Genomic DNA, 57,456 nt, shown 5'->3' with positions numbered 1-57,456 from the left:
CCTCGGTGCTTTCCAGGTTCCCGCTTTCGCGTTTCCCTTTCCGGCGGACCCGACTTTAGCAGAAGTTTCGGGCCGGTCTGACCGGCCGTTGTTTCCGATTCATCGGGGGATGCTTCCTCGGAATCGATGATTCGGGAAGCGGACGGATTCTCAAGACGCCCTCCGGGAGTGACCCCATCTCCGGGCAACTGTTCAAATCTACCTCCCCACGCGGGCCGTGTCAACGGCTCTTGTGGGGAACGAAGAGGACACTAGCAGCTCCCCGGGGCCGTACGCACATCAGGCCGCCGTCGGCACCGTGGCGCTGCGTTCGGCCGCCTCCAGGTCCCCCGTCTGGCCGCTGCGCGCGGCACGTCCGCCCAGGACGTAGACGTAGACGAGGAAGGCCAGCTCGGCGACGACGCCGATGGTGATGCGAGCCCAGGTGGGCAGTCCGGACGGGGTGACGAAGCCTTCGATGGCGCCCGCGACGAACAGGACCAGGGCCAGTCCGATCGCCATGCCGATGGCGGCCCGGCCCTCCTCGGCGAGGGCGTTGCGCCGGGTCCTCGGTCCCGGGTCGATGACCGTCCAGCCGAGCCGCATCCCCGTACCCGCGGCGACGAAGACGGCGGTCAGTTCGAGCAGGCCGTGCGGCAGGACCAGGCCGAGGAAGGTGTCGAGGCGCCCGGCGGACGACATCAGACCGAAGCCCACACCAAGGTTGAGCATGTTCTGGAACAGGACCCAGAGGACCGGCAGTCCGAGGAAGACGCCCAGGATGAGGCAAAGCGCGGCGGCCCAGGCGTTGTTCGTCCAGACCTGTGCGGCGAACGAGGCCGCGGGGTGGGACGAGTAGTACGTCTCGTACTGGCCGCCGGGGCGGGTCAGCTCACGCAGCTCGCTCGGCGCCGCGATCGCGGACTGCACCTCGGGGTGGGTGCCGATCCACCAGCCCAGCAGGGCGGCGACGGCGGTCGAGATCAGCGCGGTCGGCACCCACCAGTGGCGGGCCCGGTAGACCGCGGCCGGGAAACCGTGGGCGAGGAAGTGGGTGACGTCCCGCCAGGAGGCCCGGCGGGTGCCCGTCACGGCGCTGCGCGCGCGGGCGACGAGCTGGCTGAGGCGCCCGGTGAGCTGCGGGTCGGGCGCGCTCGACTGGATCACGGAGAGGTGCGTGGCCGTGCGCTGGTAGAGGGAGACGAGTTCGTCGGCCTCGGCCCCGGTGAGCCGGCGACGGCGGCGCAGCAGGGCGTCGAGGCGGTCCCACTCCGCTCGATGGGCGGAGACGAAGACGTCGAGGTCCATCGGTGTGCGTGCTCCTCGGCTATCGTCGGCGGCTCGTCGTGGATCTGCTTGTCGTACCGCGGCGCGGTGCGCCCACAGCTTGGCAGACTGGGCCGGTGAGGGGCAGACGGGGAAGGGCGGCGTGCGGTGAGTGAGCTGGTGACGGGCGAGGCGGTGGCGCTGGAACTGCGCCCCGCGAAACTGCCCAGCAGGGCGATGGCGGTGCTGCTCGATCTGGCGGCGGCGGTGACCGCGTACGTGATCGTCACCATCGCGCTGGTCGCGGCCACGTCCTCGCTGGACGACGCGGCGCAGACGGCGCTGTCGATCACGGCGTTCCTCCTCGTCCTGGTGGGCGGTCCGATCGCGGTGGAGACGCTGAGCCACGGCCGTTCGCTGGGGAAGCTGGCGTGCGGGCTGCGGGTGGTGCGGGACGACGGGGGGCCGATCCGGTTCCGGCACGCGCTGGTGCGGGGCCTGATCGGGGTGATCGAGATCCTCATGACCTTCGGCGCGGGAGCGTGCATCGCGTCCCTGGTGTCGGCGCGCGGACGGCGGATCGGGGACGTGTTCGCGGGGACCCTGGTCGTGCGGGAGCGGGTGCCGGCCGCGCCGGCCGTGTTCGTGCCGCCGCCCCCGCCGTGGCTGGCCGGGCGGTTCGCGGAGCTGGACCTGTCCGCGGTGCCGGACGGACTGTGGCTCGCCGTCCGTCAGTACCTGACGCGGATGGGGCAGCTCGACGCGCGGGTGCGTCACTCGATGGCGGAGCGGCTGGCGTCCGATGTCGCGGCCCGTACGGGCACGCCGCCGCCGTACGGCGTTCCCGCGCCGGCCTATCTGGCGGCGGTGTTGCACGAGCGGCAGGCCCGGGAGGCGCGGCGCGCGTTCGGACACGGTGTGCCGGGGGGCGTGGTCCCCGCCGGGGCGCCCGGTCCTGGGATGGCCGGTGGTCCTGGGATGGCCGGACCCGCTCCGGTGACGACTCCGCCGACGCAACTCCCGTCGGCGGCTCCGGTGCCACCGTCTTCCCTGACGGCCCCGGTGTCACCCCCGGCCGCTTCCCCCGCGGCTCCTCCCGCCGGGGGCCCGCCCGAGGCGGCTCGGGAGGCGTCGTCCGGCGGCGGGCCCGGTACGGGGTTCGTGCCTCCGGCGTAGCGGGCCGGTCGTCGGCTGCCTCTCGCCTCGCTTGCCCGGCGGGAGCCGGGGAACGTCCGCGTGCGGTCCCCCACTCTCCCCTTCCTCTCCCCTCTCCTCCTTCTCTTCTCACGCTCCTCCCGTGTGCGCCCCTCGTACGAGGCGCCGCTCAGGGGAAGACGGAGGGCGGTGACTCCAGGTCCTCCAGCTCGATCCCGGGGGCCGCGAGGACGACGTCGCCGGCGAGGTGCACGGTGTGCAGTCCGCCCGTGTCCAGGGCTGTGACCTGGTACTCCTCCACGACGAGGGGGCCGTTGTCAGTGGCGTGTGCTTCTCTTTCCACCAAGGTCCAGGACTGGTCCACGGTGCGGGGGGCGAGGACCGGGTCCGTCAGGGCGACCAGGCGGACGCGGGTCTCTGTTGCGGAGGGGGTGAGGCGCAGGAGCCGAGCGGTGGCGACGAGGAAGGCCGGGGAGGTGCCGGTGAAGGCGTGGGCGCGCACATTGCCTTCGCTGGCGTGGTCTCCGGTGGGGTCGGTACGGACCCATGTGACGCCGTCGAGGGCGGCGCCGCGTACCTGCCAGCCACCGGCGTGGAGTTCGAGTCGTAGGGGGCGGCCGAGGTCGTCGAGGGTGAGGTCGACGGAGCCGTGGGGGTCACCGGCGGGTGCCGTCAGCCGGGACACGTAGCGCCAGCCGGAGGGTCCGGTGGCGCACTGGAAGTGTTCTTCCGCGAGGGGGGTGTGATCGTGTGGATCGTGGAGCGAATAACGGCCGCGGGGCATGGGGGTCCTGGGTGACTGCGGGCGGGTGCGGCCACTGAGGCACCGACGGGACAGGCCCCCGGCACGGGGGTGCGGGGGCCTGTCTCAAAGGCGCCGGCCGTCGGCCGGAGGGGACGCGTCGACGCGCGAACGTGTCCCCTCCGGCCGGGGCTGCGTCAGTAGCGGTAGTGGTCCGACTTGTACGGGCCGTCGACCGTGACGCCGATGTACTCGGCCTGCTCGGGGCGGAGCGTCGTCAGCTTCACGCCGAGGGCGTCCAGGTGGAGGCGGGCGACCTTCTCGTCGAGGTGCTTGGGCAGCACGTAGACGTCGGTCGGGTACTCGTCGGGCTTGGTGAACAGCTCGATCTGGGCCAGGGTCTGGTCCGCGAAGGAGTTGGACATCACGAACGACGGGTGGCCGGTGGCGTTGCCCAGGTTCAGCAGGCGGCCCTCGGAGAGGACGATGATCACCTTGCCGTCGGGGAAGGTCCAGGTGTGCACCTGGGGCTTGACCTCGTCCTTGACGATGCCGGGGGTCCCGGCCAGGCCGGCCATGTCGATCTCGTTGTCGAAGTGGCCGATGTTCCCGACGATGGCCTGGTGCTTCATCCTGGCCATGTCGGAGGCCATGATGATGTCCTTGTTGCCGGTCGTGGTGACGAAGATGTCGGCCTGCTCGACGACCTCGTCGAGGGTCGTGACCTGGTAGCCGTCCATCGCGGCCTGGAGGGCGCAGATCGGGTCGATCTCGGTGATGATCACGCGGGCGCCCTGTCCGCGCAGGGACTCCGCGCAGCCCTTGCCCACGTCGCCGTAGCCGCAGATGACCGCGGTCTTGCCGCCGATCAGGGTGTCGGTGGCGCGGTTGATGCCGTCGACCAGCGAGTGGCGGCAGCCGTACTTGTTGTCGAACTTCGACTTGGTGACGGCGTCGTTGACGTTGATCGCCGGGAACAGGAGGGTGCCTTCGCGGTGCATCTCGTACAGGCGGTGGACGCCGGTCGTGGTCTCCTCGGTCACGCCGCGGATCTCGGACGCGAGGTGGGTCCACTTCTGCGGGTTCTCGCCCAGGGTGCGGTGGAGGAGCTGGAGGATGACGCGGTGCTCGTCGGACTCGGCGGTCTCCAGCGCGGGGACCTCGCCGGCCTTCTCGTACTCGACGCCCTTGTGGACGAGGAGGGTGGCGTCACCGCCGTCGTCGAGGATCATGTTGGGGCCGCCGGTGGGGGTGTCCGGCCAGGTCAGGGCCTGCTCGGTGCACCACCAGTACTCCTCCAGGGTCTCGCCCTTCCAGGCGAAGACCGGGATGCCCCGCGGGTCGTCCGGGGTGCCGTCGGGGCCCACCGCGATGGCGGCAGCGGCGTGGTCCTGGGTGGAGAAGATGTTGCAGGAGGCCCAGCGGACCTGGGCGCCGAGGGCGACCAGGGTCTCGATGAGCACGGCGGTCTGCACGGTCATGTGCAGGGAGCCGGTGACGCGGGCGCCGGCGAGAGGCTGGGCCTCGGCGTACTCCTTGCGGATCGCCATCAGGCCCGGCATCTCGTGCTCGGCGAGGGTGATCTCCTTGCGGCCGAAGACGGCCAGGGAGAGGTCGGCGACCTTGAAGTCCTGTCGGCTGTCGACAGTCGTCATGCGGGCTGCTCCTCGGGTTCGGGGCGAGGTGGGTACGGCTGACCTGCGCGGCGGCGGACACAGGGGTGTCCCGAAGAGGACACGGGCATGCCCGCGTGCGCGCAGCGCAGTCCGTCGGAGGCCCTCTCTCCCTCGGCCGGTCCATGGGGACCGCCCGACCGCCATCAGCAGCGACGTCTGGCTTCGATCCAAGCTACACCGGGGAACGCGGCGGCCCCAGTCCGGCTCCGCACACTTCCGGACGTTTGCGGAGTGTCGTCCTCACCCGGGGTGACCGGGGCTGCCCCGTTCCGGTCCGGTGGGTGCCGGTCCGGCCGGGGCGCCGTGGCAGGTGGCGGTGGAGGGGGCGGTCAGTGGCCGTCGGGGGCCGGGCCGCCGGGGGTGGCCTCGCGGTCGGGGCCCTTGGCGGCCTCGGAGTCGCTGTAGATGTCCGGTTCCAGGTAGATGACGCGGGCGATGGGGACGGCCTCGCGGATGCGGACCTCGGCGGCGTCGATGGCGGTGGCGATCTGGGCGGCCGTGTCGTCGTGCCGGACAGCGATCTTGGCGGCGACGAGCAGTTCCTCGGGGCCGAGGTGGAGGGTGCGCATGTGGATGACGCGGGGGACGGTGTCGCCGTCGACGAGGGCGGACTCGATCCGGCCGAGCTGTTCGGGGCCGGCGGCCTCGCCGAGGAGGAGGGACTTGGTCTCGGCGGCCAGGACGAGCGCGATCAGGATGAGCAGCACGCCGATGCAGAGGGTGCCGATGCCGTCCCAGACGCCGTCGCCCGTGAGGAGGGCGATGCCGACGCCGCCGAGGGCGAGGACGAGGCCGATGAGGGCGCCGAAGTCCTCCAGGAGCACGACCGGGAGTTCGGGGGCCTTGGCGCGGCGGATGAACTCCTTCCAGGAGAGCGTGCCGCGCAGGGCGTTGGACTCCTTGATGGCGGTGCGGAAGGAGAAGCCCTCGGCGATGATCGCGAAGACGAGGACGCCGACCGGCCAGTACCAGTGCTCGACGGCGTGGGGGTTCTTGATCTTCTCGTAGCCCTCGTAGAGGGCGAACATGCCGCCGACGGAGAAGAGGACGATGGAGACGAGGAAGGCGTAGACGTAGCGTTCGCGGCCGTAGCCGAAGGGGTGCTGGGGTGTGGCGGCGCGCTGGGCGCGTTTGCCGCCGAGCAGGAGCAGGAACTGGTTGCCGGAGTCGGCGAGCGAGTGCACGCCCTCGGCGAGCATCGAGGACGAGCCGCTGAAGGCGAACGCCACGAATTTCGCCACCGCGATCGCCAGGTTGGCGCCGAGTGCCGCCACGATCGCTTTGGTACCGCCTGACGCGCTCATGTGTCGCGTTTCCCCTTCACCTTCGTCGGCCGCTGTGTCGGCTTCTCGTCTTCGTGCTTGTCCGCGGCGTCGCCGCGGTCGCGGTCACGTTCGCGGCCGGCGTCCTGCGGCGCCGCGGCGGCGTGTCCGTGGTGTGCGGAGGCGTCATTGTCGCAGCCCGGTCCGGCGGCGGTGGGCCGGACCGGGCTGCCGAGTCCCCGTCAGACGCGCACGGTGGCGCGGAAGACGGTGCCGGCCCCGGAGACGGTGGCCGGTTCGCCGGCGGGGACGAAGACGGAGCCGCCCGGGGTGAGGTCGTGCTCGCCCGCCCGGACCGTTCCGGCGGTGCAGAGCAGGATCTGCGCGGCCGGGCCGGTGAGGTCGCGGCTCGCGCCGCCCTCGGTGAGGACGTACCGGGAGAGGCGGAACTCGTCGATCGGGGCGTCGTAGACCTCTTCGCCCTCCGGCGACGCCTCCGGGCGCTGGACGCCGGGGTCGCCGGAGGCGAAGCGGACGATGCGCAGCAGTTCGGGGACGTCGACGTGTTTGGGGGTCAGTCCGCAGCGCAGCACGTTGTCGGAGTTGGCCATGATCTCGACGCCGAGGCCGGCGAGGTGGGCGTGCGGGACGCCGGCGCCGAGGTAGAGGGCCTCGCCGGGCTGGAGCCGGACGTGGTTGAGCAGGAGCGCGGCGAGGACGCCGGGGTCGCCCGGGTAGTGGCGGGCGATGTCGGCGTAGGGGGCGTAGGGGCCGCCCAGGCGTTCGTAGGCCGCGGTGGTCTCGGTGACCGTGCGGGCCATCTCCTCGGGGTCGGCGGTGAGGATCGCGGTGAGGACTTCGCGCAGGGCGGCCTCCTCGGGGTGGGCGCGCAGCAGGTCGGCGTAGGGCTTGAGGGAGGGGACGCCGAGCCCGTCGAGCAGCGCGGCCGTGCGGTCCGGGGCCCTGAAGCCGCAGAGGCCGTCGAACTCGGTGAGGGCGCAGAGCAGTTCGGGCTTGTGGTTGGCGTCCTTGTAGTTGCGGTGCGGCGCGTCCAGGGGGACGCCGCGGCGCTCCTCGTCCGCGTGGCCCTCCTTGGCCTGGGCCAGGTCGGGGTGGACCTGGAGGGAGAGCGGGGCGCCGGCGGCGAGGATCTTGAGGAGGAAGGGCAGGCGCGGGCCGAAGGCGGCGACGCTCGCGGAGCCGAGTTCGCGTTCAGGGTCGACGCCGATGACCTCGGCGAGGCTTCCCCGGCCGGTGCGGGAGGGGGCGCCGGGGTGGGCGCCGAGCCACATCTCCGCCTGCGGTTCGCCGGTCGGCTCGGTGCCGAGCAGCGCCGGGATCGCGGTGGTGGAGCCCCAGGCGTAGGGGCGGATGGTGTTGTCGAGGCGGTCCATGGACTCTCTCTGCCGTTCCTGGGCGCGGGTGCCGGTACGGCGGCGGGGTGCCGGTGACGCGGTCCGCGCATGTGGTTGTCCGGTACGTACGAGGTACCACGGGGAACCGGTGGGTGCCGCGCGGTGCCACGACGTACGTGGTGTCGGTGGGGTGTGCCCGCGGTGCGTGCCCGAGCGGGCGCGTACCGGATACGTACGAGGTCAGGCGCCCGAGGCGAGCGCCAGGTAAACGGCGGCGAAATCGGTGATGGCGATCAGTTCCGCGAGGGTCTCCAGTTCGCCGCCCGGCTCGGGTTCGAGTTCGCTGATCGGCGTGGAGTGGCCGAGGGCCAGGTCACGGGCGGCGTGGGCGGCGGTGAGGCCGCCGGCGGGGCGGTCGCGGAGCAGCACCACGCGCGCGTGCAGCGCGGGTGTGTCCTCGACGCGGTCGCGGAAGAAGTCGCCGGGGTCGGCGCCGGCGGCGAGCCGGCCGGAGAGCAGGGCGCCGTGCGCGGCGAGGGCCTCGGGGAGTTCGGCGACGACGGCGGGGTGGCCGGAGAGTTCGGCGAGCCCGGCGGCGAAGCGGCGGCCGGCCGGTCCGGCGGAGGTGCCCTCGGTCCAGATCAGGGGGAGGGCGTCGGCGAGTTCGGCGGCGAGGGTCTTGGCCGGGTTGCCGTAGGTGGCGACGGCGGGTCCGCAGCGTTCGGCGATGCGGTCGAGGCGGTCGGCGACCCGGTCGACGGCCTCGGGCGGGGCGTCCAGGAGCCCGATGCGGTCCAGCAGGGCGAGGAGCGGGGTGAGCAGCGCCCACAGCACGCCGGGGGCGGACCCGGCGACGGGTTCCTCCTGGTCGTAGGGGGCGGTGTCCATCGGCAGGAACATGCCGTGGGAGCCGCTCACGGTCTCGCTGAGCGGGGAGCGGGCGGGGGCGACGGCGACGACGGTGCAGCCGCGCCGGTACGCCTGTTCGGCGAGGAGGGAGAGGCCCGGCTCGGTGCCCTCGGGGCTGGCGATCAGCAGGAGGTCCACGGAGCCGGCCCAGCCGGGCAGTTCCCAGCGCAGGGCGCCCGCGGCGGGGGCGACGCCGGAGGGGGCGAGCCGGATGACGGGGCTGCCGGCGCCGGCGAGGGTGCCGAGGAGGTCGGCGGCGTGGGTGGCGGCGGCGCCGGGGCCGGCGATCAGGACGGCGCGGGGCCGTCCGTCGGGCTTGAGGTCGCCCACGCCGGCCTCGGCGGCGTGCCGGGCGGCGGTGCGCACGCGGGCTCCGGCCTCCGCGGCGCCGCGCAGCAGTCCGCGCCGGTCGGCCTCGGCGAGGCCCTCGGGGGTGTCGAGCAGCGATTCGTCGAGCATGGCGGCAGTCTCCGATCGCCGGGGCGTCAGGTGCTCTCCCGTGGTCGGCCACCCGAGGTCCGGCAGAACAGTGGCCGGGTGCCGGGCGGCCGGCTCCCGGGGCGGGTCACTCGGGGCGGCGGGCCTCGTCGACGAGGAGTACGGGGATGCCGTCGCGCACGGGGTAGGCGAGGCCGCAGTCCTGACCGGTGCAGATCAGTTCGGTCTCCCGCTCTTCGAGGGGGGCGTGGCAGGCCGGGCAGGCGAGGATCTCCAGGAGGCCGGCTTCGAGCGGCATGGGGGTTCCCTTCGGGAGCGTTCTGCGTGTGCTGATGTGCTGGTCAGGGTACCTCCGGACGGGGCCCCTCGGGCGAGCCTGTGGACACTCGCCCCCGGCGGCCCGCTCAGCCCCTGATGAGGGCCAGGGCCTCGTCGCGGACGGCGCGCATGGTGGCCTCGTCGCGGGCCTCGGCGTTCAGTCGGAGCAGGGGTTCGGTGTTGGAGGAGCGGACGTTGAACCACCAGTCGGCGGTGGTGACGGTCAGGCCGTCGAGTTCGTCGAGGGTGACGCCGTCGCGGCCCTCGTAGGCGGCCCGGATCGCGGCGAGGCGGCCGGCCTGGTCGGCGACGGTGGAGTTGATCTCGCCGGAGCCCGCGTAGCGGTCGTACTGGGCGACCAGCGCGGAGAGCGGGCCGTCCTGTCCGCCGAGGGCGGCGAGGACGTGGAGGGCGGCGAGCATGCCGGTGTCCGCGTTCCAGAAGTCACGGAAGTAGTAGTGGGCGGAGTGCTCGCCGCCGAAGAGGGCGCCGGTGCGGGCCATCTCGGCCTTGATGAAGGAGTGGCCGACGCGGGTGCGGACCGGGGTGCCGCCGTTCGCCTCGACGACCTCCGGCACGGACCGGGAGGTGATCAGGTTGTGGATGACGATGCCGGTGCCGCCGTTGCGGGCGAGTTCGCGGGAGGCGACGAGGGCGGTGACGGCGGACGGGGAGACCGGGTCGCCGGCCTCGTCGACGACGAAGCAGCGGTCGGCGTCGCCGTCGAAGGCGATGCCGAGGTCGGCGCCCTCCTCGCGGACGCGCTTTTGCAGGTCGACGAGGTTGGCCGGGTCGAGCGGGTTGGCCTCGTGGTTGGGGAAGGTGCCGTCCAGTTCGAAGTACATCGGCACGAGGTCCAGGGGCAGCCCGGAGAAGACGGTGGGGACGGTGTGGCCGCCCATGCCGTTGCCCGCGTCGACGACGACCTTGAGGGGGCGGATGCCCGTGAGGTCGACGAGGGAGCGCAGGTGGGCGGCATAGTCGGCCAGCGTGTCGCGGCGGGTGAGGGTGCCGGTGCGGGCGGCGGGTTCGGGGGCGCCGGTCGCGGTCCACCCCTCCACCAGGGCGCGGATCTCGGCGAGGCCGGAGTCCGCGCCGACGGGGGCCGCTCCGGCCCGGCACATCTTGATGCCGTTGTAGCGGGCGGGGTTGTGCGAGGCGGTGAACATGGCGCCGGGCAGGCCGAGCGCCCCGGAGGCGTAGTAGAGCTGGTCGGTGGAGCAGAGGCCGATCTCGGTGACGTCGGCGCCCCGGGAGGCCGCGCCCCGGGCGAAGGCGCCGGAGAGCCCGGGGGACGAGGGCCGCATGTCGTGGCCGACCACGAGGGCGCTCGCGCCGGTCAGTTCGGCGAACGCGGCGCCGAAGAGTCCGGCCAGCGTCTCGTCCCACTGGTCCGGGACCACGCCGCGCACGTCGTACGCCTTGACGATCTGTGACAGATCAGCAGCCACGGCCAACCTTCCTGGAGTCCTGTCGGTGCCCACAAACTACCCGTAGGCACGCGGACGGGACGGGCGCAGGTGCCGGTCAGGGCAGCATCCAGCCGAGGACCGGCGAGGACTGGGCGACGACGATCAGGCACATCACCAGCAGCAGGAGCGCGCTCCAGGGGAGCACCTTGCGCAGCAAGTCGCCCTCACGGCCCGCGAGTCCGACGGCGGCGCAGGCGATGGTGAGGTTCTGCGGGGAGATCATCTTGCCGAGGACGCCGCCCGAGCTGTTGGCGGCGGCGAGCAGGACGGGCGAGAGGCCGGACTCCTTCGCGGCGGTGACCTGGAGGGCGCCGAAGAGGGCGTTGGCGGAGGTGTCGGAGCCGGAGACGGCGACGCCGAACCAGCCGAGCACCGGGGAGAGGAAGGCCAGTCCGGCACCGGCCGCGGCGACGAAGTGGCCGATGGTGGCGGCCTGTCCGGAGAGGTTCATGACGTAGGCGAGGGCGAGGACGGAGGTCACGGTGAGGATGGCGAAGCGCAGTTCGCGGACGGTGGCGAGCCATTCCCGGGCCGCCGTCCCGGCCCGCACGCCGAGCACCGCGGCCGTGCCGAGCCCGGCGATCAGGACGAGGGTGCCGCCGGTGGAGAGGACCGGCCAGGTGAAGACGTTGCCGCCGGCCGGGGCGCCGTCGGCTCCGACGACGTCGAGGAACGGCCAGTCGTAGCGCCGGGTGGCCCGGTCCAGCAGGTCCTTGACGACGGGGATCTGGGCGACGGAGAAGACCAGGACGATCAGCGCGTACGGCGCGTAGGCGCGGACGACTTCGCGGCGCGGGTCCTCCTCGTCGAGTTCCTCGCTGCGTACGCCGGTCAGCACGGCGGCGCGGACGGGTTCGGCGGCGGGGCGGCGGGCGGCCGGGACGGCGACCAGGGCGGCGGCGCCCGCCAGGGCGGCGACGATGTCGGCGAGTTGGGCGGAGAGGAAGTTGGAGGCGGCGAACTGGGCGACGGCGAAGGCGGCTCCGCAGGCCAGGGCCGGCACCCAGGTCTCGCGCAGGCCCCGGCGGCCGTCCACGAGCCCGACCAGGACGAGGGGCACGACGAGGGCGAGCAGCGGGGTCTGACGGCCCACCACGGAGGCGACGTCGTCCAGCGGCAGACCGGTGACCTGGGCGAGGGTGACCACGGGGGTGCCCATGGCGCCGAAGGCGACCGGCGCGGTGTTGGCGACCAGCGCGACCACGGCGGCGCGCACCGGGTCGAAGCCGAGCGCGACGAGCATCACCGAGCAGATGGCGACGGGGGCGCCGAAGCCGGCGAGGGCCTCCAGCAGGGCGCCGAAGCAGAAGGCGACGACGAGTGCCTGGACGCGCGGGTCGTCGGAGAGCCGGCCGAAGGAGCGGCGCAGGACGTCGAAGTGCCGGGTGCGGACGGTCATCCGGTACACCCACAGGGCGTTGACGACGATCCACAGGATGGGGAAGAGGCCGAAGACGGCGCCCTGGGCGGCGCTGGAGGCCGTCTGGCCGAGCGGCATGCCGTAGGCGAGCCAGGCGACGAGCACGGCGGCCAGCAGGCCGATGAGCCCGGCGAGGTGCGCCTTCATGCGGGCGCCGCCGAGCAGGACGAGGACGGTCAGCAGGGGCAGGGCCGCCACGAGGGCGGACAGTGCCAGCGAATCGGCGACGGGTTCCAGTTCCTGGACGTACACGGGCGCCTCCCCGGTTTCCGCCATGCGAAAGTGAGGTCTCGCGGTCCCGGAATGGTCGTGTCCGCGACAAGCGCGCGTCAATGGGTGTGCGGCAACGGATGCCGGAGTTTGGGGCGGGCGGGACGCGAGAGACACCGCTCACCAGGCGGAAGGCCGCGGGGCGTCTCAGGAAAAGAAAGAGGTGCGGGAAGAGGCTCCGGCGGCGCTCAGTTGTCCGGCGAGCGCAGGACGCGGAGGTGACCCCGGCGGGCGACCTCCATCGGGTCGGTCCGCGGGCCGCCGCCCTCGGCCGTGCGCCGCTCCTGGGGGCGGGCCGCCTCGCGCACGGCGTTCGCCAGCGCCTCCAGGTCGTCGCCGCTGGGGCGGGCGGGGGCCGAACCGTCGAGGAGCCGGACGACCTCCCAGCCGCGCGGGGCGGTGAGGCGCTCGGAGTGCTCGGCGCACAGGTCGTAGCAGTGGGGTTCGGCGTAGGTGGCGAGCGGGCCGAGGACCGCGGTCGAGTCGGCGTAGACGTACGTCAGCGTCGCGACGGCGGGACGACCGCAGGCGGTGCGCGAACAGCGACGTACAGGGCTCACGATGTTGGACGGTACCGCACTCTTGAGCGGGCCGCGACGACTCCCCCTCGGGTCACACCACCGTGTCGCCGTGTGAATCACGCCACACACCCTCCGGGCGTCTCTTCCTGACCTGCGTCGACGCCACTTTTCGGTGAACCGGGCAGCCTCCGGAGTGGTCACTAGTCGATACAAACAGGGCCATTTGCCGTGAGCGTCTCGGTCATGGAGAGGTACGGAATCGAGCCCAACCTTGGCTGGAATGGTCATCCTGCGACATGCGGTGCGGGCCGCCACGGCGGCGGGGGTGCGCGCGGCGCGCGCTCGGGCGCCCGGGGGCCGCGAGGACTACCCTTCAGGCGTGATGGACACCCCCATGACGCCCCCCGCCGGCGGCCCGGGGCCCCGCCGGCGCGACCGGCACGGCCGGGGCATGCGCGGCCCGATCGCCCCGCCCCAGGTACCGCTCGCCGCGAGCCGCGCCGACCTCTTCGCGGACCTGGTGCAGGACTCCGTGGAACGGCTGGAACGGCGGTGGCCACAACTGGCCGACGTCGACTTCCACGTCCTGGAGGTGCCGCAGGCGGGCGGGACCTTCCCGGTCTGGAACGACGAGGCGGTGCCGCTGGGCGGCGTCATGCCCGCACGGGACGGACAGCGCGCGCGGGTGGTCGTCTACCGGCGGCCGGTGGAGATCCGCAGCAAGGGCCGGGACGAACGCGCGGCGCTGGTGCACGAGGTGGTCGTGGAGCAGATCGCCGAACTGCTGGGCCTGACCCCGGAGACGGTGGACCCGCGCTACGGCGAGGACTGAACGGCCGACCCGGGGACGAGCGACGGCACTGTAGGGACAGGCGGGGCGGGCTGGGCGGACGAGACGGGCGGGGCGCCGGGTGGTCGTGGCGCCCCGCCCCCGCCGTCACCGTACGAGGACGGAGAGGTCCTGCTCCGCGTGCGGCACCGCGACCATGCCCCGGTCGTCCGGGAGGGTCTGGACGGTGAAGGCGGCCACATCGCCCTTCTCCGGGCCCAGCAGTGTGCGGGCCGCGTAGACCGGGCCGCCGGAGAGCGGCTCGACGGTCAGCGCGTAACTGCCCTCCAGCCCCTCGGGGACCGGCAGTTCCACGTTCTGCGTCGTGCCCGCCTTGAGCGTGTACGTGCGCGAGGCCGCCGCTCCGGCGTCGCTGCCGGCGGAGGCGGTGACCTTGACCTTCGCGCCCTCGGTGGGGGCGGCCAGGGAGAGCCTGGTGACCTTGGCGCGGTTGTCCGCGGCCGTGGCCCGCTTCCCGACCGGCCGGGTCGCCGGGACGAACGCCGACTCCTGGCCCTCGCCCTTGCCGCGCACCACCCGGGCCGCGGCCACCACGGGCACGGAGCTGCCGGTCGGCGTCAGCACCAGCGAGCCCGCCTCGCCCCGCATGACGTCGCCGAGGTCCACGCCCATGGTCATCCCGGCCTTGACGTGCAGCGTCTCGTGCCCGGCGGGCGTGATCATCCCGGAGGGCGAGGCGAGCCGCACCTTCAGGTCGGCGTCGATGCCGCCCGGCGTGAACACCACCAGGTGCACCGCCGTGGCGTCCTCGGGAATGCCCGGCAGCACCAGCGAGCCCGCCGGGTCGCCGGCCGCGGCCAGCCAGTCGCCGCCGGTGGTCTCGTCCAGGGACTGGACGGCCGCCCCGACCCGGCCGCTGCGCACCCCGATGTGGACGGTGAGGTCGGCCTCGCGCGCCTCGCTGAGCGTGGAGAGGAGGATCGGCTCGCTGGAGTTCGGGGCCACGGTGATGCCCTCGCCCACCGTCGACTCCAGGGCGCCGTCCTTGCCGTACAGCTCGATGTCGACGACGGCCGCCGAATCGTCCGGGTTGGTCAGGTGGACGTAGTCGGTACGGCCGCTCGCGGTGCTGGCGCCCGGGAACCAGAACTCGGTGTCGGCCGGGGTGCAGGCGACGCCCAGCATGCCCCGGCCGTTGCCGGCGGTGACCTCGGTGGTCTGCTGCACGGTCCAGCCCGAGGCGTGGCTGCCGTCCGCGGTGCCGATGAAGGCCGGCGTCTCGCCGCCGGAGGCCGTGCCGGTGGCCGGCTTGCCCGGCGCCTCCGGCTCCACGGGGGGCTTCACCTCCTGCGCCGCGCCCTTCCCGCCGTCCTTGCCGTCCTTGCCGTCCTTCTCGTCCGTCTCGTCCTTGGCGTCGCCGGTGCTCTCGCCGTTCTCGTCGCTCGCGTCGTCCTCGGCGCCGGCTTCGGCGCCCTCGTCGTCGCTCGCGTCGGCCCGCGCGGAGCGCAGTGCGGCGGCGCCCTTGGCCTCGGCACCCTTGGTGACGGGCGTGAACGAGGTGTACGTCGTCTCCGCCAGGTCGGAGGTGCTCGGGGCCGGGCAGAGCAGGCTGGTGCGCTCCACCGGGAGCCGGGCCGCCGCACCCGCGGCGTCCGTGCCGGAGGCGTCCGGCGCGGAGAGCGAGGCGAAACCGGTGACGGCGGCGAGCGCCGTCGCGCCGGCGATCAGGGACAGGGTCGTGCGGTTCACTGCTGGCTCCCGTCGGGACGCTCGTCGGCCGTGCCGTGGGGGTGCGGGGGCCGGGCCGGGTCGTACGGCGTGTCGTAACCGCCCTGGCCGTACGCCGGGTCGTACCCGCCGTCCTGGGCCTGGCCGCCGTAGCCGTACGGGTCGTACGGGGCGCCCCCGTACCGCGTGCCGTCGTAGGCGCCGCCCTGGTACGGGTCCTGCTGCTGGTAGGGCTGCTGCTGGGCGTAGCCGCCCTGGTCGTAGGCGTCCCGCTGGGCGCCGTACCCGTCGTGGCCGCCGTGGTCGGGGACCGGCTGTCCGGCGGTGTCCCACTCGTCGTAGGGCTGCTGGGCCGGGACCGGCGCGGGGGCCGGCTCGCCCGGCGTCTTTGCCGGGTGGTGCTCGGCGTCCGGGTCGGGCCCGGTGTCCGACGGGGCCCCCGCCTCGGCCTCGGCCTCGGCCTGGGCGCGGAGCCGGCGGGCCCGGCGGCCCTCGCCGGCGACGGCCTGCTCGGGCACGACCGGCTCCTCGGGCAGGTCGTCGTCGACGTCGCGGCGCCGGCCGGGCAGGGCGAGGACGACCAGGACGACGGCGAGGCAGCCCTGCGCCCAGAGCCAGGCGCTGTGGGTGAACGGGTCGTCGTAGGTGACGTCGAGCTTCCCGCCGGTGTCGGGGAGGCGGAAGCCCTGGGCCCAGCCGTCGACCGTGGTCGGGGTGAGCGGCTTGCCGTCCAGGGTGGCCGTCCACCCCTCGTCGGCGCTGTCGGCGAGGCGCAGCACGCGCCCCTCGGCGCCCTCGGGGATCTCGGTGTGGATCTCGACGGGACCGGCGGCGACGGGCTCGGGGCGGGCCGGGGCGGAGCCGCCGGAGCCCTCGGTGACGATGGTGACGCGCGCGACCTCCCGGTTCACCCGCCACAGTCCGCTGCCGTCCTGCTGGCTGAGGCGGCTGAGGCCGGGCGTGGCGTCGAGGACGCGGGCCACGTCGCGGGGGGCGCCCTTGCGCACCAGGACGTAGCGGACGGCGAAGCCGCCGAGTTGGTCGGCCTGGTCGGCGCCGGAGCCCGCGACCAGGTTGCCGACGACCTTGTCGAGGCGGGCGTCCCCGCCGGCCTCGGCGGCCAGTTCACCGTCGCCGAGGCGGGCGCCGGCGCCGCGGACCAGCGAGTAGCGCACGCGGGCGGCGGAGTCGCTGTCGAGGACGAGGGTGCGGGGCTGGTCGCGGGTGCTGCTCTCCTCGGCGACGAACGCGGGAACCTGGACCGGGTCGCGCCGTGCCAGGGGGCCGTCGGCGCCGCCGATCATCCAGCCGGCGGCGGAGATCAGCGGTCCGAGGGCCGCGGCGAGGGCGATCAGCGCGGCGACCGGCTGGCGCCAGCCGAAGCTCTGCTCGGCCACCCGCGACCGGGCGCCGTCGGCACCGAGGGCGGCGGCGGAGAGCAGGGCGATGCCGTAGACGAGGGTGGCGGGGCCGGCCCAGGCGGAGGCGTTGGCCAGGACGGCGAAGACCAGTCCGGTCAGCGCGACGGCCCAGGCGGTCAGGATGCCCAGCCGGCGCTCGGAGCGCAGCAGGGCGGCGAGGGCGGCCAGGACGATGCCGACGAGGACGAGTCCGCCGACCGTGCCGGGGCCGCCGGGGCTGATGCCGAGCAGGTCGAGCGGGGAGGCGGCGGAGGCGCCGTACTCCAGTCCGGCCTCGGTGAGGAAGCCGAAGGGCAGCAGCGACAGCGACCAGGGCGCGAGGACCAGCAGCGGGGTGCCGAACTGGGCGAGGAAGCGCGGCCCGTACGCCGCGAGGTCCGCCCGGCGCAGCGCCAGGACGCCGATGCCGAGGAGCAGCGCGATCGGCCACACCACGGGCGTGAAGGCGGTGGTGACCGTGAGTAGCAGCGCGTACGCCCAGGTGGCCCGCCAGGTGCCGCGGGTCCCGTCCTCGCGGGCGAGGCCGGCGGCGGCGATGCCCGCGCGGGCGAGCAGCGGGAGCAGCACGGCGAGGACGGCGGTGCCGATGCGTCCGCCGGCCAGCGCGCCGGTGGCGGCGGGCAGGAAGGCGTAGGCGACGGCGGCCCAGGCGCGCAGCAGCCGGGAGGTGACGAGCGGCCGGGAGGCGAAGTACGCGCTGAGGCCGGCCAGCGGCACCGAGCAGACCAGGAGCACGGTGAGGGCGAGCCCGGTCGAGCCCAGCAGGACCGAGGAGACCAGGGCGACGACGGCGAGGTAGGGCGGGGCGGAGGCGGTGCCGCCGGTGCCGACGGTGTGCCAGGCGTCGAAGTAGCGCGACCACAGCTCGCCGGCGCCGCCGGGGGCGGGCAGCAGGGCGCCGCCGGCCAGCGCGCCGCCGCCGAGGAGCTGACGGCAGGCCACCAGCGAGACCAGCATGAGCAGGGCGAAGAGCAGCGGCGCGGGATTGCGGGCGACGCGCTTGAGGCGGGCGAACTGCTCGACCTCCAGGAAGTCGGCGTCGTCGCCGCCGGGTCCGGACTCGATACCGCCGCCGTGCCGTCCGGCACCGGAGGCGGTCTCGTCGGAGCCGCTGCCCAGGTTCCCCGCTATCTGCTCGACGGTGACGCGGACGGTCGCGCCGGGCGGCGGGAACAGCGGGCGCAGTTCCTCCTTGCCGATCTGCGGGCGGCCCCGCTCCTTTCGTCCGGCGAGGATGCGTTCGGGCCGCAGCAGGACGCCGAGCAGGCCGCGTATCTCGTCCAGGGCCTGGCCGGGGACCTTGCCGACGAGGTAGGCGAGGGTGCGCAGCAGGGTGCCGACGACGAGGCGCAGCAGCACCCAGGGCAGGGCCGCGGTACGGGTGTTGACGAGCAGGGTGTGGACGGCGCCGGCCTTGTCCACCTTGTGCGGGGAGGCGGTGGTGCGGCCCGCGCAGTCGACGGCGCGGCGCTCGCGGGAGGCCGCCTCGGCGTGGCGCAGGACGGCCTCGGGGGCGATGAGGACGCGCAGGCCCTCGGCGTGCACCCGCCAGCACAGGTCGATGTCGTCGCGCATCAGGGGCAGCCGGCGGTCGAACCCGCCGAGCCGGTCGAAGACGTCACGCCGGATCAGCATCCCGGCGGTGGAGACCGCGAGGACGGAGCGGACGTGGTCGTGCTGGCCCTGGTCCTGCTCGCGGCGGTCCAGACCGGTCCAGCGGCGGCCGGAGTTGGCGATGGAGACGCCGACCTCCAGCAGTTGCCTGCGGTCGTACCAGCCGCGGAGCTTGGGGCCGACGACGGCGACGTCGTCGCGGCCCAGCTCGTACTCGTTGTCGACGACGCGGAGGAGTTCGGCGAGGGCGTCGGGCTCGGGGGCGCAGTCGTCGTGCAGCAGCCAGAGCCACTGCACCGGCTCGCCGTGCGGCAGTTCGGGCAGGTCGTAGGCGTCGTCGCGCCAGGTGCGCGTGACGGGGTCCCAGCCGCTGGGCCGCTTCAGGTAGGGCAGGTCGTCGGGGGTCAGCTCCGGCGCGGTGCGGGCGGCCTCCTCGACGGCCTGGCCGAAGCCGGTCCGCCGGGCGAGGTGCAGCACGCGGTCGTCGCCGAGCGCGTCGGTGACCAGCCGGGCGGAGTCGTCGGCGCTGCCGGTGTCGGCGGCCACCGCGTACTGGACGGGGCGCTCCTGGCCGAGCAGACCCGCGAGCGCGTCGGGCAGCCAGCGGGCTCCGTCGTGGGAAACGAGGACCGCGGTCACCACGTGACGCGGGAACTCAGGTGTGGCAGCGAGGTCTTGCTGGGCTGCCGTGTGGCTGTGCACGGACATCGAGGTACGGGCCCCGGTTCGGTGGACTGCGGTGGACGCCCGTGACCTGTGGGGAGGGCCGGGCTTCTCGGACGAGCGCCCACACTATCGGCTGGGCATGACGACGGCCCGCCGCCTGTGGACAAGCCACCCGCGACGGGCCGTTCCCGCCCGCGTGCCGAGGGGGAGGTGGTGCGGTCCGCGCGCGCCGTTCATGCCGGTGCCGGGGTGCGCGGTCCGGGTCCGGGTCAGACCGCGGCCTTCTTCAGCCGGCGGCGTTCCCGCTCGGACAGTCCGCCCCAGATGCCGAAGCGTTCGTCGTTGGCGAGGGCGTATTCGAGGCACTCGGAGCGGACTTCGCAGGCGAGGCAGACCTTCTTCGCCTCCCGGGTGGAACCGCCCTTCTCGGGGAAGAAGGACTCGGGGTCGGTCTGGGCGCACAGCGCGCGCTCCTGCCAGCCGAGTTCCTCGTCCGCGTCGTCGACCAGCAGTTGCTGCACCAGCTCGGTCATGTGCGCCCCTCGTCTGTCTCTTCGCGTCCCCGTGATGTGGCCGTTACCGATTCCGGCTGAACGACACGAGTGAAATTACAAGTGTGCTGCTCCGGGCGAGTCAAGCCGAGATCTGCTATTGGGCCCCTTATTCACTCTGCGGAACCAAGGCCGTGCGGAAAGTGTTCAAATCGCCATAAACCTTGACATCCCCACAGGCGCCGCCGGCGACCTCCGGCCCCTTGGTGTTCCACAGGGGAAGACGCGCCGGCATTCGTTCTCGTTCCGACACACGGTCCGAAGCGAGCCTGATCACAGCGAGATCACGGGATCGCAACGGAGGGCGTGCGCCCGGCTTGATGCGCCATGTGTCCCGCAACCCCTCTGAGCAAACCTTTCATCGGAGAGATGAACCGGATGAGGTGAAACATATCCCACATATCGGTCGGCAAGTTGACACTGTGGGTGTGAGCCGCTGTCCTAGTGGGCATGCTCGCGAACTTGGCACACGCCTCGACCCGCCTCGCCGGGTCCCACGGTGCTGTCCGCGCTCGTCGTAGCTGTCGCTGTTCCTTCTGTACCGCGTGTCGCGCGTGTCCCGCGCGCCGCGGCCGTTGAGCCACCCGCTCCGGCCGACCCGCATCCGGTGATCCGGTCCACGCGACCGGCTCTCCCCTCCGCCCCGCCCGCACACCCGGGCGCGCGCTCTCGGCCTGCTCCTCGCTCGCCACGCTCCTCCGCCGCTTCTCCGCCCGGCTTCCGCCCTCTTTCGCCGAGGAACCCACCCCACCCATGAACAGCGACAGCGACCTCCAGATCGCCGGCGACATCCTCGAAGTCCCCCACCTCCTCCAGCCCCCGCGCGAGCACCCGGCCACCGTCGCCGAGTTCGCCGGGCTGGCCCGCTCGCTGGCCGCCGACCGGTCCCAGTGGGCGCCCCTCGTCCGCTACGACGCCACCACCCGCTGGTACCACCGGCTGCGCACCGGCCCCGGCTACGAGGTGTGGCTGCTCTCCTGGGTGCCCGGCCAGGGCAGCGGCCTGCACGACCACGGCGACTCCAGCGGCATCCTGACCGTCCTGGAGGGCACGCTCACCGAGCGCACCCCGCGCGGCACGCGCGTGCTGGACGCCGGCGCGCAGCGGGTGTTCGCCCCGGGGTACGCGCACGACGTGGTCAACGACTCCCTCGACGGCGCGGTCAGCCTGCACGTCTACCACCCGGGGCTGACCCGGATGCCGATGCACTCCCCGCAGTGCTCGGCCGCCGCCGCACCGCGCGACGCGGGCGCGGGCGCGGTGCCGGCCGGCTGACGCGCGGACGACCGGCCGGGACCGCCCGGCGTCGTGTGGAACGTCGGCGCGTCGACGGCTGGCCGACACGTTGTCGTCGCCGCCTGCAAGACTGACCCCATGCGCATTGTGGTTCTGGCAGGCGGCATCGGCGGTGCCCGTTTCCTGCGCGGCCTGAAGAGGGCGGCGCCGGACGCGGACATCACGGTCATCGGCAACACCGGGGACGACATCCACCTCTTCGGGCTGAAGGTCTGCCCGGACCTCGACACGGTGATGTACACGCTCGGCGGCGGCATCAACGAGGAGCAGGGCTGGGGGCGTTCCGACGAGACCTTCCACCTCAAGGAGGAACTCGCGGCGTACGGCGTGGGACCGGAGTGGTTCGGTCTGGGCGACCGGGACTTCGCCACCCACATCGTGCGGACGCAGATGACCGGCGCCGGCTATCCGCTCAGCGCCGTGACCCAGGCGCTGTGCGACCGCTGGCAGCCCGGCGTACGGCTCATCCCCATGACCGACGACCGGGTGGAGACGCACGTGGCCGTCGAGGTGGACGGCGAGCGCAAGGCGGTCCACTTCCAGGAGTACTGGGTACGGCTGCGGGCCTCGGTCCCCGCCGAGGCCATCGTGCCGGTCGGCGCCGAGCAGGCGAAGCCCGCGCCCGGCGTCCTGGAGGCCCTCGCCGAGGCGGACGTCATCCTCTTCCCGCCCTCCAACCCGGTCGTCTCCATCGGCACCATCCTCGCCGTGCCCGGCATCCGGGAGGCGATCGCCGACGCCGGGGTGCCCGTGGTGGGCCTCTCCCCGATCGTCGGGGACGCGCCCGTGCGCGGGATGGCCGACAAGGTCCTCGCGGCGGTCGGCGTGGAGTCCACGGCGGCGGCCGTCGCCGAGCACTACGGATCGGGGCTGCTCGACGGCTGGCTGGTCGACACCGTCGACGCGGGCGTCGTCGACCGGGTCGAGGCGGCCGGCATCCGCTGCCGGGCGGTGCCGCTGCTGATGACGGACACGGACGCCGCGGCCCGGATGGCCGAGGAGGCGCTGACCCTGGCGCGGGAGGTGCGGCCCGCATGAGCACGCCCCCCGCCGACGGGTTCCGGGTCTGGGCCGTCCCCGGGCTCCCCGAGATCCAGCCGGGCGACGACCTGGCCAAGCTGATCGTGGCCGCCGATCCCGGCCTCGCCGACGGGGACGTGCTCCTCGTCACCTCCAAGATCGTGTCCAAGGCCGAGGGCCGCGTGATCGAGGCCGCCGACCGGGAGGCCGCGATCGACGCGGAGACGGTCCGGGTGGTGGCCCGGCGCGGCGCGCTGCGCATCGTCGAGAACCGGCAGGGCCTGATCATGGCCGCGGCCGGGGTCGACGCCTCCAACACCCCCGCCGGGACGGTGCTGCTGCTCCCCGAGGACCCCGACGCCTCCGCGCGGGCGATCCGCGAGGGGCTGCGCGACCTCCTCGGCGTGGACGTCGGCGTCCTCGTCACCGACACCTTCGGGCGGCCCTGGCGCTCCGGGCTGACCGACGTGGCGATCGGCGCCGCCGGGGTCCGCGTCCTCGACGACCTGCGCGGCGGCACCGACGCGCACGGCCACCCGCTCAGCGCCACCGTCGTCGCCACCGCCGACGAACTCGCCGCCGCCGGCGACCTGGTCAAGGGCAAGTCCGCCGGACTGCCCGTCGCCGTGGTGCGCGGACTGCCGCACGTGGTCGCCGAGGACGACGGCGAGGGGACGCGGGCCATGGTGCGCGGCGCCCGCGACGACATGTTCCGCCTCGGCACCTCCGAGGCGGTCCGGCAGGCGGTCACCCAGCGCCGTACCGTACGGGCCTTCACCGACGAGCCGGTCGATCCGGGCGCCGTGCGCCGGGCGGTGGCCGCGGCGGTCACCGCGCCCGCCCCGCACCACACCACGCCGTGGCGGTTCGTGCTGCTGGAGTCGGCCGTCTCCCGGCTGCGGCTGCTGGACGCCATGCGGGACGCCTGGATCGCGGACCTGCGCCGCGACGGCCGGAGCGAGGAGTCCATCGCCAGGCGGGTGCGGCGCGGGGACGTCCTGCGCAACGCCCCCTACCTCGTCGTCCCCTGCCTGGTCATGGACGGCTCGCACACCTACGGGGACGCGCGGCGCGACGGGGCCGAACGGGAGATGTTCGTCGTCGCCACCGGCGCCGGCGTGCAGAACCTGCTGGTGGCCCTCGCCGGGGAGCGGCTCGGCTCGGCCTGGGTGTCCTCGACGATGTTCTGCCGGGACGTCGTCCGGGAGGTGCTGGACCTGCCCGGCGACTGGGACCCGATGGGCGCGGTCGCGGTCGGCCACCCGGCCGAGGAGCCGAGGGAGCGGCCGGAGCGGGACCCGGACGCCTTCATCACCGTGCGCTGAACACGACGACGGGGTCGCCGGGCCGCCCCGGCGACCCCCTACTCTCGTAGGGACCCCCGCTCCCCAGCCCCAGGACCCCCTTCGTGGCAGGACGCTTCGCCCCCCGGCCCCCGCGCGCGACCCCCGTGTCGCCCGGCGGGTCCGCCGCCGTACCCCCGCGCGGACGCGTGCCGCGCCAGGCACCGGCGCCCGGGGCGGTCCGCGTGTGGGTGCCGGACGGGCCGCTGGAACCGGGGCTGGTCCTCGGCCCGCTGCGGCGCGGCCCCGGCGATCCGACCTTCCGGTCGCTGCCCGACGGGTCGGTGTGGCGGGCCAGCCGGACCCCGGCCGGTCCGGGCACCCTGCGGATCTCCGTGCACGGCGGCGAGGTGCGCGGCCAGGCGTGGGGGCCGGGCGCCGGATGGCTGCTGGAGCGGCTGCCCGCGCTGCTCGGCGCCGACGACGACCCCCGCGCGTTCGTGCCCCGGCACCGGCTGCTGGCGCTCACCGCGCGCCGGCGGCCCGGACTGCGGCTGACGCGGACCGGGCTGGTGCTGGAGTCGCTGATCCCCTCGGTCCTGGAGCAGAAGGTCACCACCCTGGAGGCGTACCGGGCGTGGCGGCTGCTCGTGCTCCGGTTCGGGGAGCCCGCGCCGGGGCCCGCGCCCGAGCGGATGGCCGTCATGCCGGCGCCGCGGACCTGGGCGCTGATCCCGTCGTGGGAGTGGCACCGCGCCGGTGTCGACGACAAGCGGGCCTCCACCGTGCTGCGGGCCGTGCGGCTCGCCGCCCGGATGGAGGAGACGGCCGGGATGGAGCCCGAGGAGGCCCGGCGACGGCTGGAGGTGGTGCCCGGCATCGGCCCCTGGACCTCGGCGGAGACGGTGCAGCGCAGCCACGGGGCGCCGGACGCGGTCACGGTGGGCGATCTGCACCTGCCGGGGATCGTCGGGTACGCGCTGGCCGGTGACCGGTCCGCCGACGACGCGGAGATGCTGCGGCTGCTGGAGCCGTACGCCGGTCAGCGGCACCGGGCCGCGCGGCTGGTGCTGCTCAGCGGACAGGTGCCGCCGCGCCGGGCCCCGAGGATGGCACCGCGCCGCATCGAACGCCTCTGACACGGTCACCCCGGCCGCTACGTCCCCGTCACGCGCCGGATCACCCGCCGGACGGGAAGCGCACCGAGCCCGCCGGGGTGCCGAGGTCCAGCCAGTGGGCCGAGTCGGCCGTGCCGTGCGGGTGCGTCCCGTCTCCCGGCGGTCCGGGGAAGGCGTGCGTGCGCATCAGCGCGCGGATGTCCGGGCCCGTCAGGACGTCGCCGTTGAAGACGAGTACCGGCTCGTCGGGACCGGAGTCCGGCCGGACTTTCTTCCCGCCGGCCAGTGCGGGCAGACCGTTCCCCGGCGCCGGCGGGAGCCGCGTGGTGCGCGGCCCCCGTGGCGGTGCCGTCCTCGACGGTGCTCAGCGCCCCTGGTAGGAGGCCGCGGCGGAGCGGGCGGTGCCGAGCTTCGCGTACAGCTCGGCGCCGGGGCAGCTCGTGGAGAAGCCGTCCCGGTGGCCGGAGATGGTGTTGAGCCGGACCGTCCTGCCCTTGCGGTGGAGGTTGCCGCCGGCGGACTTCAGGGAGGTCGTGCCACGGGGGTCGACGCCCTGGAGGCCGAGCTTCCACGCGGTGAGCCGGGCGACGGCCGTCACGGCGGCGGACGGTGGCCGGTGGGAGCCGAAGGTGCCGAGGACGGCGATGCCCGTGCTGTTCGCGTTGAAGCCCATGGTGTGGGCGCCGAGGACGGGTTCGGCGACGCCGCCCGCGCGGCCCTCGTAGATCTTTCCGCACTTGTCGACGAAGAAGTTGTAGCCGACGTCGCGCCAGCCGAGGCTGCGCACGTGGTAGCGGTAGATCCCGCGGATCACCGAAGGCGCCTGTGCGCAGCGGTAGTCGTTGCCGGTGGCGGTGTGGTGCACGAAGGCGGCGCGGACCTCCTTGGTGTGGACGAAGGACTGCTCACGCAGTTTCTCGTCCGCGCCCCAGCCGTGGCGCGTGACGATGGCGGGGCGCGGTCCGATGTGCCGCTTGGCCCGCTGCCCCGCCGGCACGCCGGTGCCGCCCGCGAGTTGGCCTTCGGTGGCGGCGGCCTGGTCCAGGGCCTCGCGTTCGGTGGCGGCCCGGTCGAGGGCGGGAAGTTCGGTGGCGGGGAGTTCGGTGGCGGGCGCGGCGGGGGTCGTGGGGCCTGTGGGGGCCGTGGGGGTCGCGGGGGTCGCGGGGGCGCCGGCCCGGCCGGAGGGCGCGGGCGCGGGCAAGTCGCCTCCGGGGTCAACGAGTTCGAGGCGGAGTCCGGAGGGGAGCGGGCGGGCGGGCCCCCGGGTGTGCGGGTCGCCGGGGCCGTCTTCCGCGCGGACGCGCAGCTCGACGCCGTCCGCGTCGCCCACCCACAGCGGGGCGGTGGCCCCCCGCACCCCGCCCCGGGCGCTCTCGGCGGTGGCGGGGTCGGGGGCGTGGTCGTCCTGGTGGGTCTCCAGGTCCCGCCAGTGCGACCAGGTGCCGGTGCCGGCCGCGCGGGTGCGGACCTGGACCTGGCCGTGCAGCGGGGCGCCCGGGTCGTCCCAGACGACGCCGACCAGGGAGAAGGGGCGTACGGACTGGCGGGGCACGCCCAGTTGGGCGGTGCCGGGGGCGCTCGGGGCGCGGTCGCGGGCGAGGGAGCGGAGGGGCAGTGACCGGGTGGCGCCGGGCACGGCCACCGCGGTGGGCGCCGTCGCCGTCGTTCGTCCGGTGCCGGGGGGCGTCGGGCTCGCGGGGGTCGCCGGGGAGGCCGTCGCGGGGAGCGCGGCGGCCGGCAGGGCGAGTGCGGTCGCGCAGGTGACGCCGATCGAGGAAGCAAGGAATCCACGCATGCCCCTGATCCTGAACATAGTCGGATAAATCTGTCCATTCGGGATCTGACGGCCCGTAGGGTGCCGCCGCCCGCCGGGGTGGCCCGGCCACTCGGTGCCCGGCGGCGGCGCCGCGTACGCTTGCCCAGGTGAACGCGACCGACCGCACCCCTGCCGACCTGCTGAGTTCCGCGCTCGCCGCGGACCCGGGACGCCCCCTGGTGACCTTCTACGACGACGCCACCGGCGAACGCGTCGAACTTTCCGTGGCCACCTTCGCCAATTGGGTGGCGAAGACCGCCAACCTCCTTCAGGACGAACTCTCCGTCGAACCCGGCGACCGGGTCGCGCTGCTGCTGCCCGCGCACTGGCAGACGGCGGTGTGGCTGCTGGCGTGCGCCTCGGTGGGCGTGGTCGCCGACATGGCGGGCGAGCCGGCCGCCGCCGACGTGGTGGTCAGCGGGCCGGACCCGGAGTCGCTGGAGGCGGCACGGGCCTGCCGGGGCGCGCGGATCGCGCTGGCGCTGCGCCCGCTCGGGGGCCGTTTCCCCCAGGTGCCGGAGGGTTTCGCCGACTACGCGGTGGAGGTGCCGGGGCAGGGCGACCGCTTCGCTCCGTACGCGCCGGTGGACCCGGACGAGCCCGCGCTGATCGTGGCCGGACGGGAGTTCAGCGGCGCCGAGGTGGTGGAGCGGGCACGGGCGGAGGCGTCCGAGGTGGGCCTGACCGGGCCGGGCACGCGCATCCTGTCGGGGCTGCCGTACGACACCTGGGAGGGGCTGAACGCCGGGCTGTACGGGCCGCTGGCGACCGGGGGCTCGGTGGTCCTCTGCCGTCATCTGGAGCGGGCCGGGCAGGAGACGCTGGACCAGCGGATCGAGACGGAGAGGGTGTCGGCGACGGCACGGTGACGTACCGCCGGGGGCGCGGGGGCCGGTGCGCGTCGCCAGGGGCGCGGGGCCCGGGTGCGCATCGCCGGGGCGCGGGGGGCCTGGTACGCATCGCCGGGGCGCGGGGGCCGGTGCGCCGGGCCGGGACCCCCGCCGGGCCGCGCGCCTCGGCATGACGGCCCTTATCGACAAAGCCCTTTGTATTCCAGGCCATTGACCGGCATTCAGGAAACCCCGCCCCCTCCCCGGCTTCCGCGCGGCCCGCGCCCCGCCCCTTTGCGCGTTCCGTCCGCACTCTTACGCGATCTGCGCGACATCCCCACGGAACACGCGCAATTCCCTTGGCGCGCAAGGGAGTTCACCGATCATGACACTCCTCGGGGCCTCTGGCGGAATCCCGGCGAAGAAGTCGCCGCCCCCTTCCGCACCGGGACGAATCGGCATCCGGGGGACCGTTCCCCCGGGGAATTCCGGCACTCCGGGCACCACGGCCGGCCCCTGACGCCGTACCGGAATCACCGGGCGGGCCGCCGCCTGGACGCCTCCGGGGAACCGCCCTGGGTAAAGCGCCCTCCAAAAGCCCGCCAAGAAGAGCCGGACACCGCGGCCTTTACCCGAAAGATGGGGTGGATCGGCCGGTTGTCGGAGCCGTGGAATACGTCACTGCCGACCTCCGGCGCCGAATCGGGCAGTTAATCTGAGCGATCCGGTGAGCGATCCGGTGTGCCCGCCCGAAGAGCCCGCCCCGAGGGGCGGGTCCCGCACGGCGGGAGCGAGCGAGACCGTGCGCCTTGGGGGAAGGCGCCGCGTGGCCCCGACGGAGGATGCGGAAACCGTGGACGCGCAAGGACGTGGGCGGGCGGAGAACATCGACCCCGCAGACCAGTGGGTACTCAACCCGGCCACCGGGGAATACGAACTGCGACTGCCCGCCTCCGCACCGCCACCGGGCCCGCCGGGCCCCCGGGGCGGCGCCCCCGCCCGGCCCCGCCCGCCCCGCGACCGCACCGCCGGCGCCGTACGGGCCCCCGCGCCCGAGACCGGCGCACCGGCCCCCGAACGCGTCCCGCCGGAGCGCGTCCCGGCGCAGCGCAGGCGGCGCAAGGCCCCCGAGGAACCGCCGCCCGGACGGCGCGGGCGCCGGCACACGGGGCGGAAGAAGTCCCGGGGCCGCAAGGCGCTGCTGTGGACCGGCGGGGTCCTCGCCTTCGTCGTCCTCGCCACCGGCTCGGCCGGCTACCTCTATCTCCGGCACCTCAACGGCAACATCTCCTCGCTGCCGGACGACGGCGCGAGCACCGGCGGCTTCCGCAAGGACCAGCCGGTCAACATCCTGCTGATCGGCACCGACAAGCGCACCGGCAGCGGCAACGAGGGGTACGGCGACGCGGGCAGCGTCGGGCACGCCGACACCACGATCCTGCTGCACGTCGCCAAGGACCGCTCCAACGCGACCGCGCTGAGCATCCCGCGCGACCTGATCGTCGACATCCCCGACTGCCCGACCACCCAGGACGACGGCTCGACCCAGATCATCCCCGGTTCCCCCGACGCCCGGTTCAACACCAGCCTCGGCCAGGACGGCCGCACGCCGAGCTGCACCATGCGCACCGTCACGGAGCTGACGGGGGTGACGCCGGACAACTTCATGGTCGCCGACTTCAACGCGGTCAAGACGCTGACCTCCGCGGTCGGCGGGGTCGAGGTCTGCCTCGGCAAGGACATCGACGACCGCGACTCCCACCTGAAGCTCTCCGCGGGCACGCACACGATCCAGGGCGAGGAGGCGCTGGCCTTCGTGCGGACCCGGCACTCGGTGGGGTTCGGCGGCGATCTGAGCCGGATCGAGATCCAGCAGCAGTTCCTCAGCGCGCTGATGCGCAAGCTGAAGTCCAACGACACCCTCACCAGTCCCGCGAAGATGCTGAAGCTGGCCGAGGCGGGCACCCAGGCGCTGACCGTCGACGCCCAGCTCGACGACATCGGCAGGCTGAAGGACCTCGGCCTGGAACTGGGCCGGCTCGACATCAAGAACCTCACCTTCACCACCGTGCCGGTGGTCGACAACCCCGGGGAGAAGGTCAAGTCGTCTGTCGTCCTCGACGAGGGCAGCGCGCCGCAGGTCTTCCAGATGATCCGCGACGACGTCTCCTTCACCGAGGTCAGGAAGGAGGAGAAGAAGGAGCAGGCCGACGCGGCGGCGGCCCGGCTGAAGGGCCCCAAGTCGCCGGCGTCCGAGGTCCGGGTCCGCATCCTCAACGGCGGCGCCCCCGACGGCAGCGCGCAGAAGGAGCTGCTCTACCTCCAGAACGAGGCCGACGTCACGAGGTCGGAGAACGCCGGCGACGCCCCGAGGGACGTGGCGAAGACCACCCTGGAGTACGACCCCGACCAGGCCGACCAGGCCCGCGCCCTCGCCGCTCTCCTCGGCCTGTCCGGCTCGGCCATGAAACCGGGCGAGAGCGTCGTCAACTCCCAGGGCCTGCCCACGATGACGCTCACCCTCGGCAAGGACTTCAAGGGCGCCGGAGTCAAGCTCGACGCACCCGCCGGGAAGGCTCCCGAAGGGCTCCAGAAGTCGACGGCGGACAAGGTGGCATGCGCGAAGTGACCTGACTGGACACCGACCGGGCGGAGATGCTCAGGAATATGAGCCAAATTGCCCTGTTGTAGGATCGTCGAATTTGTCACCTGTGTCGTTCGGCGCTGAACTTGGCGGATAGTGTGAGCGCTCCAGTGCCCGCGCCGCGTGCTCCGCCCTGGCCGCGTGCACTTGCTGACCCCTTTACCGTGCGCCTTCCGGGAAGGCGCCGCGTGGCCCCGACGGAGGATTGGGAGACCGTGGACGCGCAAGGACGTGGGCGGGCGGAGAACATCGACCCCGCAGACCAGTGGGTACTCAATCCGCGTACGGGCGAATACGAATTGCGACTGCCCACATCCGCTCCGCGACCGGCCGCCGGCTCCGCACCGCGCACGGACGTCCCTCCTCCGCGCGGGCCCGCCCCGCACACCACCGGCTCCGCTCGGGCCCCCGGGCCGTCCGCCGCGGACCGGTCCGCCCCGGACCCGTCCGCCGACGCCGACGACCCCGCGCCGCCCACCCGCGCGAGCCGCTCCCGTACCGCCTCGCCCGGCCGGGAGGTGCCCCCGCAGCGGCGGCGCCGCTCCGCGCCCGAGGAGCCGGCCCCCGGCCGGCGCGGCCGTCGGCCGGCGAAGAAGCGGCGGGGCGGAAAGATCCTCATGTGGACCGGCGGCACCACGGCCTTCGTCGTCCTCGCGGCCGGTGTCGGCGGCTACCTCTACCTCAAGCATCTCGAGGGCAACGTCTCGACGACGGACGTCGGCAGCGCCGGCAGCAGCAACTTCAGCAAGGACGAGGCGTTCAACATCCTCATCATCGGCACCGACAAGCGCACCGGTGAGGGGAACGAGGGGTACGGCGACGCCGGCAGCGTCGGCCACGCCGACACCAACATCCTGCTGCACGTCGCCAAGGACCGCTCCAACGCGACCGCGCTGAGCATCCCCCGCGACATGATCGTCGACATCCCGGACTGCCCGACGAAGCAGGACGACGGTTCGACCCAGATCATCCCCGGCGAGACGAGCGTCCGCTTCAACCGGAGCCTCGGCGAGAGCGGGCGGGACGCCGGCTGCGCCATGCGTACCGTCAAAGAGACGACCGGCATCTCCGTCGACCACTTCATGATGGCCGACTTCAACGCGGTCAAGACGCTGACCACGGCCGTCGGCGGCGTGGAGGTCTGCGTGGAGAAGGCCGTGGACGACAAGAGGTCCCGGCTCAAGCTGCCCGCCGGCACGTCCACGGTCGCGGGCGAGGACGCCCTCGCCTTCGTCCGCACCCGGCACGCCTTCGGCAACGAGGGCGACCTCGACCGCATCAAGGTGCAGCAGCAGTTCCTCGGCTCGCTGATGCGGAAGATGTCCTCCGGCGACACCCTCACCAGCCCCACCAAGCTGGTGAAGCTGGCCGAGGCGGCGACCGGCGCGCTCACCGTCGACGCGGCGATCGGCGACGTCGGCACGCTCAAGGACGTCGCCCTGGAGCTGAAGAAGGTGCCGACGAAGAACATCACCTTCGCCACGGTGCCGGTGGACGACAACCCGGAGGAGAAGGTCAAGGCGACGGTCGTGATGAAGCCGGAGGCCGCCCAGGTCTTCGACATGATCATCAGCGACATCTCGTTCACCGAGGTCAAGCAGCAGGAGAAGAAGGAGGCCGCCGCGGTCGCCGCCCGGCTGGAGGGCGCCAAGTCCGCCCCCTCCGAGATCCGCGTCCGCGTCCTCAACGGCGGGGCCGCCACCGGCAGCGCGCAGAAGGAACTGGCCTGGCTCCAGACCGAGGCCGGCGTCACCAAGTCCGAGAACGCCGGCAACGCGCCGAAGGACCTGGCGAAGACCACCCTCGAATACGCCCCCGACCAGGCCGACCAGGCGCGCGCCCTCGCCGCTCTCCTCGGACTGTCCGGCTCGGCGATGAAGCCGGGCGAGAGCGTCACCAACTCCCAGGGCCTGCCCACGATGACGCTCACCCTCGGCAAGGACTTCAAGGGCGCCGGGGTCAAGCTCGACGCGGCCTCGGTGAAGACGCCGCAGTTGGAGAAGTCCACCGCCGACAAGGCCGAGTGCGCGAAGTAACCCTGTGGGCCCCTCGTGCGTCTGACTTGACGTGCGGTGGGCCCGCACCGTGGTTCGGGGTTGGGGAAGGACGCGTAAGTGACGCAGAGCAGTGTGCGGGAGCGGGACGCCCGGCAGGGCGTGTCCGAGGCTCCCGAGGACGAGGTCGCTCAGGAGACCGACGGCCCCGGTGACGGCGGTGACGGCGCCGACGGCACAGGGGGAGGCGGAGGCGGGAACGAGGCCGGCAGACGGCCGCGCCGCGGCCGGCGCGCGCTGCGCTGGACCGCGCTCACCCTCGCGGTGCTCATAGCCGGCGCGGCCGGCGCCGGTTACCTCTACTACGAGCACCTCAACGGCAACATCAAGAAGGACACGCTCAACCTGGGCGACAAGAGGCTCGCCGAGCCGACGCCGAACGCGGCCGGCCAGACCCCGCTGAACATCCTCGTCATCGGCTCGGACGCCCGTGACACCGAGGAGAACCAGCAACTGGGCGGCGCCCGCGAGACGTTCGGCTCCACGCCGCTGGCGGACGTGCAGATGCTGGTGCACGTGTCGGCGGACCGCAGCAACATGTCGGTGATCAGCATGCCGCGCGACACCCTGGTGCGGATACCCAGGTGCACCGACCCGGAGGACGGCACCGTCTACCCGGCGAGCCAGGGCCGGGTGATGACCAACCAGAGCCTCGGCCACGGCGGCCCCGGCTGCACCGTCGCCACCTGGCAGGAGCTGACCGGCATCCACATCGACCACTTCGTGATGGTCGACTTCGCCGGAGTGGTCTCCATGGCCGACGCCGTCGGCGGCGTCCCGGTCTGCGTGGACGCCAACATCCACTCCCGCGACGCCAAAGGACACGGCTCCGGCCTGAAGCTGGAGAAGGGCACCCACCCGGTCCGCGGCGAACAGGCCCTCCAGTGGCTGCGCACCCGCTACGGCTTCGAGGACGGCAGCGACCTGGCGCGCGCCAAGGCGCAGCACATGTACCTCAACTCGATGGTCCGCGAGCTGCGCGAGAACGCCACCCTGAGCAGCCCCGGCAAACTGCGCAGGCTGGCCGAGCAGGCCACCGACGCCCTCACCGTCGACCCGGGCCTGGACACCGTGAAGAAGCTGTACGACCTGAGCAACGAGATGCGCAAGGTGGAGCCCGAGCGCATCACCATGACCACGATGCCCAACCGGTACGTGGGCGCCCGCGTGGAGCCGACCCAGGACGCGACGCAGCTCTTCCGGCTGGTGCGCGAGGACATCGCGCTGGACGGCAAGGACACGCCGAAGGAGCAGGGCGCCGCCCCCGAGGAGACGCCCTCCGAGGACCCGCCCGCCGCCGACGACCGGATCTCCGTGCAGGTCCGCAACGGCACCCGTACCGAGGAGCGCGCCGCGGTCGGCGGACGCGCGGGCACCGTCGCCGCGCTGCTGGTGGGGAAGGGCTTCGGCCGGGCCCTGGCCGACTCCTCCCCGCTGCCCGGCGAGGAGCGGACCGTCGTGCGCTACCCGAGCGCCGAACTGGAGGGCGACGCCCGGCGGGTCGCCGAGGTCCTCGGCATCCCGGAGAGCGCCGTCCTGCGCTCGACCGACGTGTCCGGCGTCACGCTCGTCGTCGGCGCGGACTGGCGCGAGGGGACCTCGTACGAGGCGCCGCCCGAGGACGACACGACGCCGGAGTCGGCCGAGGCCCTCAACGGCGCCGACGAGAGCGCCTGCATGCGGGTGAACCCCGCCTTCACCTGGGAGTGACGGGGCGTTGCCGGACCCGCGCGGGGGCGGGTCCGGGGGCCGGACGGCTTGCCCCGAGCAGGGGCCGGGCGGCTTGCCCCGCGCGGAGGCGGGGCCGGGTACCGGGACCCGCCGTGCGTCAGCGGGTCCGGGCGTCGGCGTCCGGCCGCGCCGCCGGGCGCCGGCTCGCGATCACCTTGCGCGCCAGCGACCGGGGGCTGGTCAGGAAGCCCCAGCCCCAGGACATGTGCATGGTCGCCAGCGCCACCGGTATCCGCGCCCGCGCCTTCAGGGGCAGCCCCTTGCCGGCCGGGAGCGAGCCGAGGACTATCGCGGCGAGGTAGCCGCCGGGCACGACGAAGCCCCACGGGGTGAGCACGGCGCCCGCCACGAGGCCGGCGGCGATGGCGCACACCGCGGTCGGCGGGGCGAGGTAGCGCAGGTTGATGGAGCCGGCGTGGTAGCGGGCGACGACGTGCCGCCAACGGCCGTAGTTCTTGTACTGCTTGGCGAGGGCGCGTACCGAGGGGCGGGGCCGGTAGGAGACCTTCAGCTCGGGCGAGAACCAGATCAGGCCGCCGGACTCGCGGATGCGGAAGTTCAGCTCCCAGTCCTGGGCGCGGATGAACTCCTCGTTGTACCCGCCCAGGCGCTCCAGGGCCTCGCGGCGGAAGACGCCGAGGTAGACGGTCTCGGCCGGCCCGGCCTGTCCGCCGGTGTGGAAGGCCGCGTTGCCCACGCCGATCCTGGACGTCATCGCGGCGGCGACGGCGTCCTCCCACGCGTTCTCGCCCTCGGCGTGCATGATGCCGCCCACGTTCTGCGCGCCGGTCTCCTCCAGGAGCCGTACGGCGGTGGCGATGTAGTTCGGCGAGAGCATGCCGTGACCGTCGACGCGGACGACGACCGGGTGGCGGGACGCCTTGATGGCGGCGTTCAGCGCGGCGGGCGTACGGCCGGTGGGGTTGGGCACGGTGTGCACGCGCGGGTCCTCGCGGACCAGCTCGGCGGCGATCTCGTCCGTACGGTCCGTGGAGGGACCGAGGGCGATCACGACCTCCATCTCGCCTGCGTACTCCTGGGCGAGGATGGCGCGGACGGAACCGCGCAGATGCCGCTCCTCGTCGAGGACGGGCATGATCACGGAAACGGCGGGCAGCCGCACATCGGACTTGGCGTTCATCGGTGCTCACGTTACCGCGAACGGGGGACACGGGTGCGCGCCGCGGGGGCCACGGCACCGGGCAGCAGATCGTATGGGCCTACGGTTTTCCACGTCCCACGTCCGGACCAGCGTCCCGACCTCGCGGAGGTGCTCCTTTGCCCACGCCGCCCCGCTCCCCCAGGGTTCCGGCATCGCCCCCACCGGGCGGCTCCCCGCCCCGCCGGGGCCGTTCCGGCCCGTCGCGCCGGCCGGCCGGTACCGCCGTACGGCGCAAGCGCCCGCGCTGGGCCATGCGGGCGGCGACCGCGCTGTCGGTGGTGCTGCTCGCCTCCGCGGGCATCGGCCACGCGGTGCTCTCGGGGCTGGACGCGGACATCGCCCGGGTGGACGCCTTCAAGGACATGAAGAACCGGCCGCGCGGCGGCCACGGCACCAACCTGCTGCTGGTCGGCACCGACGGCCGCGACAAGATCACCGAGGAGGAGCGGCGCGCGTACCGGCTGGGCGGCGCCCCCTGCCACTGCACCGACACGATCATGCTGGTGCACATCTCGGAGGACCGGGAGCGGGCCAGCGTGGTCAGCCTGCCGCGCGACTCGTACGCCGAGACGCCGGCGCACACCGACGACACCACCGGCGAGCGGCACTCCGGGCACCCGATCAAGCTCAACGCGGCCTACGCCGAGGGCGGTCCGCAGCTCACCATCCGGACCGTCGAGCACATGACGCGGGTGCGGATCGACCACTACCTGGAGGTCGACTTCACCAGCTTCATGAAGACCGTGGACGTCCTCGGCGGGGTGGAGATCTGCACCGCCCAGCCGCTCAAGGACAGCTACACCGGCCTCGACCTGGCCGCCGGCACCCACCGGCTGGGGGGCGGGCAGGCGCTCCAGTACGTCCGCTCCCGGCACCTCGACGGGGCGTCCGACCTGAGCCGGATGACGCGCCAGCAGCGTTTCCTGGCGGCCCTGGTCGACCGGGCCACCTCCTCCGGCATCCTGCTCAACCCGCTGAAGTTCCGGGAGATCACGCAGGCCGTGCTGGGCTCGGTGCGGGCCGACCGCGGCTTCGGCACCGACGAACTGCTCGCCCTGGGGCGGGCGATGCGGAACTTCTCGCCGTCCTCCTCCGAGTTCACCACCGTGCCGATCGGGAAGATGGGGTACGCCGTCGAGGGCGTCGGGTCGACCCTGAAGTGGGACCCCGCCGCGTCGGAGCGGATCTTCAAGGCGCTGCGCGAGGACAAGCCGCTGGCCCCGCACCGCAAGGCGCCGGCCCCCTCGGCGGCGCCGGTCCCGGTGGACCCGCGGCAGATCCGCGTCCAGGTCGAGAACGGCACCGGGACCTCCGGGCTCGGCAAGCGCGTGGACGACGCCCTGGCCGCGACCGGGTTCGCCACCACGCGGACGCCGGTCAACGCCGCGGACCGCACGGCGGAGCGGACCGTGATCCTCTACGACCCCCGCTGGGACCGCTCCGCGACGTCCCTGGCCGCCGCCCTGCCCGGCAGTGAGCTGCGGCCGGTCAAGGGCCAGGGCGCCACGCTCAAGGTGATCGCGGGCGCGGACTTCGAGGAGGTCCGCAAGGTGCGGCCGGCCGAGCCGCCGCAGGAGTCCGGCACGGTGGTGCGCGGCGACGAGGTGGTCTGCGGCAAGGGGTGACGGACGGGGGCGCGCGGCGGCCGTGGGCCGGCGGGGCGGGGCGCCCCGACCGGGCGCGGGGGTGTGTCTCAGTTGCCGGTGACGGTGACCTTCTCGTCGTTCCTCAACTGGCTGACCAGCGTCTTCACCTTGGCGGAGTCCCAGGTGAGGTTGCCGCCGACGCTGCCCGCGATCGGCATGTTCAGCGAGGTGCCGTCGCCGCCGCTGACGCCCTTCATCGCCCAGAACATCCCGGCCAGGTCGAACAGGCTCATGTCCTTGTCGACGATGAGGGAGTCGAGGCCGGCGCCCATGGTCGGGTAGAGCCGGAAGGGGTTGAGCACCGTGGAGGGCGTGGCCACCTGGCTCGCCAGCGCGGACAGGAACTTCTGCTGGTTCTTCGTACGGTCCAGGTCCGAGCCGGCCAGCGCGTAGCGGGTACGGACGAAGGCCAGCGCCTCCTGTCCGTCGAGGGTCTGCTTGCCCTTCTTCAGGTCGGCGCCGGACTTCGTGTCCTTGATGTCCTGCGGGATGTCCAGCTCCACGCCGCCGACCGCGTCCACGATGTTGGCGAAGCCGGCGAAGCCGATCTCGACGTAGTGGTCGATCCGCAGGCCGGTGTTGAACTCGACGGTCCGCACGAGCAGTTCGGGCCCGTCCTCGGCGTAGGCGGCGTTCAGCTTCACGTGCCGGCCGGTGCCCGGGTAGGTCTTGCCGGAGTCGGAGCCGACGAAGCTCGGGATCTCCACGTTGGAGTCGCGGGGCAGCGAGACCAGCGTCGACCCGTTGCCGCCGGTGTGCAGGATCATCATCGAGTCGGTGCGCTTGCCCTCGGCGGAGCCGGTGTGCAGGTTCTTCTTCTGCTCGGCGGTCATGCCCTCGCGGCTGTCGGAGCCGACGATCAGGTAGTTGGTGCCCTTGCCCTCCTCGGGCCGCTCGATGACCTTGGAGAGGTCGACCTCGCGGTTGAGCTTGGAGTCGGCCCAGAAGTAGGTGCCCACCGTCGTGACGACCAGCACGGTCACCACCGTGATCGCCGTCCACTTGATCCGGCGGCGCCAGTCGGGGGCGGGGCGTCCGCCGCCGGGCGCGGGCCCGTGGGGGCCGCCGGGGCCGCCGTAGACCTGGCCGGTGTTGTAGCCGCTGTCGTAGCCGCCCCGGCCGCCGTGGCCCGCGCCGTCGACGTACGACGGCTGGCGCGGCACCCCGGCGCCCTGTGGCGGGGCCCCCTGGCCGCGGCGGGCCTGTCGCATCACGCGGGCGTTCTCGGGCCGCGGGCTCGCGCCGCCGCGTCCCTGACGGCTGCCGCGGTCACCGGACCATCCCTCGGGCCATTCGCTCATGCGGAACAGTGTGCAGTCCCCGGCCGGGCCGCTGACAGGGGCGGTGGGGTTCCGGGGCTCCGCTGTTGCCAAGCTGACACAAACCGTCCGCGGTGCCGGACCGGCATAAGGTGGAGGCCATGACAGACCAGGCAGACCCGGCCTCGGCCGAGCATGCGGCGGTTCCGGAGATCCCGGGCAAGCCGACCTCGGCCTCCCGTACCACCCTCAGCCACATCATGACGCACAACGACACCAACCTCCTGGGGACGGTGCACGGCGGCGTGATCATGAAGCTCGTCGACGACGCGGCCGGCGCCGTCGCCGGACGGCACTCCGGCGGCCCCGCCGTCACCGCGTCCATGGACGAGATGGCCTTCCTCGAACCGGTCCGCGTCGGCGACCTCGTCCATGTGAAGGCCCAGGTCAACTGGACCGGCCGCACCTCCATGGAGGTCGGCGTCCGGGTCCTCGCCGAACGCTGGAACGAGTCCGCCCCGGCCACCCAGGTCGGCTCGGCCTACCTGGTCTTCGCCGCGGTCGACGCCGACGGCAAGCCCCGCTCGGTCCCCCCGGTCCTCCCCGAGACCGACCGCGACCGGCGCCGCTACCAGGAGGCCCAGATCCGCCGCACCCACCGCCTGGCCCGCCGCCGCGCCATCATGGACCTCCGCCGCACCCGCGCCGCGGAGGGCTACGAGGACTGACCCTCCGGGGGCCGCGACCGGCCCCCGGCAGGTCCTGCCGAGGGCCGGCGCCTTCGTAGATCGTCCAAGACCCTCGGCGACCTCTTCGACTCGTTCCGGCGTGAGGCTTTCCGTCTGGAGACGCTGGACGACTACGGCGGCTCCGGGAACGTCGACGCGTATCACGCCTACCTGGCGGGCGAGCCGCAGCCGGCCGACTACAACGCCGGGTGGGTGGAGGAACTCCGCTCCCACACCGAAGAGGGGAAGCGGGTCTATAGGGTGCACGTTCTGTCGCGCCCCCTCACGGACTATCTCCGCTTCGAACTCGGGTGGGGCTACCGGAAGAACATGACCGGCGGTGAGGAGTTCTTCATCCTCGACGTCACCGACACACCGAATCCCCTGGCGGGCGTACCGGACTTCTGGTGCTTCGATTCGGAGTCCGTGGCCGTGATGAACTACGACGGGACGGGAAAGTACCTCGGTTCGCAGGTACTGGAGCCGGAGCGGGTGGCCGAGTTCACCGGATACCGCGACACGGCACTCGCCCACGCGGAACCCTTCCCCGCATGGTGGGCCAAGCACGGGGCGTGAACAGAGCACAGCTCGGGGCCGCGCTGCGGGCGCTGCGCATGGCATCCGGAAGGGAAACCAAGGCAGAGTCGGCTGACGAGTCGCGCGCGCGGGTCTATGCGACTTCGTGACTAGCCGCCGGGGCCACCTTGCCTTACGGGTGTCACCGTTCGTAGTTTGCCGACGACACAGACCGGAGGGGGTCTCAGTGGACGAACTGCGGGCGATCGCGGGCGGGCCGTGCAGGAGCGGCGACGATGACGAGTGTGGGAACGGAGACTGCCCCACCGTGTACGCCACCCGGGAACCGGGCATGTTGGCCATCCAGGGCTACGACGTGACCCACCCGACGCCGGACGGCGAGTCGGTTGTACTGATCCCGGAAGACATCCTCAAGGAGGCTGCGCGTGCCCGTGGATGGCTCTAGCCCCGTCCTGCTGGACGGCGACGAGTGGCAGGCGTACTTCCGCGACTTCAAGCGCTCCGCGTTCCGGCTGGAAGTCCACCAGACCTACACCATGCCCGCGGAGGCCGAGACGGTCCGCGACTTCCTCGCGGGGGTGTCGATGCCGGAGGGCTTCAACGCGCCATGGCACCAGACGATCGGTGAGCACGCGGCGGCCGGCCGGACGATGACCCGCGCCAAGATCGTGCGTCGACCGCTCACGCCGTACAGCCGTTACCTGTTCGAGTGGTGCATCCCCGGAAATGTCGCGGCCGGGGAGGACTACCGGATAATCGATGTGACGGAGCGGCCGAACCTCGGACTGCCGGAGCAGGACTTCTGGCTGTTCGACGAAACGACCGTGGTTCATCTCAACTACCGTCCCGACGGAACGCAGATCAACCGGGAACTGATCCAGAACCCGGACATCGGCAAGTATCTCGCGTGGCGGGATCTCGCGCTGGAAAGTGCCGTACCGTTCAGTGTCTATCGAACCTGAAACGCAAGCACGGGAGCGGAAGGATTTGGCGGAGGCCCTTCGGGGTCTCCGCCGCGCTTCCGGGCTCAGCGGCGAACGTCTGGCGCTGCGCTGCAACATGAGCCAAACGAAGATCAGCCGCATCGAGACCGGCCGCGCCCTGCCAACGGTCATCGATGTCGAGCGCATCCTCAAAGCACTCGCCGTGCCTGACGAGGTGGCCGGCGAACTTCTCCGACTGGCACGCCGAGCCAATGTGGACTACGCGTCGTGGCGGGCTCATGCACGCGTCGGCCTGCATCACAAGCAGGCCGAGCTAAGTTCCCTCGAGTCTTCCTCGCGGGTGATGCGGCACTTCCTCCCGGCGATCCCTACCGGCCTGCTGCACGTGCGTGAGTACGCCATCGAGACCCTTTCGCCCACGGTGACCAGCGACCCGGCCAGGGACGTCGCACGGGCGGTGCAGGCACGCATGGACCGTCAGGCCATCCTGGACGACGCATCGCGCTCATTCTGCTTCCTGATGACCGAGCAGGCCGTCAAGTGGCAACGGGCGAGCGTCGAAGCCATGGCGGCCCAATGCTCACATATGGCCGAGGTCAGCAGGAAGCCCAACGTCGAAATCGGGATCGTCCCGCAGGGGAAACATGTACCTGGCACGCCGATGAACATCTTCGTGGTCTACGACGATCGCCTCGTGACCGTCGAACTGTTCTCCGGTGAAGTCGTGCTGCGCGACCCTCGGGACATTACTCAGCACCTTGGACTGTTCGAACTCTTCTGGTCGCACGCATTGACCGGTGATGACGCTTCCGCCTTCCTGGAAGAAACCGCAGGCAGCTTTATGCGTCAACGCAACTAACACTCCAAGCGGGCTCGCCGAGAGGCCATGATGGAGTCGTGGAGAGCGAACGGAAAACCCCGTCCGGCGAGGATTCCCCCATTGACGGGACATGCCCGAGCAGACTGGATCGTGAACCGCAGGCAATTTCCGGCTGCCCTGATTGCCTTTCTCATGCGGTCGCCCGAGCGAATGCCCGTTCCCTTTTCGACTACAGCGCCGTCTCCGATGCCAACGTACGGATGCGGCTGCACCAGGCGAAGGCACACCGGTCATGAGCCGCAGGAAAGACGTCGGACTCTTCGGCGCCCAGCCCTTGATGACCGTGCGGGTCTCTCGTGACTCCGGGCAGACCTGGGGGCCGGAGCGGGCCGTATACGCGACGGACGACCTTCCGCCTCTGCTCACGGGTGCTTGGCCGCCGTGCGAGTGCCGGCGGTGCGCGGGACGCGGTCGGGGTTCCGGGCGCTGAGACTTTCCCGCCCTGCCCCGATGACCTCCCGCCGCGCGCGGTTCGGCCTGAGGGCCTGGTTCTCCGGCCTCTATTTGCACAGCCCCCGGCGCGATGCCGGGGGCTGTGTCGGGTGCGGGGCCGGTGGTCGGTCCAGGGGTGGTTCCGGGTTCCGTCAGGGGAGGTTTCTGGCCATGACGATGCGCTGGACCTGGTTGGTGCCCTCGTAGATCTGGGTGATCTTGGCGTCGCGCATCAGGCGTTCCACCGGGTAGTCGCGGGTGTAGCCGTAGCCGCCGAGGAGCTGGACGGCGTCCGTGGTGACCTCCATGGCGACGTCCGAGGCGAAGCACTTGGCGGCGGCGCCCTGGAAGGTGAGGTCCCCTTCTCCCCCTCCGGCGGCGACGCGCTCGGACTTGGCCGCGGCGGCGTAGGTGAGCTGGCGGGCGGCCTCGATCTTCATGGCCATGTCGGCCAGCATGAACTGGACGCCCTGGAAGTCGCCGATCGGCTTGCCGAACTGCTTGCGCTCGCGGACGTAGCCCTTGGCGTAGTCGAGGGCGCCCTGGGCGATGCCGAGAGCCTGGGCGGCGATGGTGATGCGGGTGTGGTCCAGCGTCTTCATCGCCGTGGCGAAGCCCGTGCCCTCCTCGCCGATCATGCGGTCGGCGGGGATGCGGACGTTGTCGAGGTAGACCTCGCGGGTCGGGGAGCCCTTGATGCCGAGCTTCTTCTCCGGGGCGCCGAAGGAGACTCCCTCGTCGCCCTTCTCCACCACGAAGGCGGAGATGCCCTTCGAGCGCTTCTCGGGGTCCGTGACCGCCATCACCGTGTAGTACTCGGACTCGCCCGCGTTGGTGATCCAGCGCTTGACGCCGTTCAGGACGTAGTGGTCGCCGTCGCGGACCGCCTTCGTCTTCATGCCGGCCGCGTCCGAGCCCGCGTCGGGCTCGGAGAGGCAGTACGAGAACATCGCGTCGCCCTTGGCCAGCGGCCCCAGGTAGCGCTTCTTGAGCTGCTCGGAGCCGGAGAGGATGACCGGGAGCGAGCCCAGCTTGTTCACCGCCGGGATCAGGGACGAGGACGCGCAGACGCGGGCGACCTCCTCGATGACGATCACCGTGGCGAGCGCGTCGGCGCCGCCGCCCCCGTACTCCTCCGGCACGTGCACCGCGTGCAGGTCGTTGGCGGTCAGGGCGTCGAGCGCCTCCCTCGGGAAGCGGGCCTCCTCGTCCACCGCGGCGGCGTACGGCGCGATCTTCGCCTCGGCCAGCGAACGGACGGCGTCGCGGAGCATGTCGTGCTCCTCGGACGGGCGGTACAGGTCGAAGTCAGCCGATCCGGCCAAGGTCTCTCACGCTCCAAAACGCAGTGATGCTGAGGCTAACTACCGTTAAGTAACCCAAATTTTAGAGCCCCGCCGCCGTCCTGGATAGGTGAGCTTGACGACAGGGTGACGCCGCCGGGCGCGGGGGCCTTGAGGGCCCCCGATATGCTCGGGCGCGCACGTCCGCCGTACACCGTCTGGAGCACTCATGGCCCTCAAGATCACCGTGATCGGCACCGGCTACCTCGGCGCGACCCACGCGGCGGCCATGGCCGAGCTGGGCTTCGAGGTCATGGGCCTGGACGTGGTGCCCGAGAAGATCGAGACGCTCCGGCGGGGCGAGGTCCCGATGTACGAACCGGGGCTGGAGGAGCTGCTGCGCCGGCACGTCGCCGGCATCGACGGCTCCAGCGGGCGGCTCCGCTTCACCACCGACTTCGCCGAGGTGGCGGCCTTCGGGGACGTGCACTTCCTGTGCGTGAACACGCCGCAGAAGCACCTTGAGTACGCCTGCGACATGTCGCACGTGGAGTCCGCGCTCGCCTCCCTCGCCCCGCATCTGCACGGACCCGCCCTGGTGGTCGGCAAGTCGACCGTGCCCGTCGGCTCGGCCGAGCGGCTGGCCGCCTACCTCGCCGAGCACGCCCCGGCCGGGGACGACGCCGAGCTGGCCTGGAACCCGGAGTTCCTGCGCGAGGGCTTCGCCGTCGACGACACCCTGCACCCGGACCGGATCGTGGTCGGCGTGCGCGGCGAGCGGGCCGAGAAGCTGCTGCGCGAGGTGTACGCGACGCCCGTCGCCGAGGGCTCGCCGTTCATCGTGACCGACTTCCCGACCGCCGAGCTGGTGAAGACCTCCGCCAACTCCTTCCTGGCCACCAAGATCTCCTTCATCAACGCGATGGCCGAGGTCTGCGAGGCGGCCGGCGGCGACGTGGCCAAGCTGGCCGAGGCCATCGGGCACGACGACCGGATCGGGAAGAAGTTCCTGCGGGCCGGCATCGGCTTCGGCGGCGGCTGCCTGCCCAAGGACATCCGGGCCTTCATGGCCCGCGCCGGCGAGCTGGGCGCGGACCAGGCGCTGACCTTCCTGCGCGAGATCGACTCGATCAACATGCGCCAGCGCGGCCAGATGGTCGAGCTGACCCGGCAGGCGCTGGGCGGCGGCCCCTTCCTGGGCAAGCGGGTCGCCGTGCTCGGCGCCAGCTTCAAGCCCGACTCGGACGACGTCCGGGACTCGCCCGCGCTGAACGTGGCCGGGCAGATCCACCTCCAGGGCGGCCAGGTCACCGTCTACGACCCCAAGGGCATGGACAACGCCCGCCGGATCTTCCCCACGCTCGGCTACGCCGGCTCGGCGCTGGAGGCGGTGCGGGGCGCGGACGTCGTCCTGCACCTGACGGAGTGGCGGGAGTTCAGGGAGCTGGACCCCGAGGAGCTGGGCCGCGAGGTGGCGGCGCGGGTGCTGCTCGACGGGCGCAACGCGCTGGACCCCGGGGTCTGGCGGCGGGCCGGGTGGACGTACCGCGCGATGGGGCGGCCGACCGCCTGAGCGGTACGGGGCACAGGGGGACGCCGGTTCGGCCGAGGCTCAGTCGGCCGAACCGGCGTCCGTTGCATTCTGCACCACGGCCGGCCGCGCCGGGCGCGGGACCCGGTGTGGATCAGGTCTCCCTGGCCCGGTAGCGGCGCATCTTGGCGCGCGCCCCGCACACCGCCATCGAGCACCAGCGCCCGCGTCCGGCGGGGCTGCGGTCGTAGTACGCCCAGTGGCAGTCGGCGGCCTCGCACGCCTTGAGCCGGGTCCAGGTGTCCGCGACCAGCGCCTCCGCGACGGCGGCGGCGATCCGGGCGGGCAGGAGGCGGCCGTCGGCGGGCGCGAGGGCGGCCGAGCCGTCCGCCTCGTCGACCGTCACCAGCAGCGGCGCCTCGGCCAGGAGGGCGCCGAGCGGGGTGACCGGGGCGTGCGGCGGGTGGCCGGCGTGGGCGAGCAGGGTGGCCCGCAGCGATTCGCGCAGGACGCGCGCGTACGGCGTCTCCCGCTCGGTCAGGCCGAAGGGCTCGCGGCCCTCGGGGGTGTCCAGCGAGTCGGCGCCCGTCTCGATGTCCAGCGTGTTCACCAGGGACTCGACCAGGGCCAGCCCTCCCGGTGCGGGCGATTTCCCACTCATGGTTGCGACGTTACCTCCGATGCGGGACCATGCGGTAACCGTTACCGGTTGCTGCACCTTGCTGGTAACAGCAACCGGTAACCACCTCGGTATCCACATCTCCTGGAGGAGGAAGTCATGGCCGTCGCCGAACTGGGTGCCACCGTCCTGGACTGTCCCGACCCCCGCGCCCTGGCCGGTTTCTACGCCGGGCTGCTCGGCGGGACCGTCGAGGGCGACGACGACTGGATCGACCTGCGGCTGCCCGGCGGGCGCGTGCTGGCCTTCCAGGCCGCCCCCGGTCACGTCCCGCCCGCCTGGCCCGCGCCCGACCACTCGCAGCAGGCCCACCTCGACCTGACGGTGACCGACCTGGACGCGTCCGAGCGGACCGCGCTGGAGCTGGGCGCCACGCCGCTGGACGCGGAGGACCGTTCCCGCACCTTCCGGGTCTACGCCGACCCGGCCGGGCACCCGTTCTGCCTCTGCGCCTGCTGAGGGGCGCTACGGAATGCCGGGTGCCCGGCGCCCGTCCAGGTCCGCGTGGGTCGCCGTGGAGGGGTCCCGGCGTTGTTGCGCGGCTCGGGCGGTGAAGGTGACGGCGCGCAGCACGCGCTGGACGTTGCCCCAGGTCAGCAGGGCGATGTCGGACTCGGGCCAGTCCCGGCGGAGCAGCTCGGCGATGAGGCGCGGGTAGCCGGTGGGGTCGCCCAGCTCCAGGGGGTGGGCGGTGCCGGTGTCGTAGGTGCCGGAGAGGCCGACGGCGTGCGGGCCGGCCACCGCGCGGACGTGGTCGAGGTGGTCGGCGACGTCGCGGACGGTCGGGCCGCTCTGCTCGGCGGCCAGCGGCACCATGCACAGGCCCCCGGCCGCGCCGAGGCGGGCCAGGAGGTCGTCGGGGAGGTTGTCCGGGTGCGCGCGCACGGCTCCGGCGCCGGAGCGGACGCACAGGACCGGGGCCCGGGAGACGTCGAGGGTGCGGTCGATGGTGGGGGCGGAGGCGCCGGAGAGGTCGGCGGCGACGCCGAGCCGGTTCATCTCGCGGACGGTCTCCTCGCCGAACCGGGTCAGCCCGGCCTCGCCCGCCCAGTCCACCCCGGTCAGGGTGAGCACGCGCAGCCCGAGGGCGTGCAGGGAGCGCAGGACGGAGAGGCTGTCGGCGAGGGCGGTGGCCCGGACGGGGCCCGGCACGACGGCGACGCGGCCCCGGTTGCGGGCGTCGGCGATCTGCCCGGCGTCGTGGGCCAGGGCCAGGCCCTCGGGGTGGCGGCGGACCACGGCACCGATGAGGTCGAGCTGTTCCAGCGCGGCGGCGACGGCCCCGTCGCCCCGGACGCCGTCGGGCTGGTGCAGGGCCCAGAACTGGGCGCCCACGCGACCCTCGCGGAGCCGGGGCACGTCGGCGTCGACGCCGCTCTCGCCGAGTTCCAGGTCGTAGTCGTACCAGCGGAGCCGTTCGAGGGCCCGCAGCAGTCCGGCGCAGCCGTCGGCGACGGGGTGGGCGCGCAGCACGGCGCGGGCACGGGCCGTCGGCTCGTCCTCACCGCCGGAAGCCTGACCCGCAGCCGGACCCGGAGCCGGACCCGAAGCCGGCCCCAGCCCGGAGCCCGTACCCGAAGCCGGCCCCAGCCCGGAGCCCGTACCCGAAGCCGGCCCCAGCCCGGAGCCCGTACCCGAAGCCGGACCCGGCCCGGAGCCCGAAGCCGGACCCGCCGCCGAGCCCGGCCCGGAGCCCGCGCCCGAACCCGGCCCCGCGCCGGAGGCCGGGACGTGCCCGGTGCAGGCGCTGGGTATCGGCGGACAGGGCTCGGGCGGGAGGATCTCCGCGGACGACGGTACGGGCACACCACCGGCCTCGGTGCGGATGTGCAGGTCGTCCTGGAGATCTGCCATGGCGGGCTCCGTCCCGTCGTCGTGCGTTTGGGTCACCGTCGCACGACGGGGCGGGCCCTTCCCGGTGGGTGGGGCGTTCGGTGTACGAGGGCCCCACCCGCGCCGGCGTCAGCCGTCCAGCTCCGCGATGGTCGCGTGGGACGGGCCGCGCGCGGCCCGCAGCTCGCGGGAGACGTCCTCGGCGGCGCCCAGCACCCGCACCGCGTTCTGCCAGGTCACCTTGGCCAGATCGGCGCGCGACCAGCCGCGGTCGAGGAGTTCGGCGATCAGGTTCGGGTAGCCCGAGACGTCGCCGAGCCCGTCCGGGGTGAAGGGCGTGCCGTCGTAGTCGCCGCCGATGCCGATGTGGTCGACGCCCGCGGCCTCGCGCATGTGGTCGAGGTGGTCGGCGACGGTGGCGACCGTGGCGACGGGGCGTGGGGAGCGCTCCTCGAAGGCGTGGTGCACGGCCATCGCCTCGGGCCCGGAGTCGAGCGGGTGGAAGCCGTGCGCGCGCATGTTCTCGTCGGCGGCGGCCGTCCAGTCCACGGCCGCCTGGAGCACGAACTTCGGCACGAAGGTCACCATCGCCACGCCGCCGTTGGCGGGCAGCCGTTCCAGCACGTCGTCGGGGACGTTGCGGGGGTGGTCGCAGACGGCCCGCGCGGAGGAGTGGGAGAAGATCACCGGCGCCGCGGAGGTGTCCAGCGCGTCCCGCATGGTCGTGGCGGCGACGTGCGAGAGGTCGACGAGCATGCCCTCGCGGTTCATCTCGCGCACGACCTCGCGGCCGAAGGCGGAGAGCCCGCCCACGCCGGGCTCGTCGGTCGCGGAGTCGGCCCACGAGACGTTGTCGTTGTGGGTGAGGGTCATGTAGCGCACGCCGAGCGCGTACAGGGCGCGCAGGGTGGCGAGCGACTCGTCGATGGAGTGGCCGCCCTCGGCGCCCATGAGGGAGGCGATGCGGCCCTCGGCGCGCGCGGCCTCCATGTCGGCGGCGGTCAGCGCGGCCCGCAGGTCCCGCGGATGCCGCTCCAGCAACTGCCGTACGCAGTCGATCTGCTCCAGCGTGGCGGTCACCGCGCCGGGCAGGTCGGAGCGGACGTACACCGACCAGAACTGGGCGCCGACGCCGCCGGCCCGCAGCCGGGGGATGTCGGTGTGCAGGTGGGCGGCCTGGTCGGCGGCGATGTCGCGGGCGTCGAGGTCGTAGCGGACCTGTTCGCGCAGTGCCCAGGGCAGGTCGTTGTGGCCGTCGGCGACGGGGAACTCGCGCAGCAGTTCCCGGGCCTGATCCAGCGAGGTCACCGGCGTCACTTCCCGAATCCGAAGCCGCCCGAGCCCTCGACCTTGGAGCGCAGCCGCTTGCCCTTCTCGGTGGCCTGGTCGTTGAGGTCCTGCTGGAACTCGCGCATCCGGGCGAGCAGCTCCTCGTCGTGGGCGGCGAGCATCCGCGCGGCGAGCAGCCCGGCGTTGCGGGCGCCGCCGACGGAGACGGTGGCGACGGGGACGCCGGCCGGCATCTGCACGATGGACAGCAGCGAGTCCATGCCGTCGAGGTACTTCAGCGGCACGGGCACGCCGATGACGGGCAGCGGGGTGACGGAGGCGAGCATGCCGGGCAGGTGGGCGGCGCCCCCGGCCCCGGCGATGATCGCCTTCAGCCCGCGTCCGGCGGCCTGCTCGCCGTACGCGATCATCTCGTGCGGCATGCGGTGCGCGGAGACGACGTCGACCTCGTAGGCGACCTCGAACTCGTCGAGTGCCTTGGCGGCGGCCTCCATGACGGGCCAGTCGGAGTCCGACCCCATGACGATGCCTACGACCGGGCTCATTCGGTGATCGTCCCTCTCAGATAGCCGGCAGCGTGACGGGCGCGCTCCAGCACGTCGTCCAGGTCGTCGCCGTAGGTGTTGACGTGGCCGACCTTGCGGCCGGGCTTCACGTCCTTGCCGTACATGTGGATCTTGAGCTGGGGGTCGCGGGCCATGCAGTGCAGGTACGCGGAGTACATGTCCGGGTAGTCCCCGCCGAGGACGTTGACCATGACCGTCCAGGGGGCGCGCGGGCGCGGGTCGCCCAGCGGCAGGTCGAGGACGGCGCGGACGTGGTTGGCGAACTGACTGGTGATCGCGCCGTCCATGGTCCAGTGGCCGGAGTTGTGCGGGCGCATCGCCAGTTCGTTGACGAGGACGCGGCCGTCACGGGTCTGGAACAGCTCGACGGCGAGGTGGCCGACGACGCCGAGTTCCTTGGCGATGCGCAGCGCCATCTCCTCCGCGCGCAGCGCCTGCTCCTCGTCGAGGGCGGGGGCGGGGGCGATCACGGTGTCGCAGACGCCGTCGACCTGCCGGGACTCGACGACCGGGTAGGCGACGGCCTGGCCGTGCGGCGAGCGGACGACGTTGGCCGCCAGCTCGCGGACGAAGTCGACCTTCTCCTCGGCGAGGACGGGCACACCGGCGCGGAAGGGCTCGGCGGCCTCCTCGGCGCTGTCGACGACCCAGACGCCTTTGCCGTCGTACCCGCCGCGCACGGTCTTGAGGACGACCGGGAAGCCGTCCCCCTCGGCGGCGAAGGCCGCCACGTCCCGCGGGTCGGAGACGATCCGGTGCCGCGGGCAGGGCACGCCGATCCCGGCCAGCCTCTCGCGCATGACGCCCTTGTCCTGGGCGTGCACCAGCGCGTCGGGGCCGGGGCGTACGGGGATGCCGTCCGCCTCCAGCGCCCGTAGATGCTCGGTCGGTACGTGTTCGTGATCGAAAGTGATCACGTCGCAGCCCCTCGCGAAATCGCGCAGCGTGTCCAGGTCTCGATAGTCGCCGACGACGACTTCGTGCACGACCTGTGCCGCGGAATCCTGAGGGGTGTCACTGAGGAGCTTGAACCTGATGCCCAACGGGATGCCCGCTTCGTGTGTCATACGCGCGAGCTGGCCCCCGCCGACCATGCCGACTACCGGGAACGTCACACCCCTAGCGTATCGGCCACCGCGGGGCGGCCGGTTTTCCGCCCTCCCCGGGCGCTCCCCCGTCTGCCGTGGCCGTCCGCAGGAAGATCGCGCGTCCGGGTGGTTAGCATGACTGAGTTGATGCCCAACCGACGGACGGGGGCCTGCACGCCCATGGAACACGGCTCCCCGGGGTCTCCCACGGCTCCTTCCCCGGCGCCCTCCGGCGTCCCGCGGGGGCGGATCGGCCGGCTGGTCGCCGAGGTCGCCAAGTTCGGCGCGGTCGGCGGCGTGGGCGTCCTGGTCAACCTCCTCGTCTTCAACCTCGTCCGGCACGTGAGCGACCTGCCGGTGGTACGGGCGAGCGTCATCGCCACCATCGTGGCGATCGTCTTCAACTACCTGGGCTTCCGGTACTTCACCTACCGGGACCGCGAGAAGGGGCACCGCACCCGGGAGATGTCGCTGTTCCTGCTGTTCAGCGTGGTCGGGCTGGTGATCGAGAACGGCGTGCTGTACACGGCGACCTACGGCTTCGGCTGGGACACCCCGTTGCAGAGCAACATCTTCAAGTTCCTCGGCATCGGTCTCGGCACCCTCTTCCGCTTCTGGTCGTACCGGACCTGGGTCTTCCGGGCGCTGCCCTCCCCCGAGGCCGCCGTACGGACCGCGCCGGAGCAGGCGCGCGCGACGGCGCTGCACCCCCAGCCCAGCGCCCGCGCGGCCCGGCCCGCCGGCGCCACCGGCCTCGGCGCGAGCCGCCGGCAGTAGCGTCGGCCCGCAGGGCTCCCGGGAAGGGCGCGGGTCCCCCGGTCCCCCGGGAGCGGCGCGGGCCCACGGAGCCGCGGCGGCCCGTCGGTCAGCGGACCGTGGTGCCCGCCGGGGACTTCTTCGGCGGCGAGGTGCGGGACAGGAACAGGCCGAAGACCGGGGGCCGGGGCTGGAGGAGTTCCAGCCGCCCGCCGTCCGCCTCGGCCAGGTCCCGGGCGACGGCCAGGCCGATGCCGGTGGAGTTGCGCCCGCTGATGGTCCGCTCGAAGATCCGCGCCCCCAGGTCGGCCGGTACGCCGGGACCCTCGTCGGCGACCTCGATCACCGCCTGGTTGCCCGTGACCCGGGTGCGCAGCGCGACGGTGCCGCCGCCGTGCATGAGGGAGTTCTCGATCAGCGCGGCGAGCACCTGGGCCACCGCGCCCGGCGTGCCGACGGCCGTCAGGTGCCGTTTGCCGGAGCTGACGATGGCCCGGCCGGCGCTGCGGTAGGCGGGGCGCCACTCGGCGATCTGCTGCTGGATCACGTCGTCCAGGTCGAAGGAGACGGCGGAGCCGCTGCGCGGGTCGCGGGCGTTGGTGAGCAGCCGCTCCACCACGTCCGTGAGGCGTTCCACCTGGGTCAGCGCGATGGTGGCCTCCTCCTTCACCGTCTCCGGGTCGTCGGTGAGGGTGATCTCCTCCAGCCGCATGGACAGCGCGGTCAGCGGGGTGCGGAGCTGGTGGGAGGCGTCGGCGGCGAGCCGTCGTTCGGCGGTGAGCATGCGGGCGATGCGCTCGGCGGAGGCGTCCAGCACGTCCGCGACCCGGTCCAGCTCGGGGACGCCGTACCGCTTGTGGCGCGGGCGGGGGTCGCCGGAGCCGAGGCGTTCGGCGGTCTCGGCGAGGTCGGTGAGCGGGGAGGCGAGCCGGCCGGCCTGGCGCAGCGCCAGCAGCACCGCGGCGATCACCGCGAGCAGCGCCACCAGACCGATGATCAGCAGGGTCCGGCCGACCTCCCGGGTCACCGAGGAGCGCGGTTCCTCGACGAGGACGGTCTCGCCCTCCTCCCCCACCGCCTTGCCGCGCAGGACCTCGCCGGTGGGCTGCTTGCCGACCTCGATGACGGGCCGGCCGGGGATGCGGATCACGGCGTAGCGTTCGCGGGAGACCTGCTCGCTCAGGATCTCGGCGTCGACGGTGCCGGTGCCGAGCAGCCGGCTGTCCACGATGCCGGCCAGCCGCACCGCCTCCAGGTCCACCCGCTCCTGGGCGGTGCTGGTGATGGTGCGCGCCTCCACGATGACGAGGGAGACGCCGAAGACGGCGATCACCACGAGCACCACGGCGAGCGTGGACTGGATCAGTCGGCGGCGCATGACCTCTCAAACCCGTTCGTGCCCGTGCCGCCCGCGCCCGGCCCGCGGCGGCGGGGGACCCGGCTCAGCTCTTCTCGAAGCGGAAGCCCACGCCGCGCACCGTGGCGATGTAGCGCGGGTTCGCCGCGTCGTCGCCCAGCTTCTTGCGCAGCCAGGAGATGTGCATGTCGAGGGTCTTGGTCGAGGACCACCAGGTGGTGTCCCAGACCTCCCGCATGAGCTGGTCGCGGGTGACGACCCGGCCGGCGTCGCGCACCAGCACGCGCAGCAGGTCGAACTCCTTCGCGGTGAGCTGGAGCTCCTCGTCGCCCATCCAGGCCCGGTGCGATTCGACGTCGATGCGCACGCCGTGGGTGGCGGGCGGCTGCTGGGGCTCGGCGGCGCCGCGCCGCAGCAGGGCGCGGACCCGGGCGAGCAGCTCGGCGAGGCGGAAGGGCTTGGTGACGTAGTCGTCGGCGCCCGCGTCCAGGCCGACCACGGTGTCCACCTCGTCGGCGCGGGCGGTCAGGATGAGGATCGGCACGGTGTGGCCCTCGGAGCGCAGCCGGCGCGCGACCTCCAGCCCGTCCATGCCGGGCAGCCCCAGGTCGAGCACGACCAGGTCGACGCCGCCCTGCATCCCGGCGTCCAGCGCGGCGGGTCCGTCCTCACGCACCTCGACCTCGTACCCTTCCCGGCGCAGTGCGCGGGCCAGCGGCTCCGAGATGGACGCGTCGTCCTCGGCGAGCAGTACACGGGTCATGGGCTGATGGTAGTCCGCCCGGGACGGGGCCAGGGGGCGGTGATCACGGCGCGGACGGCCCGTCCCCGGACACCTCGGGCGAGCTGGTGAAACCTCCTGACATCGGTGGACATGGCGGGGCGCGGTCCGGCGGGCCGGGCGGTCGCGTGCGTACGGGGACCCCGGCCGGGACCTACGGGTGTGGGGTGACATCCTGGAACGGGCCTTCGAAAGGTCGAGTGAGGTTCCGATCGCTCCTGTGATCCGTGTCTCAATCCCTTCCATACCGGGCGGTGTCCTGCCGTATGGTGAATCAGCGCCTGTAGCACCCAATGACCTTTGGCATCTGTTCGACGCTGAAGGTCTCTTTTGTGTGCGGGCCGGCTCCGGCCGGCCTTGAAAGGAATGACCTGTGGCCGGGCCCCGGCGCGCGCAGCACGCGTGCCGGAGCGTGGATCCCGGTGGTCTCCGTCCGTCGCCTCGCAATCCGGGGCGCGATCCCTCAGGCGTGGGGTCGGACGGGCCGGCCGCCGGTGCCGGCTCCCCCCACCGGGCGCGCATCGCCTCATGAGCGCGTCCCGACCAGCAAGGAACGACATGGCGTCCAGCCTGACGAAGGACTCGGTCCAGCCGGGCACCCCCGGCTCCGAGAAGACCTTCTTCGGCCACCCCCGCGGACTGGCCACTCTCTTCATGACCGAGATGTGGGAGCGTTTCTCCTACTACGGCATGAGGGCCCTCCTCCCGCTGTACCTGGTCGCCCCGGGCGGCCTGCACATGAGCGCCGCCACGGCCACCGCGATCTACTCGGTGTACGTGTCCCTGGTGTACCTGCTCGCCATGCCCGGCGGCTGGTTCGGCGACCGCGTGTGGGGCCCCCGCAAGACCGTCGCCATCGCCGGCGGCATCATCATGCTCGGCCACCTGACGCTGGCCCTGCCCGCGTCCGGCACCTTCTTCGCCGGCCTCGGGCTGGTGGCGATCGGCTCGGGTCTGCTCAAGGCCAACATCTCCACGATGGTCGGCCAGCTCTACAAGGGCCCGGACGACCCGCGCCGCGACGGTGGCTTCACCGTCTTCTACATGGGCATCAACCTGGGCGCCTTCGCGGCGCCGCTGGTCATCGGCACCATCGGCGAGAGCGTCAACTGGCACCTGGGCTTCGCGCTGGCCGCGGTCGGCATGGGTCTGGGCGTCGTCCAGTTCCTGCTGGGCAGCCGCCACCTGGACGCCCGGTCCAGCGTCGTGCCGAAGCCGCTGTCCGCCCAGGAGAAGGTGTCGACGCTGCGCAAGGCCGCCTTCTGGGCCGCCCTCGCGGTCGTCTTCTACGCGGTCGTCGGCTTCAGCGGCCACTACACGCTGAAGTGGGTCCTGGTCCCGCTGACCCTGCTCGGCGTGATCATCCCGGTGATGGTGCTGGCGCGGATCAAGCGCGACAAGGAGCTGGACCGCTCCGAGCAGTCGAAGATGTCCGCGTACATCTGGTTCTTCGTGGCCGCCGCGGTCTTCTGGATGATCTACGACCAGGGCGGCTCGACGCTGTCGATCTTCGCCGACTCCTCGGCCGAGAACTCCGTCCTGGGCTGGAACTTCCCGGTCTCCTGGTACCAGTCGATCAACCCGGTCCTGATCATGTCGCTGGCCCCGGTCGTCGCCTGGATCTGGCTGGCGCTGAACCGGCGCGGCAAGGAGCCGAGCACGATCGTGAAGTTCGCCTCCGGCCTGGTGCTGGTCGGCATCTCCTTCTTCCTCTTCCTGGCCCCGCTGAGCATCGCGGGCGGCGGTCACAAGGCCGCGGCGCTGTGGCTCGTGGCGATCTACTTCGTCCAGACCTGTGGTGAGCTGCTGCTCTCCCCGGTCGGGCTGTCCGTGACGACGAAGATGGCGCCGGCGAAGTACGCCTCGCAGATGATGGGCGTCTGGTTCCTGGCCGTCACCGCGGGCGACGCCACGACCGGTCTGCTGTCCCTCTTCGGGGTCGACCTGGACAAGACGGGCATCGTCGGCCTGGAGGCCACGCTCGCCGTGGTCGCCGGACTCGCGGTGTGGATGTACCGCAAGCGGGTCAAGGAGCTGATGGGCGACATCCGCTGAGCCCTGCCGGGCCTGCCGGGCCCGGACCGCACGACGGAGGGCCACCGCTTCCCCTGGGGGAGGCGGTGGCCCTCCGGGCATTGGGGGGCGGCTGCCGCGGCTTGTACGGATGTTCTCTTCCGCGGCCGGGTGAGCCGGTGCGCTGCGCGCGGGCTCCCCTCGGCGTTCTACGGCGGTGTGCCCGGCGCTTCGCCGGGTGTCCCACGCCGGAGTGCCCGGCGCTTCGGCGGACGTCACGCACCGGAGTGCCCGGCGCTTCGGCAGACATCACGCGCCGGAGTGCTCGGCGCTTCGGCGGACGTCACGCGCTGGTACGCCCGCCGCTTCCCCGGCGGGCTACGCCGGTGTGCCCAGTTCCGCCCAGACGCGTTTGCCGGCGACGCCCGGGGTGCGCACGACGCCCCAGTCGAGGCAGAGCCGTTGCACGATGAACATGCCGTGGCCGCCGGGGCGTCCCGCGCGGTGCGGGGTGCGGGGGGCGGGCTGGCCCGTGCCGCGGTCGGAGACCTCCAGCCGGATCACCTTGCGGTCGCAGGTGATCCACAGCTCGTCCGGCCCCTCGGCGTGCAGGCAGGCGTTGGTGACCAGTTCGGAGACGACGAGGAGCACGTCCTCGGCGGCGGCGCGCTGGTCGGCGGTGGCGGAGGGCAGCCAGCCCCACGCGTACAGGGCCTGGCGGGTGAAGTCGCGGGCGAGCGGCACGACGCCGCTCTGCCCGTCGAAGCTCAGTCTGCGGACCTGCCGGCCCGGACCGGGACCGGCGGCGGCCGTGCGCCCGCCGTCCGCTCGCGGCGCCCCGCCCGGAGCCGGCTGCGCCACGGGCACACCGGGCCCCGCGGACAGGTGCGTACCGGACATCCGCGCGCCCCCTTCGGAGTTCCCCGTCCCGGACACGCCCCCCTCGGACGCCCCGGAAGCGCCGCCGGACTCCGGACCGCGGTCGCCCGGCGAGCAGGGCCGGGTGGTGCTCATCAGCGCTTCACCTCACCGATCCACCGACATTCACATTCCACCGTCGTACACACTCAGTCGCGCCGGCCGGACGGGCCCAAGGGTTCTCCTGCCCGACCCGCCACGAGGAACACCCCCGCCTTCGACACGAAATTCGACACGAAGGGGGGGACGCGGCGTCGCCACCGTCCCCGAAGGCCCACGCGCCCCTGCGCCGATCCGTCCACGGACCGGCTCAGCCGGTCTCGCCCGGCAGGGCGTCCGCCAGCGTGTCGTGCAGCGTGAAGACCGCCTCGGCCCCCGTGATCTCGAACACGCGGGCCACCACGGGCTGCATGCCCACGAGATGGACGCCGCCCCCCGCCGCCTCCGCCTTCAACCGCGCGCCGAGCAGGACGTTGAGTCCCGTGGAGTCGCAGAACTCCAGGCGCGAGCAGTCGACGACGAGCCGGCTCAGCCCCTTGGCGACGCACTCCTCCAGCGGCTCCCGCAACAGATCTGCGGTGTGGTGATCCAGCTCACCCGCCGGAGTCACGACGGCGCTGGAGCCCTCTTCCCGCACCTCCACCAGAAGCCGGCCCGACTGTGCGCTGCCGACCGTCCCGCGGTCCATGCCGTCTCTCTCCCGACCTCATGAGTGCCTTGCTGACGCCCTCGAACACTACGCCTTCCGGCCGCCCGACGACACCCAACAAACGCACATAACCGGACATACGAACACAGAACACACTTGCGGTGGGCTCGGTAAACCCGGTAACCCTAGAGGCACACGTACCCGACACGGCCGGCTTTGGAGGCGCCGCACACCGCAGTGCACATCATTGGCTTCGGCTGCCTTATGCCGAGAACGATGGAGGACATCATGTCACCCCGGCTCGACGGATCGCCTACCCACAAAGCGACGTCGACACCCCCTCCGGAACATCTGGAACCCATCGCGCGTCACGACGCGGTCGTCGAGCCCGACGACGCCCTCGCGGGGCTTCCGGACATCCCCGCCTACGACGAGGTGGCTCCGGCGGACGCACGGGCCCTGTCCAAGACCCTCTTCGAGCGGCTGGAGTCGCTGGAGGAAGGCACCCACGAGTACGCCTACGTACGCAACACGCTCGTCGAGCTGAACCTCGCGCTGGTCAAGTTCGCCGCCTCCCGCTTCCGCTCGCGCAGCGAGCCCATGGAGGACATCATCCAGGTCGGCACGATCGGCCTGATCAAGGCGATCGACCGCTTCGAACTCTCCCGGGGCGTCGAGTTCCCCACGTTCGCCATGCCGACCATCATCGGCGAGATCAAGCGCTTCTTCCGCGACACCTCGTGGTCCGTGCGCGTGCCGCGCCGGCTCCAGGAGCTCCGCCTCGACCTGGCCAAGGCCGGGGACGAACTGGCCCAGCGGCTGGACCGCGCCCCCACGGTGAGCGAACTCGCCGAGCACCTCGGCCTCTCGCGCGACGAGGTCGTCGAGGGCATGGCGGCGTCCAACGCCTACACCGCCTCCTCCCTCGACGCCCAGCCGGAGGAGGACGACGCCGAGGGCGCGCTCGCCGACCGGATCGGCTACGAGGACCACGGGCTCGAAGGGATCGAGTACGTCGAGTCGTTGAAGCCGCTGATCGCCGAACTCCCGTCCCGGGACCGGAAGATCCTCTCCCTCCGTTTCGTCGCGGGCATGACCCAGTCGGAGATCGGCGACGAACTCGGCATCTCCCAGATGCACGTGTCCCGGCTGCTGTCGCGGACCCTGGTACGGCTGCGCAAGGGGTTGACGGTCGAGGAGTGACCGTCACGGAGTGACTCCGCCACGGGGGCGGTCCCACGAGGGACCGCCCCCGCGCCCGTCCCGGCACCGCCCGCCCGTGCGGGGCCCGTCGCCCCTCGCGGCTCACACCACCCGTACGCCGCGCCGCCACACCCCGGTGACGAGCGGCACGCCCGGCCGGTAGGCCAGGTGCACATGGCTCGGCGCGTCCAGCAGGACCAGGTCCGCGTACGCGCCCGGGACCAGGCGTCCGACGTCGTCCCGGCGCAGGGCCGCCGCGCCGCCCGCGGTGGCCGACCAGACCGCCTCGTCCGGCGTCATCCCCATGTCCCGCACCGCGAGCGCGACGCAGAAGGGCACGGACGAGGTGAACGACGACCCCGGGTTGCAGTCCGTCGACAGCGCCACCGTCGCGCCCGCGTCGAGCAGCCGCCGGGCGTCGGGCCAGGGGGCGCGGGTGGAGAACTCGGCGCCCGGCAGCAGGGTGGCCACCGTGTCGCCGTGCGCGAGGGCGTCGACGTCGGCGTCGGTGAGGTGGGTGCAGTGGTCGGCGCTGGCCGCGTCGAGTTCGACGGCGAGCTGGACGCCGGGGCCGTG

At 73.0% G+C, this 57,456-nt stretch carries 48 protein-coding genes and 1 pseudogene (1 of these 49 running past the window's edge); 21 read left to right on the top strand and 28 right to left on the bottom strand.

From position 1 onward, the window contains the following. Positions 1-279: 279 nt before the first annotated feature. Entirely contained in the window at positions 280-1,287 is a 1,008-nt protein-coding gene (locus J5Y05_RS24355) for a stage II sporulation protein M (protein WP_210875197.1), read from the bottom strand. Between the two features lie 126 nt (positions 1,288-1,413). Here J5Y05_RS24355 and J5Y05_RS24350 point away from each other — a divergent pair, with 126 nt between their 5' ends. Next, positions 1,414-2,421 carry an RDD family protein gene (locus tag J5Y05_RS24350; protein WP_210875196.1) on the top strand — a complete coding sequence of 336 codons (1,008 nt, stop codon included), beginning with the start codon at positions 1,414-1,416 and terminating at the stop codon, positions 2,419-2,421. Between the two features lie 148 nt (positions 2,422-2,569). On the opposite strand, the gene J5Y05_RS24345 is transcribed toward J5Y05_RS24350, so the two are convergent. From J5Y05_RS24345 to J5Y05_RS24305, 9 genes are all read right to left on the bottom strand, one after another. Beyond that, on the bottom strand, positions 2,570-3,184 hold the full coding sequence (locus J5Y05_RS24345; protein ID WP_210875195.1) for a hypothetical protein: 615 nt from the start codon (positions 3,182-3,184) through the stop codon (positions 2,570-2,572). A 155-nt stretch (positions 3,185-3,339) separates the two neighbouring features. Continuing rightward, the gene (gene ahcY / locus J5Y05_RS24340; RefSeq protein WP_210875194.1) at positions 3,340-4,797 is read right to left on the bottom strand and encodes an adenosylhomocysteinase; all 1,458 of its coding nucleotides are present in this window, start codon (positions 4,795-4,797) and stop codon (positions 3,340-3,342) included. A gap of 350 nt (positions 4,798-5,147) precedes the next feature. Beyond that, positions 5,148-6,122, bottom strand: coding sequence for a cation diffusion facilitator family transporter (locus J5Y05_RS24335; protein ID WP_210875193.1), 975 nt, complete (start codon positions 6,120-6,122; stop codon positions 5,148-5,150). A gap of 200 nt (positions 6,123-6,322) precedes the next feature. Beyond that, positions 6,323-7,474: a mannose-6-phosphate isomerase, class I gene (gene manA, locus J5Y05_RS24330; protein WP_210875192.1), complete on the bottom strand. Its 1,152-nt coding sequence runs from the start codon at positions 7,472-7,474 to the stop codon at positions 6,323-6,325. 201 nt (positions 7,475-7,675) lie between these two features. After that, positions 7,676-8,803, bottom strand: coding sequence for an SIS domain-containing protein (locus tag J5Y05_RS24325; RefSeq protein WP_210875191.1), 1,128 nt, complete (start codon positions 8,801-8,803; stop codon positions 7,676-7,678). A gap of 106 nt (positions 8,804-8,909) precedes the next feature. Next, positions 8,910-9,080 (bottom strand): Trm112 family protein, encoded by a 171-nt coding sequence (locus J5Y05_RS24320; RefSeq protein WP_210875190.1) that lies wholly within the window; start codon positions 9,078-9,080, stop codon positions 8,910-8,912. Between the two features lie 106 nt (positions 9,081-9,186). Then, positions 9,187-10,551: a phosphomannomutase/phosphoglucomutase gene (locus tag J5Y05_RS24315; protein WP_210875189.1), complete on the bottom strand. Its 1,365-nt coding sequence runs from the start codon at positions 10,549-10,551 to the stop codon at positions 9,187-9,189. A 76-nt stretch (positions 10,552-10,627) separates the two neighbouring features. Then, positions 10,628-12,244: an L-lactate permease gene (locus tag J5Y05_RS24310; protein ID WP_210875188.1), complete on the bottom strand. Its 1,617-nt coding sequence runs from the start codon at positions 12,242-12,244 to the stop codon at positions 10,628-10,630. A 206-nt stretch (positions 12,245-12,450) separates the two neighbouring features. Further along, positions 12,451-12,822: a DUF3499 domain-containing protein gene (locus tag J5Y05_RS24305; RefSeq protein WP_030422599.1), complete on the bottom strand. Its 372-nt coding sequence runs from the start codon at positions 12,820-12,822 to the stop codon at positions 12,451-12,453. Positions 12,823-13,165: 343 nt separating this feature from the next. Between J5Y05_RS24305 and J5Y05_RS24300 the strand changes: the two genes are divergently transcribed. Further along, a complete protein-coding gene (locus J5Y05_RS24300; protein WP_247615273.1) occupies positions 13,166-13,615 on the top strand; it encodes a metallopeptidase family protein in 450 nt (149 codons plus the stop codon). 105 nt (positions 13,616-13,720) lie between these two features. Here J5Y05_RS24300 and J5Y05_RS24295 read toward each other — a convergent pair whose 3' ends face one another. The 3 genes from J5Y05_RS24295 to J5Y05_RS24285 all read right to left on the bottom strand — a co-directional run bounded on the left by J5Y05_RS24295 (position 13,721) and on the right by J5Y05_RS24285 (position 19,535). Continuing rightward, positions 13,721-15,322 (bottom strand): DUF5719 family protein, encoded by a 1,602-nt coding sequence (locus tag J5Y05_RS24295; protein ID WP_210875186.1) that lies wholly within the window; start codon positions 15,320-15,322, stop codon positions 13,721-13,723. Then, positions 15,319-19,044, bottom strand: coding sequence for a glycosyltransferase family 2 protein (locus J5Y05_RS24290; RefSeq protein WP_210875185.1), 3,726 nt, complete (start codon positions 19,042-19,044; stop codon positions 15,319-15,321). The genes J5Y05_RS24295 and J5Y05_RS24290 overlap by 4 nt, the downstream gene beginning before the upstream one ends. A gap of 227 nt (positions 19,045-19,271) precedes the next feature. Continuing rightward, positions 19,272-19,535, bottom strand: coding sequence for a WhiB family transcriptional regulator (locus J5Y05_RS24285; protein ID WP_003975777.1), 264 nt, complete (start codon positions 19,533-19,535; stop codon positions 19,272-19,274). A gap of 771 nt (positions 19,536-20,306) precedes the next feature. Between J5Y05_RS24285 and J5Y05_RS24280 the strand changes: the two genes are divergently transcribed. The 4 genes from J5Y05_RS24280 to J5Y05_RS24265 all read left to right on the top strand — a co-directional run bounded on the left by J5Y05_RS24280 (position 20,307) and on the right by J5Y05_RS24265 (position 24,291). Next, entirely contained in the window at positions 20,307-20,828 is a 522-nt protein-coding gene (locus J5Y05_RS24280; protein ID WP_210875184.1) for a cysteine dioxygenase, read from the top strand. A 99-nt stretch (positions 20,829-20,927) separates the two neighbouring features. After that, complete coding sequence (gene cofD / locus J5Y05_RS24275) at positions 20,928-21,887, top strand: 2-phospho-L-lactate transferase (RefSeq protein WP_210875183.1); 960 nt, start codon at positions 20,928-20,930, stop codon at positions 21,885-21,887. Beyond that, positions 21,884-23,194: a coenzyme F420-0:L-glutamate ligase gene (locus tag J5Y05_RS24270; RefSeq protein WP_210875182.1), complete on the top strand. Its 1,311-nt coding sequence runs from the start codon at positions 21,884-21,886 to the stop codon at positions 23,192-23,194. The genes cofD and J5Y05_RS24270 overlap by 4 nt, the downstream gene beginning before the upstream one ends. Positions 23,195-23,277: 83 nt before the next feature. Continuing rightward, complete coding sequence (locus J5Y05_RS24265) at positions 23,278-24,291, top strand: DNA-3-methyladenine glycosylase family protein (RefSeq protein ID WP_210875181.1); 1,014 nt, start codon at positions 23,278-23,280, stop codon at positions 24,289-24,291. Positions 24,292-24,349: 58 nt separating this feature from the next. Here the strand turns inward: J5Y05_RS24265 and J5Y05_RS32675 are convergent. Next, positions 24,350-24,535 (bottom strand): annotated as a pseudogene (locus J5Y05_RS32675) (hypothetical protein); the annotation flags it as partial. Positions 24,536-24,634: 99 nt separating this feature from the next. After that, complete coding sequence (locus J5Y05_RS24260) at positions 24,635-26,065, bottom strand: peptidoglycan recognition protein family protein (RefSeq protein ID WP_210875180.1); 1,431 nt, start codon at positions 26,063-26,065, stop codon at positions 24,635-24,637. A 128-nt stretch (positions 26,066-26,193) separates the two neighbouring features. Here J5Y05_RS24260 and J5Y05_RS24255 point away from each other — a divergent pair, with 128 nt between their 5' ends. The 4 genes from J5Y05_RS24255 (at position 26,194) to J5Y05_RS24240 (ending at position 33,324) form a co-directional block, all read left to right on the top strand. Beyond that, positions 26,194-26,955, top strand: coding sequence for a TIGR03089 family protein (locus J5Y05_RS24255; RefSeq protein WP_210875179.1), 762 nt, complete (start codon positions 26,194-26,196; stop codon positions 26,953-26,955). A gap of 814 nt (positions 26,956-27,769) precedes the next feature. Continuing rightward, positions 27,770-29,545: an LCP family protein gene (locus tag J5Y05_RS24250; protein WP_210875178.1), complete on the top strand. Its 1,776-nt coding sequence runs from the start codon at positions 27,770-27,772 to the stop codon at positions 29,543-29,545. A 230-nt stretch (positions 29,546-29,775) separates the two neighbouring features. Then, a complete protein-coding gene (locus tag J5Y05_RS24245; RefSeq protein ID WP_210875177.1) occupies positions 29,776-31,596 on the top strand; it encodes an LCP family protein in 1,821 nt (606 codons plus the stop codon). Between the two features lie 78 nt (positions 31,597-31,674). After that, positions 31,675-33,324, top strand: coding sequence for an LCP family protein (locus J5Y05_RS24240; RefSeq protein ID WP_210875176.1), 1,650 nt, complete (start codon positions 31,675-31,677; stop codon positions 33,322-33,324). A 118-nt stretch (positions 33,325-33,442) separates the two neighbouring features. Here J5Y05_RS24240 and J5Y05_RS24235 read toward each other — a convergent pair whose 3' ends face one another. Continuing rightward, a complete protein-coding gene (locus J5Y05_RS24235; protein WP_210875175.1) occupies positions 33,443-34,486 on the bottom strand; it encodes a glycosyltransferase family 2 protein in 1,044 nt (347 codons plus the stop codon). Between the two features lie 137 nt (positions 34,487-34,623). Here J5Y05_RS24235 and J5Y05_RS24230 point away from each other — a divergent pair, with 137 nt between their 5' ends. Beyond that, positions 34,624-36,132: an LCP family protein gene (locus J5Y05_RS24230; protein WP_443742829.1), complete on the top strand. Its 1,509-nt coding sequence runs from the start codon at positions 34,624-34,626 to the stop codon at positions 36,130-36,132. A gap of 68 nt (positions 36,133-36,200) precedes the next feature. Here J5Y05_RS24230 and J5Y05_RS24225 read toward each other — a convergent pair whose 3' ends face one another. Then, positions 36,201-37,454, bottom strand: a complete 1,254-nt coding sequence (locus tag J5Y05_RS24225) for an LCP family protein (RefSeq protein ID WP_210875173.1) — start codon at positions 37,452-37,454, stop codon at positions 36,201-36,203. Positions 37,455-37,573: 119 nt separating this feature from the next. Here J5Y05_RS24225 and J5Y05_RS24220 point away from each other — a divergent pair, with 119 nt between their 5' ends. The 5 genes from J5Y05_RS24220 (at position 37,574) to J5Y05_RS24200 (ending at position 40,480) form a co-directional block, all read left to right on the top strand. Next, positions 37,574-38,140, top strand: a complete 567-nt coding sequence (locus J5Y05_RS24220) for an acyl-CoA thioesterase (protein ID WP_210875172.1) — start codon at positions 37,574-37,576, stop codon at positions 38,138-38,140. Between the two features lie 114 nt (positions 38,141-38,254). After that, the gene (locus tag J5Y05_RS24215) at positions 38,255-38,716 is read left to right on the top strand and encodes a DUF6879 family protein (RefSeq protein WP_210875221.1); all 462 of its coding nucleotides are present in this window, start codon (positions 38,255-38,257) and stop codon (positions 38,714-38,716) included. Between the two features lie 187 nt (positions 38,717-38,903). Beyond that, the gene (locus tag J5Y05_RS24210; protein WP_372450518.1) at positions 38,904-39,122 is read left to right on the top strand and encodes a hypothetical protein; all 219 of its coding nucleotides are present in this window, start codon (positions 38,904-38,906) and stop codon (positions 39,120-39,122) included. Then, positions 39,103-39,639 carry a DUF6879 family protein gene (locus tag J5Y05_RS24205; RefSeq protein WP_210875171.1) on the top strand — a complete coding sequence of 179 codons (537 nt, stop codon included), beginning with the start codon at positions 39,103-39,105 and terminating at the stop codon, positions 39,637-39,639. The genes J5Y05_RS24210 and J5Y05_RS24205 overlap by 20 nt, the downstream gene beginning before the upstream one ends. Continuing rightward, positions 39,623-40,480 carry a helix-turn-helix domain-containing protein gene (locus J5Y05_RS24200; protein ID WP_307854069.1) on the top strand — a complete coding sequence of 286 codons (858 nt, stop codon included), beginning with the start codon at positions 39,623-39,625 and terminating at the stop codon, positions 40,478-40,480. The genes J5Y05_RS24205 and J5Y05_RS24200 overlap by 17 nt, the downstream gene beginning before the upstream one ends. A gap of 605 nt (positions 40,481-41,085) precedes the next feature. On the opposite strand, the gene J5Y05_RS24195 is transcribed toward J5Y05_RS24200, so the two are convergent. Beyond that, a complete protein-coding gene (locus J5Y05_RS24195; RefSeq protein WP_210875170.1) occupies positions 41,086-42,258 on the bottom strand; it encodes an acyl-CoA dehydrogenase in 1,173 nt (390 codons plus the stop codon). Positions 42,259-42,445: 187 nt separating this feature from the next. Here J5Y05_RS24195 and J5Y05_RS24190 point away from each other — a divergent pair, with 187 nt between their 5' ends. Next, positions 42,446-43,789: a UDP-glucose dehydrogenase family protein gene (locus tag J5Y05_RS24190; protein WP_210875169.1), complete on the top strand. Its 1,344-nt coding sequence runs from the start codon at positions 42,446-42,448 to the stop codon at positions 43,787-43,789. A gap of 112 nt (positions 43,790-43,901) precedes the next feature. On the opposite strand, the gene J5Y05_RS24185 is transcribed toward J5Y05_RS24190, so the two are convergent. After that, positions 43,902-44,408: a CGNR zinc finger domain-containing protein gene (locus J5Y05_RS24185; RefSeq protein WP_210875168.1), complete on the bottom strand. Its 507-nt coding sequence runs from the start codon at positions 44,406-44,408 to the stop codon at positions 43,902-43,904. A gap of 117 nt (positions 44,409-44,525) precedes the next feature. Here J5Y05_RS24185 and J5Y05_RS24180 point away from each other — a divergent pair, with 117 nt between their 5' ends. After that, entirely contained in the window at positions 44,526-44,885 is a 360-nt protein-coding gene (locus tag J5Y05_RS24180) for a VOC family protein (protein ID WP_210875167.1), read from the top strand. A 6-nt stretch (positions 44,886-44,891) separates the two neighbouring features. Here the strand turns inward: J5Y05_RS24180 and J5Y05_RS24175 are convergent, their stop codons facing one another. The 4 genes from J5Y05_RS24175 to J5Y05_RS24160 form a co-directional block, all read right to left on the bottom strand. Further along, positions 44,892-46,280, bottom strand: a complete 1,389-nt coding sequence (locus J5Y05_RS24175) for a dipeptidase (protein WP_210875166.1) — start codon at positions 46,278-46,280, stop codon at positions 44,892-44,894. 108 nt (positions 46,281-46,388) lie between these two features. Continuing rightward, a complete protein-coding gene (locus J5Y05_RS24170; RefSeq protein ID WP_210875165.1) occupies positions 46,389-47,567 on the bottom strand; it encodes a dipeptidase in 1,179 nt (392 codons plus the stop codon). A 5-nt stretch (positions 47,568-47,572) separates the two neighbouring features. Continuing rightward, the gene (gene purE, locus J5Y05_RS24165; protein ID WP_210875164.1) at positions 47,573-48,094 is read right to left on the bottom strand and encodes a 5-(carboxyamino)imidazole ribonucleotide mutase; all 522 of its coding nucleotides are present in this window, start codon (positions 48,092-48,094) and stop codon (positions 47,573-47,575) included. Further along, positions 48,091-49,230: a 5-(carboxyamino)imidazole ribonucleotide synthase gene (locus tag J5Y05_RS24160; RefSeq protein WP_210875163.1), complete on the bottom strand. Its 1,140-nt coding sequence runs from the start codon at positions 49,228-49,230 to the stop codon at positions 48,091-48,093. Before J5Y05_RS24160 ends, purE begins: the two co-directional genes overlap by 4 nt. Positions 49,231-49,383: 153 nt before the next feature. Between J5Y05_RS24160 and J5Y05_RS24155 the strand changes: the two genes are divergently transcribed. After that, the gene (locus J5Y05_RS24155) at positions 49,384-49,980 is read left to right on the top strand and encodes a GtrA family protein (RefSeq protein WP_210875218.1); all 597 of its coding nucleotides are present in this window, start codon (positions 49,384-49,386) and stop codon (positions 49,978-49,980) included. A gap of 88 nt (positions 49,981-50,068) precedes the next feature. Here the strand turns inward: J5Y05_RS24155 and J5Y05_RS24150 are convergent, their stop codons facing one another. Then, positions 50,069-51,337, bottom strand: a complete 1,269-nt coding sequence (locus J5Y05_RS24150) for a sensor histidine kinase (protein WP_210875162.1) — start codon at positions 51,335-51,337, stop codon at positions 50,069-50,071. A gap of 64 nt (positions 51,338-51,401) precedes the next feature. After that, a complete protein-coding gene (locus tag J5Y05_RS24145; protein ID WP_030423067.1) occupies positions 51,402-52,079 on the bottom strand; it encodes a response regulator transcription factor in 678 nt (225 codons plus the stop codon). 576 nt (positions 52,080-52,655) lie between these two features. Between J5Y05_RS24145 and J5Y05_RS24140 the strand changes: the two genes are divergently transcribed. Further along, positions 52,656-54,152, top strand: coding sequence for an oligopeptide:H+ symporter (locus J5Y05_RS24140; protein WP_210875161.1), 1,497 nt, complete (start codon positions 52,656-52,658; stop codon positions 54,150-54,152). Between the two features lie 336 nt (positions 54,153-54,488). On the opposite strand, the gene J5Y05_RS24135 is transcribed toward J5Y05_RS24140, so the two are convergent. Both J5Y05_RS24135 and J5Y05_RS24130 read right to left on the bottom strand, forming a co-directional pair. Further along, positions 54,489-55,124 carry an ATP-binding protein gene (locus tag J5Y05_RS24135; protein ID WP_210875160.1) on the bottom strand — a complete coding sequence of 212 codons (636 nt, stop codon included), beginning with the start codon at positions 55,122-55,124 and terminating at the stop codon, positions 54,489-54,491. 214 nt (positions 55,125-55,338) lie between these two features. Next, positions 55,339-55,716 (bottom strand): STAS domain-containing protein, encoded by a 378-nt coding sequence (locus J5Y05_RS24130; RefSeq protein ID WP_210875159.1) that lies wholly within the window; start codon positions 55,714-55,716, stop codon positions 55,339-55,341. A gap of 237 nt (positions 55,717-55,953) precedes the next feature. Between J5Y05_RS24130 and J5Y05_RS24125 the strand changes: the two genes are divergently transcribed. Then, positions 55,954-56,880 carry an RNA polymerase sigma factor SigF gene (locus J5Y05_RS24125; protein WP_210875158.1) on the top strand — a complete coding sequence of 309 codons (927 nt, stop codon included), beginning with the start codon at positions 55,954-55,956 and terminating at the stop codon, positions 56,878-56,880. Between the two features lie 102 nt (positions 56,881-56,982). Here the strand turns inward: J5Y05_RS24125 and hutI are convergent, their stop codons facing one another. Next, positions 56,983-57,456, bottom strand: the end of a protein-coding gene (hutI, locus tag J5Y05_RS24120) for an imidazolonepropionase (RefSeq protein WP_210875157.1). It continues 702 nt past the right edge of the window; the window shows 474 of its 1,176 coding nt (coding positions 703-1,176); the start codon falls outside the window, past its right edge; it ends in the stop codon at positions 56,983-56,985.

Origin of the sequence: Streptomyces tagetis (genome assembly GCF_018069565.1) — a bacterium.
Lineage (GTDB): Bacteria > Actinomycetota > Actinomycetes > Streptomycetales > Streptomycetaceae > Streptomyces > Streptomyces tagetis.
Note: the sequence above shows the minus strand (reverse complement) of the source record. Positions and strands in the feature narration are given on the sequence as shown.

Coding starts and splice junctions, on each gene's coding strand:
- J5Y05_RS24355 (WP_210875197.1), bottom strand. CDS start 1,287: ATGGACCTCGACGTCTTCGTCTCCGCCCATCGAGCGGAGTGGGACCGC.
- J5Y05_RS24345 (WP_210875195.1), bottom strand. CDS start 3,184: ATGCCCCGCGGCCGTTATTCGCTCCACGATCCACACGATCACACCCCC.
- ahcY (WP_210875194.1), bottom strand. CDS start 4,797: ATGACGACTGTCGACAGCCGACAGGACTTCAAGGTCGCCGACCTCTCC.
- J5Y05_RS24335 (WP_210875193.1), bottom strand. CDS start 6,122: ATGAGCGCGTCAGGCGGTACCAAAGCGATCGTGGCGGCACTCGGCGCC.
- manA (WP_210875192.1), bottom strand. CDS start 7,474: ATGGACCGCCTCGACAACACCATCCGCCCCTACGCCTGGGGCTCCACC.
- J5Y05_RS24325 (WP_210875191.1), bottom strand. CDS start 8,803: ATGCTCGACGAATCGCTGCTCGACACCCCCGAGGGCCTCGCCGAGGCC.
- J5Y05_RS24320 (WP_210875190.1), bottom strand. CDS start 9,080: ATGCCGCTCGAAGCCGGCCTCCTGGAGATCCTCGCCTGCCCGGCCTGC.
- J5Y05_RS24300 (WP_247615273.1), top strand. CDS start 13,166: ATGGACACCCCCATGACGCCCCCCGCCGGCGGCCCGGGGCCCCGCCGG.
- J5Y05_RS24290 (WP_210875185.1), bottom strand. CDS start 19,044: ATGTCCGTGCACAGCCACACGGCAGCCCAGCAAGACCTCGCTGCCACA.
- J5Y05_RS24285 (WP_003975777.1), bottom strand. CDS start 19,535: ATGACCGAGCTGGTGCAGCAACTGCTGGTCGACGACGCGGACGAGGAA.
- J5Y05_RS24280 (WP_210875184.1), top strand. CDS start 20,307: ATGAACAGCGACAGCGACCTCCAGATCGCCGGCGACATCCTCGAAGTC.
- cofD (WP_210875183.1), top strand. CDS start 20,928: ATGCGCATTGTGGTTCTGGCAGGCGGCATCGGCGGTGCCCGTTTCCTG.
- J5Y05_RS24270 (WP_210875182.1), top strand. CDS start 21,884: ATGAGCACGCCCCCCGCCGACGGGTTCCGGGTCTGGGCCGTCCCCGGG.
- J5Y05_RS24260 (WP_210875180.1), bottom strand. CDS start 26,065: ATGCGTGGATTCCTTGCTTCCTCGATCGGCGTCACCTGCGCGACCGCA.
- J5Y05_RS24235 (WP_210875175.1), bottom strand. CDS start 34,486: ATGAACGCCAAGTCCGATGTGCGGCTGCCCGCCGTTTCCGTGATCATG.
- J5Y05_RS24225 (WP_210875173.1), bottom strand. CDS start 37,454: ATGAGCGAATGGCCCGAGGGATGGTCCGGTGACCGCGGCAGCCGTCAG.
- J5Y05_RS24220 (WP_210875172.1), top strand. CDS start 37,574: ATGACAGACCAGGCAGACCCGGCCTCGGCCGAGCATGCGGCGGTTCCG.
- J5Y05_RS24190 (WP_210875169.1), top strand. CDS start 42,446: ATGGCCCTCAAGATCACCGTGATCGGCACCGGCTACCTCGGCGCGACC.
- J5Y05_RS24185 (WP_210875168.1), bottom strand. CDS start 44,408: ATGAGTGGGAAATCGCCCGCACCGGGAGGGCTGGCCCTGGTCGAGTCC.
- J5Y05_RS24180 (WP_210875167.1), top strand. CDS start 44,526: ATGGCCGTCGCCGAACTGGGTGCCACCGTCCTGGACTGTCCCGACCCC.
- J5Y05_RS24175 (WP_210875166.1), bottom strand. CDS start 46,280: ATGGCAGATCTCCAGGACGACCTGCACATCCGCACCGAGGCCGGTGGT.
- purE (WP_210875164.1), bottom strand. CDS start 48,094: ATGAGCCCGGTCGTAGGCATCGTCATGGGGTCGGACTCCGACTGGCCC.
- J5Y05_RS24155 (WP_210875218.1), top strand. CDS start 49,384: ATGGAACACGGCTCCCCGGGGTCTCCCACGGCTCCTTCCCCGGCGCCC.
- J5Y05_RS24150 (WP_210875162.1), bottom strand. CDS start 51,337: ATGCGCCGCCGACTGATCCAGTCCACGCTCGCCGTGGTGCTCGTGGTG.
- J5Y05_RS24145 (WP_030423067.1), bottom strand. CDS start 52,079: ATGACCCGTGTACTGCTCGCCGAGGACGACGCGTCCATCTCGGAGCCG.
- J5Y05_RS24140 (WP_210875161.1), top strand. CDS start 52,656: ATGGCGTCCAGCCTGACGAAGGACTCGGTCCAGCCGGGCACCCCCGGC.
- J5Y05_RS24135 (WP_210875160.1), bottom strand. CDS start 55,124: ATGAGCACCACCCGGCCCTGCTCGCCGGGCGACCGCGGTCCGGAGTCC.
- J5Y05_RS24130 (WP_210875159.1), bottom strand. CDS start 55,716: ATGGACCGCGGGACGGTCGGCAGCGCACAGTCGGGCCGGCTTCTGGTG.
- J5Y05_RS24125 (WP_210875158.1), top strand. CDS start 55,954: ATGGAGGACATCATGTCACCCCGGCTCGACGGATCGCCTACCCACAAA.